Raw genomic sequence first — 55663 nt, forward strand, 5'->3', positions numbered from 1 at the left:
CGCCGCGGCCCCAAATCAGGCCGTCCTTGAGTTCGGCGCCGAAGGGGTCCACGGACCATTGCTCGCGCAGGGCGGGAACGACGTCGAGGTGGCCGTGGACCACGAGGGCGCTGGCCGACGGATCTTCGCCGGCCAGCCGGGTCACCACACTGGCGCGGCCCGGGGCGGATTCGAAGATCTCGGCGTCCAGCCCGACCTCCGTGATCAGCCCCGCGGTGTACTCCGCGGCAGCGCGCTCCCCCGGCCCGGAACCGTCACCGTAGTTGGACGTGTCGATCCGAATCAGTTCCTGGCAGATCCGGACAACCTCGTCTTCGGGCCGAATGTCAGTCATATCGCTCCTCGTGGCAGTGGCTCAGTGCTGGCTTCAGCCTACCCACACCGCCCTGGCGGGCCCCGATTATTTGTTTCCGGAATCTTCGTGCTAGAGTCTTTCTCGCTGCTTCCGAGAAAAGCAAAACGCTGAACGGCGAAATTCTTCCCGGAAATACCACCTGCGCGGGTGGCGGAATGGCAGACGCGCTAGCTTGAGGTGCTAGTCCTCGAAAGGGGGTGGGGGTTCAAGTCCCCCTCCGCGCACAACAGGAAATGCCCCGGAATTCTTCATGGATTCCGGGGCATTTTTGTGTTTCTGCCCCCAGCGGATGCGGCTGTCGGTCTGCCGCTACTCTATGGGCCCGCCGGCGGGGCCGTCACCCCTGGGTGGGATCCTCAAAGGTGCCTGTGAAAAGCCGGGCCTGGAAATTCCGCAGTGCGAAGTCCCTCAGTTTCGAGTCGTTCACCAGTTCGGCGGCGGCGGCAACTTGCAGCGGCAGAGATGCCCGGTGGGCCCGTGCCCTGGCGATCGTCTCCTTGTCCGCCAAGTCGGCGACCCTGCTCGAGCCGAAGGCTCCGATGAGGGGTGCCAGGTCGATTGCCGGGTCACCGATGCAGGCATTGTCGAGGTCCACGACGCCGGAAGGTTGGGTGCCTGTCCACAGGATGTTGTGCAGGCCGAAGTCCCCGTGCACCAGCGTTGTGCCGGCAGCGGACTCTGCCTCCAACACGTTCGCGACAACTCGTCCGGCGGCGCTCCTCGCAGCCCTGTCCAGAGGGTGGAGAATCCGGTCCACGACGCCGGGCCAGTCCTCGCCTCCGCACGACTGCCTGACCGGACGAAGCGCACCCGCAGGTTGCCCGGCTCGCCGGAAGCCGGCGAGGACCACGTCCAGGGGCTCCCGGACTTCCGCCCAGGAGAGACCGGTCCGATGGTCGCCCGGGACGACGCTGGTGAGCTGGGCCGACCACGCCGGCCCAGAACGCGGTGCGGACAAAGCAACAGGAATTCGAAACGGAAGATCCATGGCCGCCAGGATCCTAAGGTTTCGATGTTCCCTCTGCGTCCGCAGGAAGTGTTCCGAGCCGCTTGCGACGCGCACAACGGCAGACGTGCCGAGGACCGCTACGTGATGGAACGCCCCGTGCCTGAACGCAGCCTCCTCCCACGGGAGGTCCGGCCACGCCATTTCAACGTCCGTCCACAGCGTTAAGGTGACGGCATCGAGAGTGTTCACGAGGGTCAGTCTCTCAGAACGCGGTTCCCGTTAGCCCGCATCCCCCGGATACCGATGGCGAGGAGGAGACCCGACCTACACCGCCAGCAGCCCGGCGGGCGTCTGACCGGCCAGGGAGGCAAGGGCGCGGGGGCGCAGGTCCGGCCACTCCTCGGTCAGCAGCGACAGGATGACGAAGTCGCGCCAGAGGCCGTCGACGTTCCGGGAGGAACGGCGCCGGGTCCCCTCGGCCGTGAACCCGAACCGCGCAAGCGAGGACAACGACCGCTGGTTGCGGGCGTCCACATCGCATTCGATCCGGCCGGCCCCGCACGAGAACAGCCAGTCGAGCAGGGTGATCTTCACCTCGTGGTTGACCTTGGCGCCCCAGAAATCCGGGTCCAGCACGGTCCGGCCGATCTTGACGCGCTCCGTGGGCTCGTCATGCTCCGTGATGCCGGTAGTTCCGACGAACCGCGACTGTCCCAGCGGCAGCTTCTGGTACACGGAGAAGACCTGGAGCCCGGCAAAGCGGCGGTCCACAAACGCCATCAACTCGGCCTCGCCGGCGGGCCTGGACTCGCTGTCGCTGAAGCCCTGGGACCAGATTTCATCGCGGGCCAAAAGGCGCGCCAGCGGCTCGACGTCGAGAGCTGTGAACGGTGCCAAGACGAACCTGCCCGTGACCGTCTGAAGGGTCGGCAGAGTGTCGGGAAGGAGCAGCGCCATTGCGGCCTTTCTGGTTCGCGGGGAAGCGTCGGGGAGGGGGAAAACGGAAGGCAATTTTGTCCGCGAATTTGAGGCGGCAAGTGAAATTATCACCCCGGTGCCCCACCCCGCAACGACACGCTGGCGTAGGGCATCCCGGCGGGCCTTCGCCGCGCCCGGAGCGGCGGTTCGGGAGCCCGCGGCAGTGCAGCAAAAAGCGCTGCGGAACCGGACGAACGCACCCCGGATCCAGGGTGCGGCCGTCCGGAATCAGCGCGGAAATCACGGCGCTCAGCACGCCTCTGCCGTTAGGTGAAAGCGACGCGCTGGATCTGCAGAACTTCCGAGCCGGACACGACGTTGACGCGGACCCATTCGTTGACGGAGGAGGCACCCTCGATCGTCACCCGGCTCAGGTTGGAAACACTGCCCGAGAGGCCGTAGAACGACTTCCATTTGGAGGTGGTCAGCGGCTTGTCCTTGATGTAGCCGTGGCTGTCGCCGTTGAACAGGAACACCGGACGCTGGAAGAGCGAGGCCTCGCTGGCAAGAGCCCGGACAATGGACTGGAAGGCCTTGCGGTAGCCGGGGCCCTGTGTGCCCGGCGCGAACATGTCCGCCTGGGTCAGCAGCACCACCGCCCTGCTGCCGGCGGCCTTGGCCGAGGCAAAGGTGTTCCTGAGCTGGGTGATGGTGGCGTCGACCCGGGCAGCCTCCTCGGCGAGTTGCGGTTCCGTGGGGGCCGTGTAGCCCAGGCCCGTCCAGGGCTTGAGGTCGTTTTCGGAGCCGACGATGTGGAGGGTGGCCAGGGTCAGTCCGCCGGCGGCGAAGGACACGTTCTCCTTGTAACCGGTCTGGACGGACACCGTCATCGCATTTTGACCCAGGGTGCGGCCGGACGACGGGAAGAAGATTGAACGGACCGTGGCCAGCCGCTCCAGCGGGTTGCCCTTGCCGACGCTGGCCCGGTGGCAATCCGCCCATTCGTTGTCCCCCGGTGTGTACACCAGCGGATCCACGAACTTGTCGAAGTTGGACTTGATCTTCTGGTAGTAGCTGGTGGAGCAGTTGCCGGAGCCGATGTCGCCCAGGTGGCTGACCATTTGGACGTTCGGGTCCTCATTGATTTGGGCTATGCGCTTGGGAAACAGCCCCAGCTGGGTGGAGCCATAGGGAATGTCGCCGATCACCGCGAAGCTGTAGCTCGTCGCCGCGCCCGCAGTCCCCGTCGCAGCACCGGAAATGCCCAATGCCAGCGCCAGCGCGGCCCCTGCCATCCTCGCGGCTCGCCTCATCAGCTTCCTCCCCGGGCTTCCGGACGCGCGGGCATTAGGGCTGTCCCCGTTGCCGATGGTGCCGAGAATAGCGCAGCGGAGCAGCCCTGCAACCAGTAGCGGCCACTGGGACGGGCCTGCCCCAGCCACTGGAAGGGCTACTGGCCTGTTACTGGGATGGCTACTGGGAGCCGGGCCCTCCGCCCGGGAGGAGCGCCTGCTGGACCCTGCTGAGGAGGGAACGGAATCTGGCGTTGTCCGGCAGTTCCTCGATGAGGACGACGCCGTCGGGTCCCGCGAGCGGCACGCACCAGTTGGGGTACTCCGTGCTGGTGCCCGGCTGGTTTTGCGTGCGGGTCTCCCCCACGGCATCAACCAGCGCGACGCCCAGCAACGACGACGGCGTGAGCGCAGTGAACGCGTACAGCGCCTCGACCGTGGCCTGCACCGCCGCCGGATCTGCCTGTTGCCCGGCCGCGTCGGTCGCCGTCCCCGGAACGGCGCCCCTGGCCGGCAGCAGCCCGCGCTCCCGCACCAGGGCGAGCACCGCTTCCTGCTCCGCCTGGTCGGCCGCCCTTGCTTCTTCGACCGGACGCCGCAGCAGCCCGAGCGACTCCCGGAGCGTGACATGGCTGCCGGCCAGGTAACCGGCCGTGGGCGGCAGGTCGTGGGTGTTGACGCTCGTGAGGCACTCCTGCCGGTAGCGTTCGGGTGCCAGCGGCCCGGCGTCGTCGTGTTCGAACCACAGGATGGAGGTGCCGAAGATTCCCCGTTCGGCCAGGTAGTCCCGCACCCAGGGTTCGAAGACACCGAGGTCCTCGCCGATCACCACGGCCCCGGCGCGCTGGGCTTCCAAGGCGAGGATCCCGATCAGCGCCTCGTGGTCGTAGTACACGTAGGTGCCTTCGCCCGGTCCGGCGCCCTCGGGGATCCACCAGAGACGGAACAGGCCCAGGACGTGGTCCACGCGGATGCCGCCGGCATGGCGCAGCACGGTCCGCAGCATGTCGCGGTAGGCGGCATACCCCGATTCGGCCAGCCGCGCCGGGTGCCACGGCGGCTGCGTCCAGTTCTGGCCCTGCTGGTTGAACATGTCCGGCGGGGCGCCGACCGTCACGCCGTGGGCAAGGACGCCGGACAGCGCCCAGGCGTCGGCGCCGCCGAGCTTCACGCCGACCGCTAGGTCGTGCACGATCCCGATGTCCAGGTCGGCCCGCCGCGCCGCGTCCTGCGCCGCTTCCAGTTGCTCATCGCAGATCCACTGCAGCCAGCGGTGGAACTCGATGCGGTCCGCGAGCGCCGTCCGTTGGGCTGCGGCGTACCCGGTTGCCGGGGAGGAAGCGGCGTCACCCCAGCCGTCCGCCGAAGGGCCGAGGGTCTCCGCGAGGGCCGACCACAAAGCGAAGTCATCGAGTCCCTGCCCCTGGTCTCGGCAGAAGTCGGTGAACTGCCGCGAACGCGCCGGACCCCGGCGGACAAGGAACACGCGCTCGAGGGCGGTGAGCTTCGCCTCGTAGCTGGCGTTGCGGTCCAGCAGCCCCGTCTCCCGGTTGGCGGTGTGCAGGCCGGACGCCAGCCGCTGCGTCTCAGCCAGTGCCGCGGGATCCAGGTAGGCGTACTCCTTGATCTCCTCCACCCGGATGTACAGCGGGTTGAAGAAACGCCGGGTGGTGGGCAGGTAGGGCGAGTCCTCCACCGGTGGACGGGGCTCGGCCGCGTGCAGGGGGTTGACCAGGATGAATCCGGCTCCCTGGGCTCCGGCCACCGCGGCGAGGTCGGACAGGTCGGCGAAGTCGCCAATCCCCCAGGAACGCGAGGACCGCACGGAGTAGAGCTGCGCCATGAGTCCCCAGCGGCGGCCCGCCAGCGCCTCCGTGGTACGCAGCCGTTGCGGCGTCACCACCAGGGCACACTGCGCACGGATGCCCGCCGCGTCGGCCTCGATGGTGTGCCAGCCCAGGGGCAGGGCGTCCGGGGTGCTGAAGCTCGCCCGCCCGGTGAGGACGCCGTCGACGTCGCGGGGCGCTTCCCAGTTCTCCAGCTGCCGGACCTCGTGCCGGGTTCCGTCCTCCGCGACAACCTGGACGTTGACGTCGCTGCCGTGTGGCACGTGGACGTGGAAAGTCGTTGCTGTTCCCTCCCGCGCCACCACCGTGGGCGGCAGCAGGCGGCGCCAGGGTGCAAGCCCGGCTTCTGCCAGGGCGCCCCGGACCTGTGCCTGGCTGTCGCAGGCTATGCCCAGGGCAGTGAGGACCCGGCGCAGGGTGCGAGCGGCGACGGAGCGTTCCACACCGTCCCAGCCCCAATACGAGGTGCCAACCCCGTGGGCCGCCGCCAACTCGCGCAACAGGGACCCGGCGTCGTCGTCTGCCGCTTCGTCGGGCGCGTCGAGTGGATCCGTACTGTCCGCCATCGGCGCGTCAGGTGCTGACCGGGGGCGCCGGCGGCACGGGGCCGTGGGGGGCGGCGTGGACGTGGGCCTCCCCCACCAGCTCGTGCAGCCCGGCGACAGAACCGGCCAGGCTGAGGCCGGGCGACTCCACGATGAAGGGCATCAACAGCCCGTTCTCCTTGTCCAGGTGCAAGGCGAAGACCTCGCCGATGCCGGCCGCGGCGACGGCGGCGTCGACCCCCTGCGCCGTCCGGAGCCGTTCGACCAGTGAGACGATGACCTTGTGTTCGGCCAGCATGCCCGCCACCAGCAGCCGGCCCTCCGGCGCGGCCCCGGCTCCGCTGTACAGCGGGCCTTCTTCGGCGAGCGCGTGCGGGACGAGCTCAGTCTCGCACCATTCCACCAGCACTTCGTGGGCGTCGTGCTCCGCCACCGTATTGTGCGCCTTCACCGCCTGGGTGAGGGCGGCGATCAGGGCGCGGAGACGTTTAAGCATCCCCGCATGGTGGGCCTCCACGGCCGCGAGCGCCCGCGCTTCCTCCTCGGCGTTCTTGGGAACCGGCGTGTCCATGGCATCTCCCTTGCTGGGCGGAACGTTGTTCCGGCTGGATGTGATCCAACTGTACGGCCGGCCCGGTTCCCTGGAACAGGCCTTTCGGCCCCGGGGACTCACGGGCCGACGGCACGGGCCGCCCCGGCGGTCCGTGCCCGTTTCGACGCTGTGCAGCCCGCCGCGCTAGCCTTGCATCCTATGGTTGACGTCGAACGGTTCCGGGTTTTCCTCACCGAGGAGCGCAAGCGGAAGCTAGCCCTGCTGCTTGCCCTGCGCAAGGACATCACCTCGGTGAACGCCGCCCGGCAGGATTCCAACGTCGACGACGAACACGATCCGGAGGGTGCGACGATCGCGTTCGAACTCTCCCAGGCCGCCGCGTTGCTGGAACAAAGCCGAGCCGGCCTCGCCCAGATCGAGGCAGCCCTGGCCCGGATTGATGCCGGACGCTACGGGATCTGCGAAGTCTGCGGCGGCCCCATAGCCGAGGGCCGGCTGGAAGCCAGGCCATGGACGCCCTACTGCATCCTGCACAGCGCCGGGCAGCCCCAAGCTGGAAGGCGCCACCATCCCCATGATCACTAACCCACTGGCCCTCGTTACCGAGGACCTCGCCGGGACGTGGTGGCAGCGGATCGTGGGCGGTTTCAGCCACGCCCCTGCCCCAGTGGTCACCGCTACCGAACTGCTGCTGGTGGTTGCCGTCGCCGTCGCGTTGTCCCTGCCGCGCATCAGCTGGCGGTACTTCGGCCTGCTCGCCACCGTGACCCACGAGCTGGGCCATGCCTTTGCCGCCCTGATGACCGGGCAGCGGCTGGGCGGCATCCGGCTGAGCCTGGACCATTCGGGTACCACCACGAGCTACAGCCGGCGCCCGCTCGCCGCGGTCTGGTCGACGTTCTGGGGTTACCCGGTGCCTGCCCTTGTTGGCGCCGCGATGGTGTGGTCCGGCTTCAACGGCTGGGGGCCCGCTGCCATGTCAGTGGGCACCCTGTTGCTGCTGGTCTCCTTCCTTTTCCTGCGCAACGGCATCGGGCTGCTGATCACGGCCGCGGCTGTCCTCGGCGCCGCGCTCCTGGTCCTGTTCGTCCCCGCCGAATTCATCGGGCACGTGATGATCGGGCTGGGCATCGCTCTGCTCGTGGCCGCCGTCCGGGACCTGGGCAAACTGGCGGCGGTGCATTCGCGGCACCGGAACCGGCTCTCGACGTCGGACGCGTACCTGCTGTCCCGGGCAACGCGCATCCCCGCGGCCGTCTGGATTGTCCTCTTCGCCGCCGTGGTGGCGGCCTGCTGGTGGTTCGCCTGGCAGCCGATGGCGCAGGTGTTCGCCACAGTGGCGCCGGGGCAGGGCCGCTTCCCGGCATAGGCTGGGACCATGAACACAACACACACCGACGACCCGGGCTTCAGCACCCGGGGCGCCTACGTCACCGGCGGTGCGGAATTCAACCGGGACACCAACTACATCGAGGACCGGATCACCCGCGACGGCGCCCCCGGGGCCAACGGCGAACCCGGCTGGCCCGTCGAGGCCGGCCGCTACCGGCTCGTCGCGGCGCGCGCCTGCCCGTGGGCCAACCGCACCGTGATTGTCCGGCGGCTGCTCGGTCTTGAAGACGTGATCTCGCTCGGCCAGCCCGGCCCCACCCACGACTCCCGCTCCTGGACCTTCGACCTCGATCCCGGCGGCCTGGACCCCGTCCTGGGGATCGAACGCATCCAGGAGGCCTACTTCCGCCGCTTCCCGGACTACCCCCGGGGCATCACGGTGCCGGTAATCGTCGACGTGCCCAGCGGCGCCGTCGTGACCAACAACTTCCCGCAGATCACCCTCGACTTCTCCACCGAGTGGACCGAGTTCCACCGCGACGGCGCCCCGGACCTGTACCCGGAGGCGCTCCGGGAGGAGATCGACGCCGTCAACAAGCGCGTCTTCACGGAGGTCAACAACGGTGTCTACCGTTGCGGGTTCGCCGGATCCCAGGACGCCTACGACGCCGCCTACGACAGGCTGTGGACGGCGCTGGATTGGCTCGAGGAGCGCCTCACCGGGCAGCGGTACCTGGTGGGCGAGACCATCACCGAGGCCGACGTCCGGCTCTTCACCACGCTGGCCCGCTTCGACGCCGTCTACCACGGCCACTTCAAGTGCAACCGGCAGAAGCTGAGCGAAATGCCGGCGCTGTGGGCCTACGCCCGGGATCTCTTCCAGACCCCCGGCTTCGGCGACACCACCGACTTCGTGCAGATCAAGCAGCACTATTACATCGTCCACGAGGACATCAACCCCACCGGAGTGGTACCGAAGGGCCCGGAGCTGGGCAACTGGCTCTCGGCACACGGCCGCGAGGCACTGGGCGGACGGCCGTTCGGCAACGGCACGCCGCCCGGGCCGGTCCGGGCCGGCGAGGAAGTCGCCGCCGGACACGGCGCCGGCTGACACCAGTGCCCATGACACCTGCCCCGGCCCTGTCCGCCGGAACGGCCGCCCAGGAGTTCCGTGCGGTGCGGGCACTCTTCGACACGTTTCTGGCGCAGGACCCGGGCTACAGTGCGCAGCTGGCGGTATACCGCCACGGCACGAAAGTCCTGGACCTCTGCGGCGGCCCCGGACTGGCCCAGGGCGACATCACCGGTACCTATTCCTGCTCCAAGGGCGCCGCGGCATTTGTGATCGCCCTGCTGGTCCAGGACGGGCTGCTCGACCTGGACGCCACCGTGGCGTCCTACTGGCCGGAGTTCGCCGCGCACGGCAAGGACCGGCTCACCGTCCGGCAGGCCCTCTCCCACCAGGCGGGACTGCCCGGCATCCCGGGCGGCTTCGCCCTTGAGGACTTCACGACGCCGGAGGCCGCCAGCGCCCTCGCCGCCGCCGCGCCGTTGTGGCGCCCGGGACGCACGTTCGGCTACCACGCGCTGACCATCGGCATCCTGATGGAGGAACTCTGCCGCAGGGTGGCCGGGGCTCCGCTCCAGGAACTCTACGAGGAACGCCTCCGCCGCCCCTTCGGGATCGATTTCTTCCTGGGTCTGCCGCCGGAGGAGGAACCGCGCTACCGGGAGGTGCTCTACACCGAGGACCCGGCCGCCGCGTGGCTGGATCCCCTGAGCTACGCCGGCCTGAACAGCAACGCGCCGGCCAGCGGCATCATGGAGTTGCCCAACCACCGCCTGATCCGCGCCGGCGGCATGAGCGCGGCCGGCGGGGTGGGTTCCGCCGAGGGGCTCGCCCGGCTCTACGCAGCGGCCACCACCGGGGTCCAGGGCGGTCCCGGGTTCCTGACGCCCCGGACCATAGGCGCGATGGCCGAGGAACAGGTGTGGGGCCTTGACCGCTCCTCCGGCCAGGACAACGCCTTCGCCGTGGTCTTTATGAAGCCCCAGCCGGGCCGTGATTTCGGCAGCCACCTCGCCTTCGGCCACGAGGGAGCCAACGCCGCCCTGGGGTTCGCCGACCCCTGCTACGGGATCGGTTTCGGCTACGTGCCCCGGCGCAGTGAGGAAGGCCGCACCAACGGGCGGGCGCAACGCCTCTCCGCCGCGGTACGGCAGGCCTGCGCAGCGTCCTGAGACGGCTCCCGAAGGTTCGTCCAGTTGTCGCAGCAGCCCGGCGGCCCTAGGGTGAGCCGGGATGGCAAATACAAAAGAGCACGACGCCGGCGCCCGCCCCTCGCGACTCCGCATGTTGGGACGCACCGTGGCAGGGAGTGTCTCGGCCGCCCTGCTGTGGCCACGCCTGCAGCTGGCCGCCAAGGCCGCCATCGCGGCCGGCCTGGCCTTCGCCATCGCCCCCTTTATGCCCGGGTCGGCGGCGGACTACCCTTACTACGCGCCGCTCGGTGCCCTCGTCGCCATGTACGAAAACGTCTCCGGCTCCATGCGCCAGGGGGTCCAGACGCTCGTGGGCCTGGCTATCGGCGTCGGGCTCGCCTTTATGCTCTTCAGTCTAGGCAGCCCGTCGCCGGTGACGGTCGCGATTGTGATGGGGCTCGGCGTGATCCTCGCCGGGCTGCCAAAAATCGGCTCCGGCAGCGACTGGATCCCGACGGCGGCCCTGCTGGTGCTGCTGGTCGGCGGGCACAACCCGGACCAGTTCTCCTTCGGGTACCTGCTCCAGATGGGCGTTGGCGTCAGCGTCGGCATTGTGGTGAACCTGCTGGTCTTCCCGCCGCTGCATTTCAAGGCGGCGGCGCTCAGCCTGGCCGAGCTGCGGCAGGCGCTGGCCCAACAGCTCTGGGACATGTGCAAGGCCCTCAAGGAAAACTGGCCGCCGGAGCACGAGGACTGGTCCCGCCGTTCGGAGGCGCTCGTGGCCCACACCCGCTCGGTGCGCGCCGCGGTGCAAAAGGCGGACGCGAGCCGGCGGGCAAATCCGCGGCGCCGGCTCCATCCACGCGACGTCGAGGAGGACTACCGCAACCTGCGCGACCTGGAACGGCTGACTTTCCACATCCAGGATGTGACGCAGGTGCTCGCGGACGTTATCTGGGCCACGGACCACCCCTTTGTCATCCCCGACGGGCAGGCCGCCCCCCTCGCCGACGCCATGGCCCTGGTGGGAGATGTGCTGCACGCCGCCGACGAAGAGGATGCCCAGGGGCAGGCACAGCTCATCGAGGAAGCTGACGCCGCCGTCAAGGCACTCACCGCCCGGATCGCCGCCGAGGACGAGCACCCGGGGGCCCCGAACGCCGTCGAATCGATTCTGCTGAGCCTGCACCGGATGCTGCGCGTCGTAAAGTCTGGCGGCGGCAAGCGGGAGTCGGACCCCTCCCCCGCCGGCGCCAGCTAGCCCGCCGGTCCCTCCCGCCGCGGACCCGCCCGTTCCGGCAGAAGACGGCGGCGTCCGCCCCCGGATATCCCGGTGGCGGCCGCCGTCGTATTTCATCGTCTACTTCAGTGAGGCTACCGATCCGCTGAAGTGCTTCCGCCCCGAGTGCGGGTTCCAGGCCACGTAGTCGGAGCGCTGCCACGCGCCGTCTTCGGGCTGCACCGTGCTGATGTCCAGCGCCACCCGGGCCGGCAGGAACACGGGCGCCTCGAACGCCACGTCCCAGCTGAAGGCATCGCCCTTCACGGCGCCGACGTCGGCCAGGGCCCTGGACGCGAGGTACATGCCGTGGGCGATGGAGCGGCGCATACCCAGGGCCTTCGCGCTGAGGACGCTCAGGTGGATCGGGTTGAAGTCACCGGAAACCGCTGCGTAGGCGCGCCCGGTATCGACCCCCAGCTGCCACAGTGCCGTCGGGTTCGGCACCCGGAAGGACTCCGGCACGGCGGCGGCGGTGGGCTTGTCGATGCCCGGAAGGAAGACGCCCTTGGCCAGGTAGGTGGACACGCCGCGCCAGCGGACGGTGTCCTCCCCGGCCCCGCGCACCTCGGCCACGAGATCCAGCTGGGTGCCGGAGCGGTGCCCGCGCAGGTTCTCCGCCCAGGCCCGGATGTCCAGAGCCTCGGTGAACAGCACGGGAGCGCTCTGGACCACCTTGTTCGTGAGGTGGATCATCCCCAGCAGCGGGAGCGGGAAATCGTCCCGGTTCATCACGGACATGGAGAGCGGGAACGCCAGGGCGTGGATGAATCCGGCCGGCAGCACATCGCTGGCGGACTCCCCGATCAGGTGCTGGTAGGCGGTGAGGTTCGCCACCCCGGCCTTGACGCCGCGGACCTCATGGCTGCTCCCGGGCAACACGGTGCCCGAGTGCGCACCGAGCACCCTCCGGCGCGCCGCGGTGGCGGCGGCGTTGACGTAGAGCTTGGAGAGGGACGGCATCTCCGCCAGGATGACGGGCTGCGAAGCGGTCATGCGCCCACCAGGTTCTGCCCGCAGACGCGCAGCACCTCGCCGGAGATTCCGCCTGCGGCATCGCTGGCGAGGAAGGCAATGGCCTCCGCGACGTCACCGGGCTGGCCGCCCTGCTGCAGCGAGTTGAGCCGGCGTGCCACCTCGCGGGTGGCGAACGGGATCTTGGCGGTCATCTCGGTTTCGATGAAGCCGGGGGCGACGGCGTTGATCGAGCCGTCGTGCGGTGCGAGCAGCGGCGCCGTGGCGCGGACCATGCCCATCACGCCGCCCTTGGAGGCAGCGTAGTTGGTCTGCCCCCGGTTGCCGGCGATCCCGCTGGTGGAGGCCACCGAGACGATCCGCGGCGAGTTCCGGAAGTGCTCCGAGGCCAGCAGCGCCTCGTTGATGCGAAGCTGCGCCGCGATGTTTACCGCGATCACCGAGTTCCAGCGGCCCTGGTCCATGTTGGCCAGCAGCTTGTCCCGGGTGATGCCGGCGTTGTGGATCACGATGTCCAGCCGGCCGTGGCGCTCCACGGCGTGGTCGATGATCCGCTGCCCGGCGTCCTCGCGGCTGATGTCCAGCTGCAGGGCCGTGCCCCGCACCTCGTTGGCGACCTTGGCGAGGTGGTCCCCGGCGGCAGGGATGTCGACGGCGATGATCGTGGCGCCGTCACGGTGCAGGGTGCGGGCGATGGCGGCGCCGATCCCCCGGGCCGCTCCGGTCACGACCGCGACCTTTCCTGCCAGCGGCTGCTCGACGTCGGCCGGCAGCTGCCCGGCCTCCGAGGAGACGGTGAGGAACTGGCCGTCCACAAAGGCCGAGCGGCCGGAGAGGAAGAACCGCACGGCCCCGAGCGTGCTGGGGCTGGTGGTGCGGGCGCCGTCGGCGAGCACGATGCCGTTGCCGGTGGCGCCGGCGCGCAGTTCCTTCGCCAGGGAGCGCAACAGGCCGTCGACGCCCTGCCGGGCCGCCGCGGCGGCCGGATCAGGGGCTTCTGCCGCGGCGCGGGAGATGGTGACAACGCGGGCGTTGGCAGCGAGATCCCGGATCGAGGCGGCCGTGGCGAGCACCGGCTTCTCCAGGTCCTCGGGGCGGGCGGCCTCATCAAGCACCAGGATGATGGCGCCGAGCTTTTCGCGCGGCACGGCGTGGCGGCGCACGTCGAGGCCCCAGGACAACAGGGTGGCGGCGAGCTCGTCGGCGCCGTTGCCGGCCCCCTGGACCAGGACGGGACCCGTGACCAGCGGCTGGCCGGGCTGGTGGCGCCGGAGCACCACCGGCTGCGGCAGCCCGAGCTTTTTGGCGAGGTCCTTGCCGAAGCCCCTGCTCACGAATTGGGTGTACTTGTCGGTCATGTTCTCCCCCTAGTGTGCTTCGAGAATGGCGACGACGCCCTGGCCGCCGGCGGCGCAGACGGAGATGAGCCCGCGCGCGGGGCGGCCGTCGACCTGGCCCTTGGCGTGCAGCATCTTCGCCAGCGAGGCGACGATCCGGCCGCCGGTTGCGGCGAACGGGTGGCCGGCGGCGAGGGAGGAGCCGTTGACGTTGAGTTTGGCACGGTCGACGCTGCCGAGCGCGCCGTCCAGGCCAAGGCGGGTACGGCAGAACTCCTCGTCCTCCCATGCGGCCAGGGTGCTCAGCACCGTGCCGGCGAAGGCCTCGTGGATTTCGAAGAAGTCGATGTCCTCGAAGGTCAGGCCGTGCCGTGCCAGCAGGCGCGGGACGGCGAACGCCGGGGCCATCAGCAGCCCGTCCTTGCCGTGCACAAAGTCGACGGCGGCAGCCTCGCCGTCGAGCACCGTGGCGAGCTTGGGCAGGTCGTGGGCGTCGGCCCAGTCCTCGGAGGCGAGCAGCACGGTGGAGGCACCGTCGGTGAGCGGGGTGGAGTTCCCTGCCGTCATGGTCGCTTTGGCCCCGAGGTTCTTGCCGAAGACGGGCTTGAGGGTGGCGAGCTTTTCCAGCGTTGTGTCCGGGCGGAGGTTGGAGTCCTTGCTGAGGCCGCGGTAGGGGGTGAGCAGCTCGTCGAAGAAGCCGGCGTCGTAGGCGGCGGCGAGGTTGCGGTGGCTGTTGTAGGCCAGTTCGTCCTGGGCCTCGCGGGTGATCTTCCACTGCGCGGTGGTGAGGGCCTGGTGTTCGCCCATGGAGAGCCCGGTCCGGGGCTCGCCGGTGTTGGGGGCGTCCGGGGCGAGGTCCTTGGGCCGGAGGCGGCTCAGCACCTGGAGCCGCTGCGGCAGGGTCTTGGCACGGCTAAGGTCCAGCAGGACCTCGCGCAGGCCTTCGCTGACCGCGATGGGGGCATCGGAGGCGGAGTCGACGCCGCCGGCGATGGCGGAGTCGATCTGGCCCAGCTTGATCTTGTTCGCGAGGCCCAGCACGGTCTCCAGGCCGGTGGCGCAGGCCTGCTGCAGGTCGTAGGCCGGGGTTTCGGCGGAGAGCGCCGAACCGAGCACCGCCTCGCGGGTGAGGTTGAAGTCACGGGAGTGTTTGAGCACCGCTCCGGCGGCAACTTCGCCGATCCGTTCGTCCTGGAGGCCGAACCGGGCGATCAGCCCGTCCAGGGCCGCGGTGAGCATGTCCTGGTTGGAGGACTTAGTGTAGGCGCCGCCGGTCCGGGCGAAGGGGATGCGGTTACCGCCGACCACAACGGCCTTGCGGAGCTGCGGAGCTGCGGTGGATCCCGCGGCCGGGGCGGCGGTGTCCTTCGGTCCGGTTGCGGACGTTCCGTGGTCAGGCATGTGCTGTCTCCTTTGATCAAAGCGGGTTACTGATACCCAGCGTACCTGATACGCTGGGTATCGTGAACAACCCTCAGCCAGATCCTGCCCCCGGCGGTGCAGCCGTCGACGGACGCGCCTCCCGCTGGCAGTCCCACCGTGAGGAGCGGCGCCGCGAGCTGATCAAGTCCGCGCGGAGGGCCGTGCATGCACTCGGCAGCGAGGCATCGATGGAGGACATCGCGGCCGCGGCCGGAACCTCCAAATCGGTGTTCTACCGCTACTTCGGCGACAAGGCCGGCCTGCAGCAGGCGGTCGGCGAAGTGGTCCTGAATCAGATGCAGCGGCGGATCCAGGAGGCGGCGCAGAGCGCGCAGACCCCGCGCGAGGGCCTGTTCGCGATGGTCTCCGCCTACCTGCAGATGGCCGAGACCAGCCCGAACGTCTACACCTTTGTGACCCGCTACGCGCCCGGCGAGGCTGAAAGCCACAATGGCTCGATCAGCACGGCCGGCGCGCTGGGCCACTTCTTCGCCGCGATCAGCGAGATGATCGCGCTGCCCATGCGGCACCAGCTGCGCGCGGTCCCCGGCAAGGAGGCCGTGATCGGCTACTGGCCCAACGCCGCGATCGGGCTGGTCCGCAACGCCGGCGAGCAGTGGCTCGCCAGCCCGGACTCCCCCGCCAAACCCGGCCAGGAAGCCATGGCCCGCCAGATCACCGACTGGCTTTGTTTCGGCATCGCCCCGGAAATCCAGAACCCGCCGGCCCCGTAGCCGGACGCCCCCCCGCCCAGTACCAGACCACCAACTGCCAGAACCACAATGTCAGCGCCAACGAAGGAATCGACATGACTGAACTAGCCGACCGCTCCGCAGGCCACACCACCTCCGCCGCCCCTGCGTCCCGCACCCCGGCGGCCGCGCCCGCGGCTGGAGCACCCGCCGTCGACGTCGCCGCCCTCGGCGAACAGCTGCTGGGCAAGTGGGCCGCCGTCCGCCGGCAGGCACGCGAACTGGCCGGCCGGCCGGAGCTCTACAAGACCGAGGGACTCACCCACACCGAGCACCGCCAACGGGCGTTCGGGCAGCTCAAGATCCTCGTGGACAACGGCGCCGTGCACCGCGCGTTCCCCGTCGCCGTCGGCGGCGCGGATGAACACGGCGCCAACGTCGCCGGCTTCCAGGAGCTCGTCATCGCAGACCCGTCGCTCCAGATCAAGGCGGGCGTGCAGTGGGGCCTGTTCGGCTCCGCCGTGAACCACCTCGGCACCGAGGAGCACCACGCGAAGTGGCTGCCCGGCATCATGAGCCTGGACATTCCCGGCTGCTTCGCCATGACCGAGACCGGCCACGGCTCGGACGTCGCCAGCATCGCCACCACCGCCACCTACGACCCGGCCACCGAGGAGTTCGTGGTGCACACGCCCTTCCGCGCCGCCTGGAAGGACTACATCGGCAACGCCGCGAACGACGGCCTCGCCGCCGTCGTCTTCGCCCAGCTGATCACCAACGGCGTCAACCACGGTGTGCACGCCTTCTACATGGAGCTCCGCGACCCGGAGACCAAGGAGTTCCGGCCCGGCATCGGTGGCGAGGACGACGGCGTCAAGGGCGGCCTGAACGGCATCGACAACGGCCGGCTGCACTTCACCCAGGTCCGGATCCCGCGGACGAACCTGCTCAACCGCTACGGCAACGTTGACGCCGACGGGACCTACACCTCCCCGATCGCCAGCCCCGGCCGGCGCTTCTTCACCATGCTGGGCACCCTGGTCCAGGGCCGGGTCTCGCTCGACGGCGCCGCCGTGACCGCGTCCAAGCTGGCCCTCAAGACCGCCATCCAGTACGCCTCCGAGCGCCGGCAGTTCAACGCGTCCTCCGCCACGGACGAGGAAGTCCTGCTGGACTACCAGCGGCACCAGCGCCGGCTGTTCACCCGGCTCGCCACCACCTACGCCGCGAGCTTCGCCAGCGAACAGCTGCTGCAGAAGTTCGATGACGTCTTCTCCGGCCGGAACGACACCGACGAGGACCGCCAGGACCTCGAAACGCTGGCCGCTGCCCTCAAGCCGCTGAGCACCTGGCACGCCCTCGACACGCTGCAGGAATGCCGCGAGGCCTGCGGCGGCGCCGGCTTCCTGATCGAGAACCGCTTCGCGTCGCTGCGGGCCGACCTCGACGTCTACGCCACCTTCGAGGGCGACAACACGGTGCTGCTGCAGCTCGTCGCGAAGCGCCTGCTGGCCGACTACGCCAAGGAGTTCCGCAACGTGGACTTCGGGGTGCTGGCCCGCTACGTCGTCGGCCAGGCCACCGGCGCAGCCATTCACCGCACCGGCCTGCGCGGCGTCGCCCAGTTCGTGGCGGACTCCGGCTCGGCGCAGAAGGCGGCCACCGCCATCAAGGATGAGGCCGGCCAGCGCGCCCTGCTCACCGAGCGGGTCCAGGCCATGGTGGCCGAGGTCGGCGCCGCGCTCAAGGGAGCGAACAAGCTGCCGCAGCACCAGGCCGCCGCGCTGTTCAACAGCCACCAGAACGAGCTCATCGAGGCGGCCCAGGCGCACGCGGAACTGCTCCAGTGGGAGGCCTTCACCGAGGCCCTGGGCCAGGTGGCCGACCCCGGCACCAAGGCGGTCCTGACGTGGCTGCGCGACCTGTTCGGCCTGTCCCTGATCGAGAAGAACCTGTCCTGGTACCTGATGAACGGCCGCCTCTCGATGCAGCGGGCCCGCACCGTGGGCGAGTACATCAACCGGCTGCTCGTGAAGATCCGCCCGCACGCGCTGGATCTGGTGGACGCCTTCGGCTTCGGCCCGGAGCACCTCCGCGCCGCGATCGCCACCGGGGCGGAGAAGGCCCGCCAGGACGAGGCCCGCGAGTTCTTCAGGGTCCAGCGCGCCAGCGGCGAGGCCCCGCTGGACGAGAAGATCCTGCTCGCCCGCACCGTCCTCGAGGCCAAGCCGCAGAAAGCCGGGTCCCGCCGGGGCTGAGCAAAACCACCGCACGACGACGGCGCCGCCCCTGAATTGGGGCGGCGCCGTCGTCGTTGTGGCGTGCTGGTCAGTTACTGCGGGAGGACCGAGCGGTAGACCTCAAGGGTGGTTTCCGTGATGGATTCCCAGGAGAAGTGCGCCTCGGCCCGGCGGCGGCCGGCCTCGCCCATCGCGCGGGCGCGGGCCGGGTCGGAGACCACCTCGGTCAGGGCCGCGGCGAATTCCGTGACGAACTTCTCTGGATCCAGCGGCGTGCCGGTGCCGTCCGTGACCTGCTCGAGCTGCACCAGCAGGCCGGTTTCGCCGTGCTGGACCACCTCGGGGATGCCGCCCGTGGCGCTGGCCACAACGGCCGCGCCGCAGGCCATGGCCTCCAGGTTCACGATCCCGAGCGGCTCGTAGATGGACGGGCAGGCAAACGCCGTGGCGTGGCTGAGGACCTGGATCAGCTCGTGGCGCGGCAGCATCCGCTCCACCAGGACCACGCCGCTGCGCTGGCCCTGCAGTTCCTCGATCAGCCGGGCCGTCTCCGCGGCGAGCTCCGGGGTGTCCGCCGCGCCCAGGCACAGCACCAGCTGCACGTCGGCGGGCAGCTTGGCGGCGGCCCGCAGCAGGTACGGCACGCCCTTCTGCCGGGTGTTGCGGCCCACAAAGACGACGCTCGGCCGCGCCGGGTCGATCCCCAGGGCCCGGACCACGTCCTCGCCCTCGTCGCGGTTCCAGAGGCTCACGTCGATGCCGTTGTGCACCACGCGGACCTTGGCCGGATCCACGTCCGGGTAGCTGCGCAGGATGTCCTGCCGCATCCCCTCGGAGACGGCAATGATCGCGGCGGCGGATTCGTAGGCGGTCTTCTCCACCCAGGAGGAGAGCGCGTACCCGCCGCCGAGCTGTTCGGCCTTCCAAGGCCGCAGCGGCTCCAGGCTGTGCGCGCTGAGCACGTGCGGGATGCCGTGCAGCAGCGAGGCAAGGTGCCCGGCCATGTTGGCGTACCAGGTGTGCGAGTGCACAAGGTCCGCGCCGGCGATGTCCGGAACGATCCGCAGGTCCACGCCGAGGGTTTGCACCGCGGCGTTGGCGCCCGCCAGGTCCTCCGGCACCGGATAGGAGGTGACGGTGGCCCCGTGGTAGTCCGGAGCGCGCTCCGCGCCGAAGGCGCGCACCTGCAGCTCCACCCGCTGGGCCAGCACCCGGCTGAGTTCGGCCACGTGGACGCCGGCGCCCCCATAGATTTCGGGCGGAAATTCCTTGGTCACAATGTCTATTCGCACAAACCCCAAGGTAGTCGTTCCGGCTGATCTGTTCTAGTGTGAAGAGGTCCGGGCACACCGGACAGTTTTGGGGAGCAACGAAGGCGTTCAGGAGCGATCACATGCCGCAGCAGAAGAAAGTCTTGGCCATTGTCCTCGCAGGTGGCGAGGGGAATAGGTTGATGCCGTTGACGGCCGACCGGGCCAAGCCGGCCGTTCCGTTCGCCGGGAGTTACCGGCTTATTGATTTCGCCCTTTCCAACCTGGTCAATTCCCGGTATTTGCAGATTGTGGTCCTGACGCAATACAAATCCCACAGCCTTGACCGGCACATTTCCGAAACATGGCGCATGTCCACCCAGCTGGGCAACTACATCGCCTCCGTGCCCGCGCAGCAGCGGGTGGGCAAGAGCTGGTTCCTCGGCAGCGCCAACGCCATCTACCAGTCCCTGAACCTGATCCACGACGCCAACCCGGACATCGTCGTCGTGGTCGGCGCGGACCACGTCTACCGCATGGACTTCGCGCAGATGGTCGCACAGCACGTCGCCAGCGGCGCCAAGGCAACCGTGGCCGCCGTGCGCCAGCCGCTGCACATGGCCGACCAGTTCGGCGTGATCGAGGTGGACCAGGAGAACCCCGAAAAGATCGCGGCGTTTGTGGAGAAGCCCTCCTCAACGCCGGGGCTCGCCGCGGATCCCAGCCAGTTCCTGGCCTCCATGGGCAACTACGTGTTCAACGCGGACGCTCTCGTGGAGGCGCTGCACGTCGACGCCGAACGGCTCGACACCAAACACGACATGGGCGGAGACATCATCCCGTACTTCGTCGACCAGGGTGAGGCCGGGGTCTACGACTTTACCCTCAACGACATCCCTGGCTCGACCGAGCGCGACCGCACCTACTGGCGCGACGTCGGCACCATCGACTCGTTCTACGACGCCCACATGGACCTGATCTCCCCCGTGCCGGTCTTCAACCTGTACAACTCCGAGTGGCCCATCTACACCCGCCAAAGCATCTCCCCGCCGGCCAAGTTCGTCCGCGGCGAGGGCAGCACCGTGGGCACGGCGCTGGATTCGATCGTGGCCAGCGGCGTGGTGATCTCCGGCGGCATCGTGGAGGGCTCGGTGCTCTCCAACGACGTCTACGTCGGCACGGCCAGCCGGGTGCTCGACTCCGTATTGATGGACAAGGTGCAGGTCGGGGCCGGCGCCGTTATCAAGCGCGCCATCGTCGACAAGAACGTCCGGATTCCCGCCGGCGCCGCTATCGGCCTGGACCCGGACCTGGACCGCGCCCGCGGCTTCAAGGTCACCGACTCCGGCATCACCGTCCTGGCCAAGGGCCAGAACGTTCCCGAGCCCGGCGACGCCGAGCGCGAACTGTCCGCGGCCAACCTCTACCTGGTGCCCAACGCCGTCAAGACGGCCACCGAGAACTGGCCGGCCGGACGCGAGACCGTGGAGAAGGTCGGCGAGGTGCACGCCGCCGCCGTCGGCGTCGAACCGCCCGGGGCATCCACCAGCCAGGCCCGCTGAGAGCGCCTGGTCGGGCCGCGGCCCGGCCAGGCTGTAAAATTGGCCCAATGAGCTCCCCCGATCTGCCCCCCGCCCCGGCCAGTGACGAGCCGGCCGCGGCTGACTTGACCCCGGCGGAAATCGCCGCCTGCCTCAAGGTCCTGAACAGCATCCACGTCTATGACGAGGAACACCCGGACTACGTGTCGATCCGGCGCGCAACCGGGAAGATGTTCAAGGCAGTCAAGCGCCACCGCCGGGTCGCCAAGCGGGACCTCATCGCGGAGGCTGACCGCGCCGTGATCGCCCAGACCGCGACCGCGGCTCCGGACCGGATCGACGACGAGACGCGCGGCAACAAGCTGGCGCCCTCGGCCACCGGCGAGGTAGCCGGGCACCTGATCCGGTCCCGGCCCTGCTACATCTGCAAGCAGCACTACACGCAGGTGGATGCCTTCTACCACCAACTCTGCCCCGAGTGTGCGCTCTTCAGCCACAGCAAACGCGACGCCCGGACAGACCTGACCGGCCGGCGGGCGCTGCTCACCGGCGGGCGGGCCAAGATCGGCATGTACATCGCGCTGCGGCTGCTGCGCGACGGCGCCCACACCACCATCACCACACGCTTCCCGAAGGACGCCGCCCGCCGTTTCGCCGCCATGGAGGACAGCGCGGACTGGCTGCACCGGCTGCGGATCGTGGGCATCGACCTGCGCGACCCGTCGCAGGTCATGGCGCTGACGGACTCCCTCGATGCCGCCGGGCCGCTGGACATCATCATCAACAACGCAGCGCAGACGGTCCGCCGCTCGGGCAACGCCTACAAGCCGCTGGTCGACGCCGAGGACGAGCCGCTGCCGGCGGAGCTGCAGGCGGCCAACGGCGGTCCCGAGCTGGTCACCTTCGGCCACGCCCACGACAAACACCCGCTGGCCCTGGCCAGCTCGGTCCTGGAGCACCCGGTGCTGGCCGGGGACGCCGTCACCTCGCTGGCGCTGTCCACCGGTTCCGCGTCGCTGGAACGGATCGCCGCCGGCACCGCCATCGATGCGGGCGGGCTCGTGCCGGACCTGGCCACCATCAACAGCTGGACCCAGGTGGTGGACGAGGTGGACCCGCTGGAAATGCTTGAGGTGCAGCTCTGCAACGTCACCGCGCCGTTCTTGCTGGTCAGCCGGCTCCGCGGCGCCATGAAGCGCTCCACTGTACGCCGGAAGTACATCGTCAACGTCAGCGCCATGGAGGGCCAGTTCTCCCGCGCCTACAAGGGCCCGGGGCACCCGCACACCAACATGGCCAAGGCCGCCTTGAACATGATGACGCGCACCTCCGCGAAGGAGATGCTTGAGGCCGACGGCATCCTGATGACCGCCGTCGACACCGGCTGGATCACGGACGAGCGGCCGCATTACACGAAGGTCCGGCTGATGGAGGAGGGCTTCCACGCCCCGCTGGACCTCGTCGACGGCGCCGCCCGGGTCTACGATCCGATCGTGATGGGCGAGTCGGGCGAGGACCAGTACGGCGTCTTCCTGAAGGACTACAAGCCCAGCCCCTGGTGAAGCCGGCCCGGCCCGCCAGGCGCAGGCCTAGCAGAGCGCCCGCGCAGCCGCCACGGGCCTAATGGCCCTAATGGGGGCCGGGAGCCGTCCGTAACGTGGAGCTGTGAACACGACGACGCCCCAGCCGAATTTCCAGCTGTCCATCGACCAATGCTGGGTGCTGCTCGACAGCGAGGTGGTGGGGCGGATCGCGCTGATCGTGGACGGACACCCGGAGGTCTTCCCAGTCAACTTTGTCCTGCAGCGCCGCTCGATCGTGTTCCGCACGGCCGGCGGCACGAAGCTCTGGGGCGCCATCACGGCCAAACCGGTGGCTTTTGAGATCGACGGTTACGACGCGCATGAGCAGACGGCCTGGAGTGTCGTCGCCCGCGGCGAGGCCGAGCTGATCGACGACCAGGCCGAGAAGGACGGGGTGGATGCGTTGCTCCTGGAGCCGTGGCAGCCGGGCGAAAAGAACTACTACGTCCGCCTCGCCCCGAAAGCCCTGACCGGACGCCGCTTCAAGGTCAACAACCCGGACGTGTGGAACACCCGCCTTGCCGACCCGCGGCGGGCGTCCTTCGAATAAGGCTCCGGGGCCGGCCCTAGCGTTTCTCGGGGGTGTGGACCACCAGGACCGGGCAGTGCGCGTGGGCCACCAGGGCGGAGCTCACCGATCCCAGCAGCAGGCCGCCGAAGCCGCCGTGCCCGCGCCGGCCCAACACCAGCAGGTCGGCGTCGCGGCTCTCCTCGATCAGCGTGTGGCGCGGGTGGCCCTGCACCAGCCGGGTTTCCACGTTGGCCGGCGTGTCCGCGCCCAAGGCCTTGGCGACGGTCTCGGCCAGGATCTCCCCCGCGCGGACGTCGAAATCGTCGATGCCCATCGCAATGTAGCCGTCGTAGACCGGGGGAACGTCCCAGCAGGCCAACGCGACGACCTTGGCCGAGAGCGGCAGCGCCAGCCGCTGGGCCTGCCGGAGTGCCTCCACCGACGCATCCGATCCGTCGACGCCGACCACAATGGTCCGGATGTCCGTAGCCTCGCCCATGACTGATCCCTTCGTCGTGCCCCAGCAGCGCGTAGCTCAACACTTTATCCCCCGTCCGCGGCAAGCTAGGGCCGAAAGTCACGGCGACGCCGCCGCGTCCTAAGCTCCGTAGGCCGAACGACCCTTGTTGGCCAGCGCCGGATGGTCCGAGAATTGCGGTGCGCGGCAAAGAAATATTCGAGCTGCGCGGTCGATGCGGACGATTTGTTGCCACAATGGAATTCACGACGCCACTGCTTATTCAGGGACCGGCAAGCGGGTCCCGCACAAGAGGTACGGACGCGGTCTGCCACAGACCTGCAACGCGGGCTGGGGAGCTCCGTGGGAAAAGTGGCAACGTCGGCGCCCGGACGGGAGAATCATGATTGCCTGGGCAGATGCCGGTCTCACTGCAGCCGAAGGCCATCCGGCCGTAATCCGCGTGTTCATCCTCGATGACCACGAACTTGTCCGCCGCGGCCTCCAGGAACTGCTGGAGGGCGAAGGCTTCCTCGTGGTCGGCAGCTCCGGATCGGCCGTGGAGGCCACCCGGCGCATTCCGGCGCTACACCCGGACGTCTGTGTCCTGGATGCCCGCCTGCCCGACGGCACCGGAATCGAAGTCTGCCGGGACGTGCGCTCCGTGGACCCCTCCCTGAACTGCATCATCCTCACCAGCTTCGACGACGAACAGGCCCTCCGCGGTGCGGTCCTCGCCGGCGCCTCGGGCTACGTGCTGAAAGAGATCGGCGGCACCGACCTGATCGGGGCCTTGCGGCGTGCCGCGGCCGGGGAATCGTTGTTCGACGACGGCGTGGCCGCCGGAATCGTGGACAGCATGGTGGAGACCGAGGAGGTCGACCCGCGGACCGCGGCCCTGACCCCGCAGGAACGCCGGGTGCTGGAGCTGGTCGGCGGCGGCCTCACCAACCGCCAGATCGCGGCTGAGATGTTCCTGGCCGAAAAGACGGTGAAAAACTACGTCTCCTCGCTCCTGGCCAAGCTGGGCTTCGAACGCCGCACGCAGGCGGCCGTCTTCATCGCCAGTCCGGCCGCAGCGGGGGCTCCGGCCGCCGGGGCGGCGCCCGAGGGCAGCCGGCAACACAGCGTACGCTGACCGGCAGCTCCCCTGCGGGTCAGAGCGGCACGGACCATTCCACGCTGGTGCCGGCATCCGGGGCCGTGGTGATGGTGCACTGGCCGTCCAGCATCCGCGCGCGGTCCTCCAGGTTGGCCAGGCCGTTGCGTTCCAGGGAGGCGTCAAAGCCGGAGCCGTTGTCCGTGATGACCACCGTGACCTGGCCCTTGATAACGGCGACGGACACGGCGATCGTGTCCGCACCGGAGTGCCGGATGGCGTTGCTCAGACCCTCGGAGACCACGGCCACCACGTTGTCCGCTTTGTCCGGCGTCACGGCGTCCACCGGTCCGGTCAGCGTCAGTCGGGGTGTAAAGGGCATTGACTTGGCCGAGCTGCGGGTGACGCGGCGGATCCTGCCGCTAAGCAGTTCAGTTTCGCCGTTGCTGCTCTTGAGCGAGTAGATGGTGTCCCGCAGGCTGCGGATCGCCTCATCCAGCTCGCCGGTGATATTGCGGATCCGCTCGGTCGCGAGCTCGTCCTTGGTATATCTGGTCAGGCTTTGCACGCTCAGGCCGGCAGCGAAAAGCCGCTGGATGACCAGGTCGTGCAGGTCCCGGGCGATCCGGTCGCGGTCGGTGAAGACCAGCAGCTCCTCGCGGAGCCGGTGGACGCGGGCAAGTTCCAGGGACAGGGCCACGTGCGACCCAAAGACGGCACCCATCTCGATATCGGTCCGGGTGTAGCGGAGGTCCTCGGGGTCCCGCGCGAGCAGCAGCAGGCCGTGGTGGGCGCCCTGGGTGCTCAGGGCGACCGCGAGCAGCGGTCCCAGGCTGCCGCCGTCGTCAATGCCGTCGAACACCCCGGCGGGGTTGTCCAGCATCAACGGTTCACCGCCGGCGAGCACGTCCTGCAGCTCGGGCGCGTCAAGGGGCAGCACCCCGCCGGAGAAGGCCGCGGCGCGCTCGCCCGCGGCGCCGGCGACGATGTAGCCGGGCCCGGACACCGCCGGGGCCACAATGAGGGCCAGTTTGGATTCGGATTCCTGCAGCGCCCGGGCGGCGATCGGATCGAGGCCGCCAGCGGTGTAGTCCCGGTCGCTGCCGAGCATCAGCCCGGAGACATCCATGCAGGCTTCGAGCCAGCGGGCGCGGCGGCGGGCGTCGTCGTAGAGTTTGGCATTTTCGATCGCGACGCCGGCGGCGGCGGCCAATGCCATCGCCAGGCCCTCATCCTCGTCGCTGAAGTCCCCGCCGCCCTCCTTCTCGGTCAGGTAAAGGTTGCCGAACACCGTGTCGCGGACCCGGATGGGCACACCCAGAAAGGACCGCATCGGCGGGTGATGGGCAGGGAACCCGACCGATTCCGGATGCTGGCCAAGGTCCTGGAGACGCAATGGCCGGGGGGTCGTGACGACGACGCCGAGCACCCCGCGACCTGAGGGCAGCAGGCCGATCTTGTCGGCGAGTTCGCTGTCAATCCCGACCGTGATGAAATGGCTCAGGGTGAGATTTTCTCCCATGACGCCAAGGGCGCCGTACCGGGCGTGCAAGAGATGGCAGGCGGACTGCACCACGCGTTCCAGCACAGCGTCGAGGCTGAGGTCCTCCGCGAGGGCAACAACGGCTTCGAGCAGGCCGGCCATGCGCTCCCGTGACTGCAGCAGCTCGCCGCCGTGGGACACCAGATCCTTGAGTAGGTCTTCAACTTTTGTGTTGCCGGATCTCACCGTCTCCCGGCCTGCATCGACAGAATCCATCTGACCCCAATTCTCACGACGTACATCCGCGCCGATGACGTGTTGCCAGAATACCCCGATCCCTTCTAAACGGACCCAAAAGGGCCGGGGATTGTTACGGCTGCGGGCCGTTGGCCCCTAGCCCGCCCGGCTCTGCCTGACGTAGGCTCCTCGCCATGAGCACTGATCCGAAACCAGCCGCCAATCAGCCCCATGCAGTCGAAAACCTGGACAACCACGAATGCTGGAGGCTGCTGCGCAGCGTCACGGTGGGCCGGATGGCCGTGTGGGTGGACGACCACCCGGACATCTTCCCGATCAACTACAAGGTGGACCACGGCACCCTCGTGTTCCGCACTGCCGAAGGTACCAAGCTGCACGCCGCGACAGGCGACACCCCTGTGGCCGTCGAGGCCGACGGCGTGGACTCGGACAGCGGCATCGCCTGGAGTGTGGTGGTCAAGGGCCAGGCCGCCGCGGTGAAGAACCAGGAGGAAGTCATGGACACCGTGGGGCTCCTGCTGTTCCCGTGGCAGGCGGGGAAGAAGGAGCACTTCGTCCGGATTACACCGGACAACATCACCGGCCGGCGGTTCAAGATCGTCCCGCCGCTGACGTGGTGGACGCCGCTGGATGACGCCACCCGCTCCGGCCTCGAATAGGCGAGCCCACGCCGGCGGGCCGGCTCAGGCCAGGCGGGTGATCTCCACGGTGACCGCGAGTGCCGACCCGCCGCCGCCGGACAGGATGCCCTTCAACGGCGGCACGTCGCGGTAGTCGCGGCCGCGGGCCACCGTGACGTGGAAGTCCCCGGCGGGCTTATGGTTCGTCGGATCCCAGCTGCGCCATTCGCCGTCCCACCATTCCAGCCACGCGTGCGACTGCCCGGCGACGGTCTCACCGAGCTCCGCCGTCGAACGCGGGTGCAGGTAACCGGAGACGTAGCGGGCCGGGATCCCGCAGCTGCGCAGCGCCCCGATCGCGAGGTGCGCGAGGTCCTGGCAGACGCCCTGGCGCTGATTCCAGGCCTCTTCGGCGTTAGTGGTGACGCCGGTGGAACCCTTCATGTAGCTCATCTCGCCGCGCATCCACTCGAAGACCGCCATGGCGGCCTCGTGCGGGTTACGCCCGGCGACCACGCCGGGGACGATCCCGAGCACCTCGGCGCCGGGGCCGGTGAGCTGGGACTGCGGGATCCAGTCGCTGTACTGGTTGAGCGTTTCCGGGGCGGACAGAACGTCCCAGCCCACGATGTCGGCCTCCGCGGGGATCCGCTCCACCCGGTGCACCTCCACCGTGGTGGTGGCGAGGACGTCCAAGTGGTCGTGCGGCATCTGCATGTCGAAGGCCGTCACGCGGGTGCCCCAGTAGTCGCGGTAGCTGCTGATCGCCGCCTGCGACGGCGAGACCTTCATGGAGGACTCCAGCACCACCTGCTGCGGGTCCGTCAGCGGCGTCATCCGGGCCTCGTTGTAGGAGAGGGTGACGCGTTTGTTGTATTTGTACGCGGTCCTGTGGGTGATGCTGAGCCGGGTCATGAAACTTCTCCCACCCAGGCCAGTTCGTCTGCCTGATTGAAGTACTTACGGGAAATGGCGTCCGAGGCCTGCGAGACGGCCTTCTGCACGCGTTCCATGTGCTCGGGCAGTTCGGACATCAGGTCGTCGGTGCGGTGGAACTCCAGGAACGTCCGGGCCTGGCCCACGATCCGGCGGGCGTCGTTGATAAAGCCGACGCGCTGGGCCGAGGGGTCCAGTTTGGCGAGGCACTCATCGGCGTCGCGCAGGGCGTACACGATGGAGCGGGGGAACAGCCGGTCCAGCAGCAGGAACTCGGCTGCGTGCTGGTCGCCGAAGGCGGCCCGGCGCGTGCGCAGGAACGACTCGTAGGCGCCGGCGCAGCGGAGCATGTTAACCCAGGACATGCCGGCCGAAAGCACGTCGCGGGTGGAGAGCATCCGCGCCGTCATGTCCGCCCGTTCCAGCGAGCGGCCCAGGACCAGGAACAGCCAGCTTTCGTCGTGGCTGACCGTCGTGTCCGCGAGGCCGCTGACCATGGCGGTACGCTCCAGGACCCAGTTGCAGAACCGGTAGGTACCCACCACGTCCTTGCGGTGCTGGTTCAGCCCGTAGTAGGTGGTGTTCAGGCTCTCCCAGAGCCCCGAGGACACGGTCTCCCGGGCGCGCCGGGCGTTCTCCCGCGCGGCACCGAGCGACCCGGCGATCGACGTGGCGCTCTGCTTGTCGTAGGCCAGGGCGTGCAGCAGCTCGTCCAGGCCGAAGTCCTCGGACTGCGGCCGGGCGCCCATCACGGCGAGGAGTTCCTGCGCGACGCTGCGCTGTTCCTCCATCGGCAGGTGGTTCAGGCGTTCGAGGTGGACGTCGAGGATCCGAGCGGTGCCGTCGGCCCGCTCCACATAGCGGCCGATCCAAAACAGGGACTCGGCAATACGGCTAAGCATTCGCGGCTACCTCCTGCGCGTCAGAACTCTGCTGCTGTTGCTGCTGCTCTTTCTGGCTGTCGCGCCAGTTGCTTTCCACCGGCCAGACGGACACCCGTTCGCGAACCGTGATGGCAGGCCGCGGGATGACCTCGACGGGAACCTGCGGGGAATCGGCGAGCACCCAGGTGTCCTTGGAGCCGCCGCCCTGGCTGGAGTTCACGATCAGCGAGCCTTCCTTCAGCGCCACCCGGGTGAGCCCGCCGGGCAGGACCCAGACGTCGTCGCCGTCGTTCACGGCAAAGGGGCGCAGGTCCACGTGCCGCGGTCCGAACTTGTCGCCGCTGAGGGTGGGCACAGTGGAGAGCTGGAGCACCGGCTGGGCGATCCAGCCGCGCGGGTCGGCAATAATGCGCTTGCGCAGGGCCTCGAGTTCGTCCTTGGACGCGTCCGGGCCGATCACCAGGCCCTTGCCGCCGGAGCCGTCGACGGGTTTGACCACCAGCTCATCGAGCCGGTCCAGCACGTGTTGGCGGGCTTCCTTCTCCTCGAGCCGGAAGGTGTCCACGTTGGCGATCACGGGCTCTTCGCCCAGGTAGTAGCGGATCAGGTCCGGCACGTAGCTGTAGACCAGCTTGTCGTCTGCGACGCCGTTGCCCACGGCGTTCGCGATCGTGACGCCGCCGGCGCGGGCGGCGTTGACGAGTCCGGGGCAGCCGAGCATGGAGTCGGAGCGGAACTGCAGCGGGTCCAGGAACTCGTCGTCGATGCGTTTGTAGATCACGTCCACCCGCTGCTCACCGGCGGTGGTGCGCATGTAGACGCGGTTGCCGCGGCAGATCAGGTCGCGACCCTCCACCAGTTCCACGCCCATCAGGCCCGCCAGCAGGGTGTGCTCGAAGTAGGCGCTGTTGAACACGCCGGGGGTCAGGACCACCACGGTGGGATCGTCGACGCCGGACGGCGCAGTCTTGCGCAGCGCGGACAGCAGCCGGCGGGGGTATTCCTCCACCGGGCGGATCAGCTGCTGGCCGAAGGCCTCGGGCAGGCCCTTGGCCATGGCACGGCGGTTCTCCAACACGTAACTGACGCCGGAGGGCACTCGCACGTTGTCCTCGAGGACCCGAAACGTTCCGGCGGCGTCGCGGACGACGTCGATGCCGGAAATGTGGACGCGGACGCCGCCGGCCGGCTCGAAGCCGTGGACCTGGCGGTGGAAATGCGCGCTGGTGGTGACGAGCTGGCGCGGGATCACGCCGTCGGAGACTACCGTCATTTTGTCGTAGACGTCGTTGAGGAAGGCCTCCAGGGCCCGCACCCGCTGCGCCACACCGCGTTCGAGCACGGTCCACTCGTCGGCCGGGATCACCCGGGGGACGATGTCCAGCGGGAAAGGCCGTTCCTCCCCCGCGAAGTCGAAGGTGACGCCGCGGTCCAGGAACGTCCGTGCCATCGAGTCCGCACGCGCCGTGACGTCGGCCAGCGAGAGCTCCCGCAGCGCCCCGGCAACCTGGCCGTAGGAGCGCCGGGCTTCCTGGCCCGGGGCAAACATCTCGTCGTAGGCGCCGCTTCGGCCGGCAGCCTCTGAGTAATCCTCAAAAAGGTCAGACATGCCCATAAGCCAACCATCTTTTCGTTACGAAATCATTTCGGCACCTCCCGCGGGGCGTGTTGTGGCTCACGCTGCGGTGTTTGGGCGGCGCGTAGGGCAAGGTTGACGGCGTGCCTCCTCTCCGCCGCTTTTCCTTGCCGCAGACGTCCGGCCGGCTGCAGGCTCTTCCCGCACTGCTGCCCGGTCTGCTCGCCTGCGCCGCCGCCGTCGGGACCGCCCTCGCCGTCCACACCCTGCTGCCCGCACTGCCGGCCATGACCGTGGCGGTCCTGCTGGGGCTGCTGGCCGCGAACCTGCCCGGAGTGTCCGGCTGGAGCGCCGGTCCCGGCCGGGCCGGCCTGGACTTCGCCGGCAAGCACCTGATGCGCGCCGGGATCGTGGTGCTGGGGCTCAAGGTCAGTGTGCTGGAGGTGCTGGGCCTGGGCTGGCCCGCCCTGTTGCTGATCACCGGGGTGGTGCTGGCGGCGTTCGCGGGCACCTACGGCATCGGACGGCTGTTCCGGCTGCCGCCGCACATCTCGCTGCTGATCGCCACCGGCTTCGCCATTTGCGGGGCCTCCGCGATCGGGGCGATGGCAGCCGTCCGGCGGATCCGGCAGCAGGACACCGTGCTTCCGATCGCGCTGGTCACGCTCTGCGGCACCCTCGCCATCGGCGTCCTGCCACTGCTCATCGGCCCGCTGGGGCTCGGCCCGGAAACCTTCGGGGCGTGGGCCGGGGCCTCGGTGCACGACGTCGGGCAGGTGGTCGCCACCGCCCAGACCGCGGGGGCCTCGGCGCTCGCGGTCGCCGTGATCGTCAAGCTCACCCGGGTGCTGCTGCTCGCCCCCATGGTCGCCGCGGCGGGCATCCACCACAGGATCGGGTCCGACGCCGGTGGCCGGCTCCCGCCGGTGGTGCCTTTGTTTGTGGTCGGCTTCATTGCCATGGCGGCCCTGCGGAGCGCCGGCTGGCTCTCCCCCGGAGCGCTCGGGGCCGCCGCCGTGCTGCAGGACCTGCTGCTGGGCATGGCGCTGTTCGGACTTGGGTCGGCCGTCCGGGTGGGGCAGTTGCTGCGGACCGGAACCCGGGCCGTGCTCGCGGCCCTGGCCTCCTGGCTGCTGATCGCGGCCCTCGGGCTGGCCGCCGCCGTCGTCCTCGTCCCCGGCCGCTGAGCGGCGGGCCGGATTCCGGGCCGCTGTCGGTTCCGTCCGTGATTAGATAGCGGGGTGTCGAACCAGAACCTGAGCCGTGACGAAGCGGCAACCCGCTCAGCCCTGATCACCACCCACAGCTACGACGTGTCCCTTGACGTCCGGCAGGCGGCCGATCCCGGCGTCGCGGGCTATACCAGCCGCAGCGTGATCAACTTTTCCGCCAGCGAACCCGGCTCCTCAACGTTCCTGGACTTCATCAGTGAATCCGTGCACAGCGTCTTCCTCAACGGCAAGGGCCTGCCCGTGGCCGACGTGGTGGACGGCTCCCGGATCCGGCTGGAGAACCTGCAGGCCGAGAACCAGGTCACGGTCACGGGAACGGCCTTATTCAGCACGTCCGGTGAGGGCATGCACCGCTTCTTCGACCCCGCCGACGGCCAGTGCTACCTCTACACGCAGTACGAGCCTGCGGACGCGCGGCGCGTCTTCGCGAACTTCGAACAGCCCGACCTCAAGGCCGAGTTCACCTTCCACGTGATGGCCCCGTCCGAGTGGCAGGTCTCCTCGAACGGCGTCGAGTCCCTCCGCACCCAGCTGACCAGCGACCCGGCCACGAGCCGGTGGGATTTCGCCGCCACCAAGCCGATGTCCACCTACATCACCACCGTCCTCGCGGGCCCGTACTTCAGGGCCGAGGACACCTGGCGCGGGAGCCTCGCGGACGGCACCGTGCTGGAGGTGCCGCTGGCTCTCTTCTGCCGGGCCTCGATGGCGCCCTCCTTCGACGCGGAGGAACTGTTCCGGCTGACCAGGAACGGCCTGGACTTCTTCAACGACCTCTTCGACTACCCGTACCCGTGGGGGAAGTACGAGCAGGCCTTCGTGCCCGAATACAACCTCGGCGCCATGGAGAACCCGGGGCTGGTGACGTTCACCGAAAGCTACGTCTTCACCTCCCGCGCCGCCGACTCGCAGTACCAGGGCCGCGCCAACACCCTGCTGCACGAGATGGCGCACATGTGGTTCGGCGACCTCGTCACGATGCAGTGGTGGGATGACCTGTGGCTCAAGGAGTCGTTTGCGGACTACATGGGCACCCTGGGCGTGGACCGGACCACGGACTGGGACACGGCCTGGGTGAACTTCGCCAACAACCGCAAGGCCTGGGCCTACGTCCAGGACCAGCTGCCCACCACGCACCCGATTGTCGCCGACATCCCGGACCTCGAAGCCGCCAAGCAGAACTTCGACGGGATCACCTACGCCAAGGGCGCGTCCGTGCTCAAGCAACTGGTGGCCTATGTGGGCTTCGACGCGTTCATTGCCGGCTCCCGCCGGTATTTCCGTGACCACGCGTACGGCAACACCACCCTGGCGGACCTGCTGGCGGCATTGAGCGCCGCCTCCGGCCGCGACCTTGCCGCCTGGGCCCGGCAGTGGCTGCAGACGTCCGGCATCTCGACCCTCACCACGGAGATCGAGGAGCGCAACGGCGCCCTGGCCACGGTGTCCGTGGTCCAGCACGCCGAGGATCCGATCACCGGCCGGCAGGAGCCGCGGCCGCACCGGCTGCGCATCGGTCTGTACAACTTCGACGACGCCGGCGCCCTGGTCCGCACCGACAGTGTGGAGACCGACGTCGACGGCGGACGCACCGACGTCGGCCAGCTCGCAGGCAAGGACCGGCCGGCACTGCTGCTGGTCAACGACGAGGACCTCAGTTACGCCAAGGTCCGGCTCGACCCGCAGTCCGAGGCGACGGTACGCCGCTCCCTGGGCGTGATCAGCGACCCGATGGCGCGGGCCCTGTGCTGGACCGCGCTCTGGGATTCGGCCCGGGACGCTGCCACCCCAGCGGCCCAATACGTCGAGGCGGTGCAGCGCTTTGCCCCCATCGAACAGGGCATCGGGGTGCTCCTGAACGTCCTCGGCAACGCGGGAACGGCGATCGAACGCTATGTGCCGGCGGCCCGGCGGGACGACGTCCGCAGCCGTTTCCTCGACGCGGCCGCCGCGGAACTCCGGAACGCGGCGCCCGGCTCCGACCAGCAGCTGGCCTGGGCGCGGACCGTTGCCGCCACCAGCCGCTTCGACGCCGGCCAGCTTGGCCTGCTCAGGGGCCTGCTGGATGGCAGCACCGTGATCGAGGGGCTCTCCGTTGACGCGGAACTCCGGTGGAACCTCTGGCACGCGATCGCAGCCCACGGCCAGGACAAGCCCGAGGAACTGGACACCGAACTGGCCCGCGACAATACCGCTTCGGGCAAGTCCGGGCACGCCACGGCCCTCGCCGCGCGGCCGGACCCGAAGGTCAAAGCCGAAGCCTGGGACGCCGCCGTGCACGGCACGGCACTGTCCAACCAGCTGCTCAGCGCGACCATTTCGGGTTTCAACACGGCCCCGGCGGAACTGCTGGCGGGCTACGTGGAGCCCTACTTTGAGTGCCTCGAGCAGGTCTGGGCGGACCGCAGCATCGAGATCGCCAGCCGGATCGTCCGCGGCCTCTACCCCGCAGGGCAGGACCTGGCGGGCCCGGGTGCGATGCCGGTAGAGCACCCGGTGATCGCCCGGACGGACGCGTGGCTCGCTGAGCACGCGGCCGCGCCGCGGGCGCTGCGCCGGATCATCATCGAACAGCGCAGCCAGTTGCTGCGCGCGCTCACGGCCCAGGCCGCGGGGTAGCCCCTATCGACTTCGCCGCATAAGCCAGTCTTGGGTCATGCGGCCACTTGTGGCGAACGGACGAGGTGCGGCGCCCCGGGGCGCCGCACCTGACGCGAATGGCCGATAAATGGGTGGGTATAGCGGCCACTTGCGGCGAATCGACGAAGGATGCCCGCCCGCGCTTGGCGCGGCCCCCCGGACTGCAGTCCGGGGCGCCCATCTGACGCACATGGCCGCCAAGCTGCAGTCCGGGGCGCCCATTTGACGCGAATGGCCGCTAAACGGGTGGGTGAAGCGGCCACTTATGGCGAATCGACGCAGGATGCCAGCCCGCCCCTGGCGCGGCCCCCAACTGCAGTCCGGGGTGCCCATCTGACGCACATGGCCGCTAAACGGGTGGGCATAGCGGCCACTTGTGGCGAATCGACGAAGAGCGCCGCCTGCCCAGGGCGCCCTTCTGACGCGAATGGCCGCCAAGCTGCAGTCCGGGGCGCCTATCTGACGCGAATGGCCGCCGGGCAGCAGCCGGGGCGCGCTTTTCTGACGCACATGGCCGCTAAACGGGTGCGTGAAGCGGCCACTTGTGGCGTATCGACGCAGGATGCCGCCCGCCCTGGGCGCCCTACGGGACCCGGTGCAGCCATTCTGCGGTGCCGAACTTGGTCTCCACCCGCCTGCGCGCGGCGTCGAGTTCGGCCTCGGTGAGTTCCGCCGTCGTCGCCCCGTAGCGCTCGGTGAAGACCTCCATCATCGCCGCGACGATCTCGGCCCGGGCCAGGCCGGTCTGCCGGCGCAGCGGGTCGACGCGTTTCTTGGCGCTGGTGGTGCCCTTGTCCGAGAGTTTTTCTTTGCCGATCCGCAGCACCTCCACCATCTTGTCCGCGTCGATGTCGTAGCTCATGGTGACGTGGTGCAGCATGCCGCCGTTGGCGAGCCGCTTCTGGGCGGCGCCGCCGATCTTGCCGTGCTCGGTGGCGATGTCGTTCAGCGGCACGTAGAACGCGCTGATGCCCACCTTTTCCAGCGCCGCCATCACCCACGCGTCCAGGAAACCGTAGGAGTCGGCGAAGCTGATGCCATCCACGAGGGTCTGCGGCAGGTACAGCGAGTAGGTGATGCAGTTGCCGGCCTCCATGAACATGGCGCCGCCGCCGCTGATCCGGCGGACCACGCTGATCCCGTGCCGGCTGACGCCGTCGGGGTGGACCTCGTTGCGGACGGACTGGAAACTGCCGATCACCACGGACGGTTCCTCCCAATCCCAGAACCGCAGTGTCGGGTTGCGCCGGCCGGCACCGACCTCTTCGGTGAGGACTTCGTCGAGTGCGACGTTCACGTGCGTGGGCAACACCGAGGGTCCGATGATGTTCCAGTGGTGGTCGCCCCAGCCGGTGGCTTTGGCCAGGGCGCGCCGGACCGCGATCGCGACCGCGCCGGCGGAGAAGCCGAACAGCACCGCGTCCTCCGGCAGCGCCGCGGTGACGGCCGCCGCAAGGTCGGCCGCGCCGGCGTCGACGGGCAGCCCGGTGAGGCTGCGGTTGATGTCCAGGAGCGCCTCGTCTGGCTCCAGGAAGAAGTCCCCGCTGATCGAGACGTGCGCCAGGACGCCGTCGACGACGTCGAGGTCGGCGACCACGAGTTTCCCACCGGGGACCTTGTACTCGCCGTGGCGGCGGAGGCCGTCCTCGTCTGCGCTGCCGGAACCGGGGACGGAGGGAAGGGTTGTCATGCCCTTAATCCTGCCACGGGGCGCCGGCGCGGGTTCGCACAAGGCCCGGGACGCGAAAAGCCCGCACCGTTGCCGGTGCGGGCTTTTCCAAAAGACCTTGGGAGCAGAAGGTTACTTCTTGCCGCCGAAGCCCTTGAAGCGAGCGTTGAAGCGCTCGACGCGGCCTGCAGAGTCCATGATGCGCTGCTTGCCCGTGTAGAACGGGTGGGACTCGGAGGAGATTTCGACGTCGATGACCGGGTAGGTGTTTCCGTCTTCCCACTCGATGGTCTTCGAGGAAGACACGGTGGACTTGGTCAGGAACTTGACGCCGGAAGCCAGGTCGTTGAAAACAACAGCTTCGTACTTCGGGTGGATATCAGACTGCATAATTGGACCTTTGTTCGCGCAACTGGATTTTGCCAGCTGCCAGGTATGAGTGGGATGGCTGTCCGGCGCCGAAAGGCGCAGCACGGCCAGCTACCCATCATAGCCGAGATCCGCCGGCCCGACGAACCGGCCCGCATGCGGTCCACCGCCGGCTTTGGGGCATCAGCCGCGGTGCCGCAGTTCCCAGAACGCGACGGCGGAGGCGGCCGCCACGTTGAGCGAATCGACGCCGGGTCGCATGGGGATCTTCACGGCGAGGTCGACGGCGGCGAGGGTCGCCTCGCTCATTCCGGCACCCTCGGTGCCGAGCACCAGTGCCAGCTTCTCGGGGTTTCGGGCCGCGAGGACGTCGACGTCGACAGCGTCCTCGGTCAGCTCCATCGCGGCCACCAGGAAGCCGTGCTCCTGCAGCACTGCCAGTGAGCCCGGCCAGTCCTCGAGCCGGGCCCACGGGACCTGGAACACGGTGCCCATGCTGACGCGGACGCTGCGCCGGTACAGCGGGTCGCCGCAGCGCGGGGTCACCAGCACGGCGTCGAGGCTCAGCGCGGCGGCCGAGCGGAAGATCGCGCCGACGTTCGTGTGGTCCACGATGTCCTCGAGGACGGCGATCCGGCGGGCACCGGCGAGCAGTTCCGGCAGCGGAACGGACGCGGGGCGGTGCATGGCGGCCATCGCGCCGCGGTGCAGGTGGAAGCCGGTGATCTCCTCCAGCAAAGCGGCGGACCCGATGTAGGCCGGCACGTCCGGATACTGCTCGAATACATCCGCGAGGTCCGGGAGCCATCTCTCCGCCAGGAAGAAGGACCGCGGACGGTGCCCGGCCGCGAGGGCACGGCGCAGCACCCGGGAAGACTCCGCGATGTACATACCTTCGGCGGGTTCGCGGAGCTTGCGCAGGTGCACGTCGGTCAGCTGGGTGTAGTCGGCGACGCGCGGGTCGTCCGCGGATTCGAGGTGATGGAAGCTCACGGTCGGCTCAGTTCAGCAGTTTGGCGATCATAAAGCCCAGCGCCACCAGGCCCAGGGTGAAGATGACGCCGCGCAGCACCGTCGGGGAGAGCCGCCGGCCCACCCTGGCGCCGATCAGGCCGCCGATCAGCGAGCTGACGGCGATCAGACCGACGGCGGTCCAGCTGATCCGGTCAAAGGCGAACAGCAGGTAGGACACGGCAGCCACAATATTCACACCCAGGACCAGGATGTTTTTCATGGCGTTGGCGTTTTGCATGGTCCCGGCCATAAAGACTCCCAGGATGCCCACCAGAAGGATGCCCTGCGCCGCCACGAAGTAGCCGCCGTAGACGCCGGCGAGGTAGACCAGCACCACGAGCAGGACGCCGTGCTGCTTGTCCCGGATGGCGTGCTCCGGGTTCTGCTCCCGGGTCTGCACCCAGCGCTGGAGCCGGGGCTGGAACACGACCATCAGCAGGGCCACCACAATCAGGGCAGGTGCCGCGTATTGGAAGACCATCTCCGGCAGGTGCAGCAGCAGGTAGGCGCCGGTGACGCCGCCGAGCAGCGATGCCGGCAGCAGCTTCAGCAGCTGGTTGCGGCGCCCGGCGAGCTCCTTGCGGTAGCCCCAGGCGCCGGCCGCACTGCCGGCCACGAGGCCCATGGCGTTGCTGATCGAGGCGGTGACCGGCGCGAAGCCGAGTGCGATCAGCACCGGGAAGGTCACCAGCGTGCCGGAACCCACCACGCTGTTGATGGTGCCGGCCCAGAGCCCGGCGAAGAAAATGAAGACGCTGCTGAGGAACTCCACGCGCTGTCAGTGGTCCCTTCAGCGGCGGGCGGTGGCGGTGTAGCGGCCGCCGGAGACGTTGACATCCAGGTCCACACCGAACGTCGCGCTGAGGTTCTCCGCGGTCAGCACCGCCTCCAGCGGGCCGGAGGCGACCACGCCGCCGTCGCGCATCAAGAGGGCGTGGGTGAAGCCCGGCGGGACTTCTTCCAGGTGGTGCGTGACCAGCACGATCGCGGGGGCGGCCTCGTCGCGGGCCAGTCCGCTGAGCCGGTGGACGAGGTCTTCGCGGCCGCCCAGGTCGAGGCCGGCGGCGGGCTCGTCGAGCAGCAGCAGTTCCGGGTCCGTCATGAGCGCGCGGGCGATCTGCACACGCTTGCGTTCCCCCTCGGAGAGCGAGGCGAACGGGCGGTTCAGCAGCGGGCCCATCCCCCACTCGTTGAGCAGGGCGAAGGCGCGGCGTTCGTCGTCCTTCTCGTAGCCCTCGCGCCAGCGGCCGGTGACCCCGTAGGCGGCGGTCACAACGACGTTGAGGACCTTCTCGTGCTCGGGAATCTGGTTGGCCAGGGCGGCCGAGGACAGGCCGATCCGCGGCCGGAGTTCGAAGACGTCAACGGCGCCGAGGATCTCTTCGAGGATCCCGGCCATTCCGGACGTGGGGTGCAGGCGGGCGGCGGCCACCTGCAGCAGAGTGGTCTTGCCGGCGCCGTTGGGGCCCAGGATCACCCAGCGCTCGCCCTCCTTGACCTGCCAGTCGACCTTGTCGAGGAGCGTTTTCGCCCCACGCACAACGCTGACGGCGGCCATTTCAAGAACATCACTCATAGGAGTAGACACTAGGACAAAAAAGCGGACGACTGATAACCGGGCCGGGCGCCCGGCGGCGGTCCCCGTGGCCCGCGTCACCGGAGCGAAACCAATTCCGGTCCGCCCCGGCCCGCTCGCTAGGATTGAGGCCATGAGTTCGAACGTGACCGCGGTCAGCTACGGCATCAATTTGTCCCCTTCCCAAGTTGAGCAGGTGCGCCGGTCACTGGCCGGGGCGGGGTTGGCCCTGGGCTCCGAAAATACTGCCGGCGACGGCCGCTACTCCGTCTATTCCGTGGACTGCACGCTCCCGGGCGCCCTTACCTCCGCCGGGCTGGCCGAGCTCCGCCGGAGCATCGCCGGAATCGACGGGGTGGACATAGCCGTTGTTCCCGCCGTGCTGCGGCGGGCCCCGCGGAAGTTCCTGATCATGGACGTTGACTCAACCCTGATCAAACAGGAGGTCATTGAACTGCTGGCCGCCTATGCGGGCAAACGCGAGGAAGTCACGGCCGTGACCGAGGCGGCCATGCGGGGCGAGCTGGACTTCGCGCAGAGCCTGCACGCCCGGGTGGCGGTGCTCGCCGAGCTGCCGGCCGACGTCGTCGATTCCGTCCGCGCCGAGGTGACACTGAGCGACGGCGCCGCCGAACTGGTGGCCGCCTTCAAGGCGGCCGGGCACGCGGTGGCAGTCGTCTCGGGCGGCTTCAACCAGGTCCTGCGCCCGATTGCGGAGCGGCTGGGGCTGGACCACTGGATCGCCAACGAGCTGGAAATTTCCGACGGCGCCCTGACGGGCAAGGTGGTGGGCGACGTCGTGGACCGTGCCGCCAAGGAGAAGTACCTGCGCGAGTGGGCGGCCGCCGAGGGCATCCCTATGGAGCACACCATTGCGGTGGGCGACGGCGCCAATGACCTGGACATGCTCGGCGCCGCCGGGATCGGCGTCGCGTTCAACGCCAAGCCGGCCGTCCGGGCCGCGGCAGACGCCGCTATCAACATGTCCTACCTGGACGCCGTCCGGCACATCGCCGGGGTCTGAGCTTAACGGCCGCGCACCCGGGCGGCGCCTTAACGCCGGATGGCGCCCGGCGGCAGCGTTTGTGAGGAACGCTGGCGCCAGGTGCCATCGCGGCGCGGCCTAGTTGGTGCCGCCGGCCTTGTCGAAGTAGTCGGCGCCGCCGACGTATTCGGTGTGGCCGGTCTCGACGTCGGCGGTGGCCATCTTGGCGACCTCCGCGGCGAATTCCCTGACCGAGTAGAGCTTGCCGGCCTCGGCACGACGGGCCTCGATGGCGCCCGGGTTGGAGCGGTCCAGCAAGGTGGCCGTGACGGTGCCCTCGATCATGTCGCCGGAGACGACGACCAGGGAGATCCCCTTCTCGGCGAGGCTCGGCACGTGCTCGCGGAGCGCGTCTTCGCCGGCACGCTTGCTGCGGGCGACGGGCTCATATTCGGGCATGGTGGGGACAGTCTCGATGAAGTGCGCCTGGTGGCTGGTCACAAACACCACACGCGAGCCCTCGGGCATCAGCGGCACTGCGGCGTTGAGCATGTTGACCTGGGCGTCGCGGTTGAGCTTGAGGGCGTAGCCCTCTTCCATGCCGGATTCCATGCCGCCCGAGGCGTTGAGGACCAGCAGATCCAGCGAGCCGAAGTTTTCCATCGCGGCGCTGGCGAGGGCCTGGACGCCTTCCTGCGTGGTCAGGTCCGCGCCGACAGCCGCGGCGCGGCCACCGGCGGCCTCAATCTCGGCGACCACTTTGTTCGCGCGCGGGGCCTTCTGGCGGTAATTGACGACGACGGCGGCACCCTCCGCGGCGAGGAATTTTGCCACCTCGGCGCCGATGCCGCGCGATGAACCGGTAACGATGGCGGTCTTGTTGTCCAGCAATCCCATTCGAGCTCCTTTGTTCCAAACGTCCAAATACTGTTGGGTCTGCTGTCCATCATGCCAGCGCCCCGCGGCATTTCAGTTGTTCGGGATCCACAAAGAAGGCGGACGGGCCTAGTTTAGGGACGGTTGCGGAGAGGGCCGACGTCGAACCTTGGGTGCGGGACGGGGCGGCTAGAGCCGGGAACGCCGGAGTGTCACGCGGGAGCAGGTCGCCGGTCGACGCTCCGCCTCTGGGCATGCCCATCCGGCGACGCTGCCAAAGGACATATTCAGTAAATGTCCATTGCACGCTTTGAGGAATGAGCATGCCCATCGGGGTGGGCGGCCAGGGCTGAGCATGTCCGCTGTCGGACCGTGAAGAATGGGCATGCCCATCCGGCGGCCCGGTGAAAGGCCGCCCAACTGCGCGAACGCAGCTCAAACGGTCCGGACTAGCCCCGGTCGACCCGGATCTTCTTGCTCGGCTCCCCCGGCGCTGCCAACGGGGCCGGCGCCCGGACCTCGAGGACCCCGTCCTTGTAGCTGGCGGTAATGTCTTCCTCTTTGGCTCCGGCCGGCAGGGCGATACTGCGCACGAAGGAGCCGTAGCGGAACTCCGAGCGGTAGCCGTTTTTGCTCTTGTGCTCGGACTTTTCCTCGCGTTCGGCCCTGATGTGCAGCATGCCTTCACTGACCGATACGTCGACGTCTTTGTCGGGATCGATGCCGGGAACCTCGGCCCGCACCACCAAGGTATTGCCGTCCTGGAACTGCTCGACCTTGATGGTCGACGCCATTGTGAGGTCGCCGTCGAGGAAGCGGCGGACAGGCTCCAGCATGTCCGACGGCGCCCACTTGCTGAGATCAGCCATGATCAAAATCCTCCTGGGTCCATGCCCCTGCCGTTGCGAGGTGAGGGGCTGTGCCTCCATTACACGCCCCCGCCCGCGGCCCCGCCTAGGGCCAAAGGCCCGGTCCGGCCCCTAGTGGCCCATGCCCAGGCCGCCGTCGACCGGGATCACCGCGCCGGAGATGTAGGCGGCCTCGTCGCTCGCGATCCAGCGGACGACGTCGGCGACCTCTGACGCCTCGGCGAAGCGGCCCGCGGGAACCTTGGACAGGTAGTCCTTCTGCGTGGCCTCCGGAAGTTCGGCGGTCATGTCCGTGTTGATGAAGCCCGGCGCCACCACATTGGCGGTGATGCCGCGGCCGCCGAGTTCGCGGGTGAGCGAGCGGGCAATGCCAACCAGGCCGGCCTTGGAGGCGGAGTAGTTGATCTGGCCCGGGGCGCCGTATAGGCCGGAAACGGAGGAAATCAGCACCACCCGTCCCTTGCGTGCCCGGATCATGCCCTTGGACGCGCGCTTGATCACACGGAAGGCGCCGGTGAGGTTGGTGTCGATCACCGAGGTGAAGTCATCCTCGCTCATGCGCATCAGGAGGGTGTCCTTGGTGATGCCGGCGTTGGCCACCAGCACCTCCACGGGGCCGTGCGCCGCTTCGACTTCGGCGAAGGCCGCGTCCACGGAAGCTTCGTCCGTGACGTCGGCTTTGACGCCCAGAATGCCCTCCGGCAGGGTGGCCGCGCTGCGGTAGGTGACGGCAACCTTGTCGCCGTTGGCGAGGAAGGATTCGGCGATGGCGAGGCCGATGCCCCGGTTGCCGCCGGTGATGAGGACGCTGCGGCCGGTGGACGTTGCTTCAGTCATGGTGGACTCCGGTTTCTGCGGCGGGCTCGCACCGCGGGTGGGGGCTGGATTTTCCTGCCTCCGATCTTAGCCTCCGGCGCCAGCCTGCCCCGCGTCGGTGACCGCGCTGTTTGGGCGCCTCCGCTGATGGTGAGAGAATCGAAGCAAGCCTATGGAGCGTGATCTGACAGCCGTGACTAACAAGAACCGACCCGGTGAGCGGACGTCCGGGGAGGACTCCGGCGACACCGAGGTCCACAGCATTACCGACGCCGCCGCCGCGCACTCGGAAGAGATGCGCCAGCGGATGGTCAAGTACGCCGTGGCCATGGGCATCCGCATGGTCTGCCTGGTCCTGGTTTTTGTGGTGGACGGCTGGTTCAAAATCATTCCCGTGATCGGGGCCGTCTTCCTGCCCTGGTTTGCGGTGGTGATCGCCAACGGCAGCGACCACGCCGAAGTCCACAGCGACTCGCTGATCGACTTCGTGCCGATGGGCGAGCTGGACGCGCCCCGGGACGAGGGAACGGCCGGCCAGGGCCCGCCATCGGCGGACGCGCCCATCACCCTGCTGCAGGGCGAGCTGATTGACGACGACGACGAGGACCACAGGCAGGCTGCTTCATGAACCTTTTTGACCTCGCCGGCGCCGCCGCCCCGGCGGCTGCGATGTGCTCCCGCAAGGCCTGCCGCGCCGACGCCGAATGGCAACTGCTGTGGAACAACCCCAAAATCCACACCCCGGAGCGCCGCAAAAGCTGGCTCGCCTGCCCTGACCACCGCGCCTGGCTGGAGGACTACCTGCAGACCCGGGGCCTGTGGAAAGAGACACTGCCGTTGTCCGCCGCCGACGGCGACGCAGGCAGGGCCGGCTGAATGTACCGGTTCCTGTTCTCCAGCAAGTGGCTGGGCTACCTGCTTTTGGCCGCCATTTTCGCGACCGCCTGCGTGTTCCTGGGCCGCTGGCAGATGGACCGCCGGGCGGAAACCCTGGCGGAAATCAACCGCGTGGTCTCCAACTATTCCGCCACTCCGATTCCCTTCGCCGCCGCCCGGGACCAGTTCCTCCAGCTCGACGCCGAGCGTGAGTGGACGCAGGTGGAGCTGCACGGCAGCTACGACACCGCCGGCCAGCGCATTGTCCGCAACCGCCCGCTCAACGGCCAGCCAGGCTACGAGGTGGTGGTCCCGTTCAAGCTCGAGTCGGGCGAGACGGTGGTGATTGACCGCGGCTGGCTGCCGATCGGCAACAAGACCCCCGGCAGCCCCGACTCGGTGCCGGCCCCGCCGGCCGGACCCGTCACCGTGGTGGCCAGGCTCAAACATTCGGAGCCGGAACTGCAGCGCGGCGCCCCGGACGGGCAGCTCGCCTCGATCGATCTGGCCGCCTACTCCGCCCAGCTCGGGTACCCCGTCCTCACCGGCGCGTACGGCCAGCTGGCCTCCGAAACCCCTGCGGCGGCGGAGATGCCGGTCGGATTCCCCAAGCCCTCCACCGAGGAGGGCACACACCTGTCCTACTCGCTGCAGTGGTTCGCGTTCGGTGTGCTGATGTTCGTCGGCTTCGGCTACGCGGCACGGCAGCAGGCACGTAACGCCGAGATCGATGCGGAGGACGCCGGGGACTACGAGAGCCAGCCCGACGGCGACGGGTACCTGCACGCCAGCAACCCGGCGGCCCGCCGTCGTCCCGTCCCCCGCAAGCGGAAGAACGCCACCGCGGAGGAAGAGGAAGACGCCATCCTCGACGCCCAGGGATTCTGAAGGAGCACACCATGGACCCCGACGCCGTAGCGAACGTCCGGCGCGCGCTGCTCGCGGCCGGCTCGGCCGACACCGTCGCCGTTTTTGAGACGCAGGTGCCGACCGCAGCTGCCGCCGCGGCTGCTTTGGGTTGCGACGTCGCGGCGATCACCAACAGCCTGGTCTTCGACGTCGACGGCGTCCCCCTGCTGATTCTGGCCAGCGGCGCGGCCCGGGTCGACACCGGCAAGGTGGCCGCGCAGCTGGGGTCGGGCAAGATCCGCCGCGCAACGCCCGATTTCGTCCTGGCCCACACCGGCCAGCGAGTCGGCGGCGTAGCCCCGATAGGACACCCGGAGAAAATCAGGACAATCCTGGACCAGTCCCTCAAGACCCATGAGCTCCTCTGGGCCGGCGCCGGCGACCACAACTCCATGTTCTCCATCACCTACCAGGACCTCCACCGCATCACGGACGCCCAAGAAATGCCCGTCCGCTAGCCTCGCGGCGCGCGGCGACCCACATCGGTTAGCCACGAATGGCCGCTAAACCGAACCGGTTAGCGGCCGTTCGCGTCAGATGGATAAGCCCGGTGCCAGACGTGGGTGGTTAAGGCGACGAAGACGTGACCGCGAACCCAATAGCGACATCGCCGCAAGCGCCGAACGCGGTTCATTTGCGTAGCGTGCGTCTAAGCGAGGAACGAGCGAGCACGCGGCAAATGTAGCGCGTGAGACGCGAAGGCGAGTGCGGCGCGAGCCTGAGCCGCGGCCTACGCCAGCGTGATGAGGTCCAGGTAGTCCTCGTTCCATAGGTCCTCGACGCCATCAGGCAACAACACCACGCGCTCCGGATTAAGCGCCTCGACGGCACCTTCGTCGTGGCTGACCAACACCACGGCGCCTGTGTAGTTGCGCAGCGCGCCAAGGATTTCGGAGCGGCTGGCGGGGTCGAGGTTGTTGGTGGGCTCGTCGAGGAGCAGGACGTTGGCGCTGGACGCGACGATCGTGGCCAGGGCGAGCCGGGTCTTTTCGCCGCCGGAGAGCACGCCCGCGGGCTTGTCGACGTCGTCGCCGGAGAATAGGAACGAGCCGAGGATGCCGCGGACCTCGGAATCGTTCATGTCCGGGGCGGCCGAGCGCATGTTCTGCAGCACGGTGCGGTCGACGTCGAGCGTCTCATGCTCCTGCGCGTAGTAGCCCACCTTCAGCCCGTGGCCGGGGATGACCTCGCCGGTGTCCGGTTTGTCGACGCCGGCGAGCATGCGCAGCAGCGTGGTCTTGCCGGCACCGTTGAGGCCCAGGATGACCACCTTGGAACCGCGGTCGATCGCGAGGTCGACGTCGGTGAAGATTTCGAGGGAGCCGTAGGACTTGCTGAGGCCGTCGGCGGTGAGCGGGGTCTTGCCGCAGGGCGACGGGTCCGGGAAGCGCAGGGCGGCGACGCGGTCGTTCTCGCGGACCGCTTCGAGGCCGCCGAGCAGCCGTTCGGCGCGCTTGGCCATGTTCTGCGCCGCGACGGCCTTGGTGGCCTTGGCGCGCATCTTGTTGGCCTGGTCCATCAGGACCTGGGCCTTCTTTTCGGCGTTGGCGCGTTCGCGCTTGCGGGCGCGCTCGTCGGTCTCGCGCTGGGTCAGGTAACGCTTCCAGTCCATGTTGTAGAAGTCGATCTGCGCGCGGTTGGCGTCCAGCAGGAAGACCTTGTTCACCGTGGCCTCGAGCAGCTCGGTGTCGTGGCTGATCACGATCAGGCCGCCCTGGTGGTTCTTCAGGAACTCCCGGAGCCAGGCGATGGAGTCGGCGTCGAGGTGGTTTGTGGGCTCATCGAGCAGCATCGTCTCGGCGTCGGAGTACAGGATGCGGGCGAGCTCCACACGGCGGCGCTGGCCGCCGGAGAGGGTCTTGAGCGGCTGGTTCAGCAGCCGGTCCGGCAGGGCGAGGTTGGAGCAGATCGCCGCGGCCTCGGCCTCAGCTGCGTAGCCGCCGGCGGCCAGGAACTCGGATTCCAGCCGGTCGTAGCGGTTCATGGCCTTGCGCTGGATGGTGGGGTCCTCGCTGGCCATCTCCTCGTGCGCGGTCCGGAGCTTGCCGACGGCGATGTCGAGGCCGCGGGCGGAGAGGATCCGGTCCCGGGCGAGCTGCTCCATGTCCGGCGTGCGCGGGTCCTGGGGCAGGTAGCCGATCTCCCCGCTGCGGGTGACCTTGCCGGCGGCAGGCAGGCCCTCGCCGGCCAGCACGCGGGTCAGTGTGGTCTTGCCTGCACCGTTACGGCCGACGAGGCCGATCTTGTCTCCCTTGTCGATCCGGAAGCTCACCTGGTCCATAAGCAGACGGGCGCCGGCGCGCAGTTCGAGATCCTGGACGGTAATCAATGCAGCTAAGGCCTTTCACAACGGGGAACGCCGCGGCACAACGGATGGAAATTGGACGGGGCCGGGGCGGTGTGGCCGAGAGGACGGCCCCTACCAGTCTACCGGCAGCTCCCCCGGCGGCTGACATCGCGGAAGGCCGCGGAAGGCCGCGGACGACGGCGGAGCTGCCCGGCGCTTCGGTCTCCCGTCCGGGTGTCTATTGGCGGGGTGGTCCAGCTGCGGGGCCGCGGTTTAGTGGAAGCCCTACAAAATGCCTGCGTTGCCGTCGCCGTATCGTCGGAAGTGAGACCCGCACGCCCTGCCGCGTGCCCACCTTTTTCGTGACAGGACAACCATGAGCAAGACTGAGAGCAGCGCCGCCGCCGGAACCACCGCCGCAACCGGCCCCGGGACCGGCTCCTCCCCCGCCACCGGCCGCCCGGGCCGCCGCCGGCGCTGGAACGCGACCGACCTCGGTCTGATCGCCGTGTTCGCCGCCCTCGTTGCGGTGTCCGCCGTCGTTCCCGCCATCCCGGTCGGGGCGCTCGGCGTGCCGATCACCGTCCAGACCCTTGCCGTTATGCTCACCGGCCTCGCCCTCGGACCCGGCCGGGCCTTCGCCGCCGTCGGGCTCTACGTGCTGCTGGGACTTGCCGGGCTGCCCATCTTCAGCAACGGCCGCGGCGGCCTCGGTGTGCTGGCCGGCCCCTCCGCCGGCTACATCCTGGCGTTCCCGCTCGCGGCCGCCGCCGTGGGCTGGCTCGCCGCCGTCGTCCTCCGCCGCACCACGGGGAAAGTCCGGGCCCTGGCCCTGTTCGCCGCGGCGATGGCCGGGAGCATCATCTTCGTCCACAGCCTTGGCATCCTGGGCCTGATGGTGAACGCCCGGCTGGAGCTGTCCAAGGCCTTCCTCGCCGATCTGGCCTTCTACCCGGGCGATGTGATCAAGAACATCCTGGCCGTGAGCGTCGCGCTGGCCCTGCACAAGGCCTTCCCCGATCTGCTGGTGCGCCGTGCCCGCCCGGCCGACGAGCCCACACCCCCCGCATGAGCATTGTCTTCGACCGCGCCGCGGTCCGGGTGGCGGTTGACGGCCGGCCGGACCCCAAAACGCTGCTGGAACCGGTGTCCCTGTCGCTGACCGAGCACCGGATCGGCGTCATCGGGGCTAACGGCTCGGGGAAATCCACACTGCTGCGGATGGTCAACGGCCTCGTCCCGCCCTGTTCCGGCACGGTGACGGTGCACGGAGCCGACACGGTCCGCGGCGTCCGCGCGGTCCGGCGGCGGGTCGGGTTTGTCTTCACCGACCCCCTCGCGCAGCTCGTGATGCCCACCGGGCGCGAGGACGTGGAACTGTCCCTGCGCCGCTCGGTGCGGAACCCGCGTGAGCGGCGCGCACAGGCGGAGGCGGTGCTGGACCGTTTTGGCCTGCTGCCGCTGGCGGACCAGAGCGTTTACGAGCTTTCCGGCGGTGAACGCCAGCTCGTGGCCCTCGCCGCGGTGCTGGCCGTGGACCCGGACATCCTGGTCCTCGACGAACCGTCCACACTGCTGGACCTGCGGAACCGGGAACTGCTACGCCGCACCCTCGCGGGCCTGGATCAGCAGATCATCCTGTCCACACACGACCTCGAGCTCGCCCTCGATCTCGACCGCGTGCTGGTAGTGGACGCCGGGAGGATCGTGTTCGACGGCGTCCCGGCCGCCGCCGTCGGGCACTACCGGGCGCTGTGCGCGGCGGAACCTGCCCCAGCCCCGCCGGCCGCCGGGGAGTCGGTCGCCGGGGATTCGGTCTTCGGGGATTCGGCGCGGCCATGAGGGGGCATGGCTTCCTGCTGTCCAACTACGTGCCGGGAAGGTCGCCGGTGCACCGCGCCCCGTTGTGGCTGAAGTTCCTGCTGGTGCTGGCGTGCGGGATGGCGTCGTTCCTGGTGGCCGACTGGGCCGCGGCTGCCGCGGGGCTCGGGCTGCTGTGCGGGGTGTACCTGTTCAGTGGGGCCGGGCTGCGCCGGCTGGTGCGGGCCGTCCGTCCGGTGCTGCCGGTACTCGCCGTGATCGGGCTGTACCAGTGGTGGCAGCTCGGCGGCGCCCCGGCCGCGAGGATTGTGCTGAACATCCTGATTTGCGTGGTGGCTGCGTCAATCCTCACCGCCACCACGCCGGTCCAGGCGCTCTTGGATGGTGTCGCCTCCCTGGCCCGGCCGTTCCGCCGTTTCGGCGCCGACCCTGAACGGTTTGCGCTCACGATTGCGATCATGCTTCGGAGTATCCCCTTCATCGCGGGCGCCTATGCCGATGTCCGTGATTCCGCCCGGGCTCGGGGGCTGGACCGGAACCCCCGGGCCCTGGTGCTGCCGGTGTTCATCACCACAGTCGCGTTCGCCCGCCAGACCGGCGACGCCCTGGCGGCCCGGGGCCTGGGCGAGGCTGAGGAGCTTGACGACCCTGAGGCCCGGCGAGGCTGAGGAGCTTGACGGCCCCGAGGCCCGGCGAGGCTGAGGACCCGGAGGGCTAAGGGGCTGCTGCCGGCCAACGTACAAGTTCACCGGACAAGCCCGTCCCTGCGCCCCGCCGACGAGCATGCCCATCCCTGCCCACATGGAGCGGACATATACGCACTATGTCCACGCCTGCGGCTGAAGGATGGGCATGTCGGTCCTGGCGGTGCGGCATGTCCAATTTTGCAGCCGGGGACGGGGCATGTTCCAACGCGCAAGTTCACCGGACATGCCCGTCCCTGCGCCCCGCCGACGAGCATGCCCATCCCTGGCCACATGGAGCGGACATATACGCACTATGTCCACGCCTGCGGCCGAAGGATGGGCATGTCCCTCCGCGCTCGCCGAGCAAGTCCAACCCCCGAGCCAGGGAATGGACATGTCCGTGGGGGCTAGTGGAAGGAGCGGTACTCGAACAGTGCGGCGGTCCCCATTCCGCCGGCGATGCTGATCATGGCCAGCGCCAGCTTGTCGTCCAGGGGGTCGCGGCGGGCCTGGGCCAGCAGCCGGGTGACCAGCACGGCGCCGGATGCTCCGTAGGCGTGGCCCAGGGCGAGGGCGCCGCCGTCGAGGTTGACGCGGTGCGGGTCGATCTTCAGCTGGTCGAGGCAGGCCAGCACCTGCGCCGCGAACGCCTCGTTGAACTCGATGAGGCCAAGGTCCCGCGCCGAAACGCCGGTGGCCGTCAGCAGACGGTCAGCCGCCACGGCCGCTCCCATCCCCAGCAGTGCCGGTTCCACGCCCGCCGTGCCGGTTCCGAGCAGCACGAGGCCGTCGCGGGCGCCGAGCGCTTTCGCCCGCGCCAGGGAGGTGACCACGACGGCGGCGGCCCCGTCCGCGTCGAAGCAGGAGTTTCCTGCGGTCACCGTCCCGCCCGGAACGAAGGCAGCCGGGAATCGGGCCAGCACCGCGGGCGTGAGGGACTGCCGCGGGCCGTCGTCGGCGCGCACCGGCCCCGATGCGACGGGCAGCGGCACCGTTTCGGCCGCGAAGGTGCCGTCCGCGGCGGCGCCGAGCGCCCGGCGGTGGCTCCGCAGCGCGTAATCGTCCTGCCGTTGCCGGGCAATGCCGAAGCGGGCCGCGACGTTTTCGGCCGCCACCCCCATATCCGGATCGCCATGGCTGTCGGGCGCGAACCGGGCACGGCGGAAGAACCGCGGCGCACCGTCGGGACCTGGCCGGGCCCGCAGCGGGGCCGTGCTGATGCTCTCCACCCCGCCGGCGAGGAACACATCTCCGCTGCCCGGACCCCCTCCCACACTGCCGCCGGCGGCAATCAGCCGGCAGGCCAGGGCGATCGCATCCAGGCCGGAACCGCACTGCCGGTCCACAGTCAGGCCCGGAATGCTCACGGGCAGGCCCGCTTCCAGGGCCGCCAGCCGGGCGACGTTGCCGCCGCCGCCCACGGCGTTGCCGATCACCACGTCCGCCACCTGGCCGGCCGCGACTCCGGTGTCGCCGAGCAGGCGGCGCAGCACCGGGGCCAGCAGTTCGTGGGCGTCCAGGGACTTCAGGGCGCCGTGGGCGCGGCAGAGCGGGGTGCGGAGCGCGGCGATGATTACGGGCTGCCGGTCCGCCGGCAGCCCGGCGCGGCGCACCCCGCCCGGCGTAGCACTCACGTCCGGAACCTCAGCCAAGGCGCCGCAGCCGTGGATCACCGCGGGCAATCCAGTCGAGCAGGAGCGGGCGGCTGATTTTGCCGCGGTCCGTGAGGGGCAGCTCGGCCAGCAGGTAGTACTCCAGCGGCCGCTTGTTCCGGGCCAGGACATCCTCGACGCCGGTCCTCAGCTGGGTGCCGGTCACGCCGCCGTGGGCGGGCAGCACCGCCGCAACCACGCGCTGGCCCCGGAGCTCGTCGGCCATACCGGCGGCGACCACGGCCGCGACCCCGGGCACGGAGGCGAGGGCCAGTTCCACCTCGTGCGGGTAGACGTTGGTGCCGGCGGTGAGGATCATGTCCGAGCGGCGGCCCAGCAGGTGCAGGACGCCGTCGCAGAGGTAGCCCTGGTCGCCGACGGTGTACCAGCCGGCGACGCACTGCAGTGCCTCGCCGTCGTCGCCCCAGAGGTATCCGTCGCTGATCATGCCGCTGCGGACATAGACGGTGCCGTCAGCCCCGTCCGGAACCGGGGCGCCGTCGACGTCGAGGATGCTGAGCTCGACGCCGGGGAACGGGCGGCCGATTCCCGTGCCGCCCGCCGCGGGGGCAGCGCCGGGCTGGAGCCCGGCGCCTGCGACGAAGCTGAGCTCCGCGGCGCCGTAGTACTCGAAGATGGTGGCGTTGGGCGCCCACCGGCGTGCCGCCTCGACGGTCCGGGCGTCGAGCTTGGAGCCGGCGCAGATGATGCTCCGCACCCCGGAGGCGTCAACGCCGCCGGCCAGGCCGCGTTCGCTGAGCAGCCGGAGCATCGTCGGGACCAGCACCAGGCGGGTGATGCCGTCGTGGCTGACCGCGGCATGCGCGGCCCCGACGTCGAACTGTGCCAGCGTGTGGAACTCGGAGCCGGCGTACAGGCACTCGGCCAGGGCGTAGAGGTTGAGGCTGGCGGCGAGCGGACCTGGCGCGAGCGTCCGGTCCCCCGGGCGCAGGCCGAAGAACTCCACGGAGGAGTCGAAGGACAGCTGCCAGGACCGCCGCGACCGGGTGAAGGCTTTGGGGACCGCGGTGGTCCCGGAGGTGAGCCCGATCAGGAACGGGGTGTCCGGGTCACCGTCGGAGAGTTCGTTTCCCGGCCCGCCGTCGTCCGGGTCGCCGCCGGGGCCGCCGGGGCCGCCGGCGGGGTCAGCCTCCGCGATCCGGGCGGTGAGGGTGTCCCGGAGCTGCTGCGGCCAGGCGGGGTCGAGCACGGCGCAGCGCCGGCCGCCCGCCACGGCCGCGGCGAAGGCGGCCGCGAACCGGGTGGAATTGTGTTCGGCCAGCACCGTGACGGCCGGGGTGGCCGGTACGAGTTCGGCCGCGGCGTCCCGGAGCGCAGCCCAGCTCAGGCGCTGGCCGGCCACAACGACGGCGGTGTCGTCGGGGCGCTCGTCGGCCCAGCGCTGGAGTCTGTCGAGGAAAGGCATCGGATCAACTTTACCGGGCAGGCGCCTATCGGCGGGCGGCAGGGGATATTGTGACAGCATGAGTTTCAATGACAATGTCCAGCTGGATCCCTCGCAGGTCCAGAGCCGCGGCGGCATGGGCCGGGGCACCAAGATCGGCGGCGGCATCGGCGGCGGCATCGTGCTGCTCCTGGCCGCGCTGTTCGGCATCAATCCCGCCCTCCTCGAGGGCCTGACCGGCACCACCCAGGACCAGACGCAGAGCCAGGCCACGGCTCCGGCCTGCAAGACCGGAGCCGACGCCGACGCCAACCTTGACTGCCGGATCGTGGGCACCGTCAACAGCCTGAACGCGTTCTGGCCGGCCTACCTGGCCCAGTATGGCAAGCAGTATCCGCAGCCGAAGACGGTGCTGTTCCGCGGCGCCACCAACACCGGGTGCGGCAGTGCCACCTCGGAGGTAGGTCCGTTCTACTGCCCCGCGGACCAGACCGCGTATTTTGATCCGGGCTTCTTCCAGGAGCTGGTGGACCGCTTTGGTTCCTCCGGCGGCCCGCTGGCCCAAGAGTACGTTGTGGCGCACGAGTTCGGGCACCACATCCAGAACCTGCTCGGCACCATCGACCGCGCCCAGCAGGACCCCCAGGGGCCTGAGTCCGGCGCCGTGCGCACCGAGCTCCAGGCAGACTGCTACGCCGGCCTGTGGGTCCGCTACGCCACCACCACCAAGGACCCCAAGTCCGGCCAGGCGTACCTGGAGCCGCTGACGGACAAGGACCTGCAGGATGCCCTGTCCGCGGCGTCCTCGGTGGGCGATGACCGGATCCAGAAGGCCGCCACCGGCCGGGTCTCCCCGGAGTCGTGGACGCACGGTTCCAGCGCGCAGCGGCAGAAGTGGTTCTACCAGGGCTACAAGACCGGCGACATCAACCAGTGCGACACCTTTAAGGTAGCCACACCGTAATCACATACGACGACGGCGGGCCCACCTCCCAGAGGTGGGCCCGCCGTCTCATGTCAGGGGCCGCCGCCGCCGAGGGTTCCCTGGCCGAAGCGGAGCGAGGCTAGGGAGGCGGTGGGGACGTATCAGATGTTGAAGCCGAGGGCGCGCATCTGGTCGCGGCCGTCCTCGGTGATCCGTTCCGGACCCCACGGCGGCATCCACACCCAGTTCAGGCGCCAGTCGTCGACGATGCCGTCCAGGGCCTTGCCGACCTGCTCCTCGATCACGTCGGTGAGCGGGCAGGCAGCCGTGGTGAGCGTCATATCGATCAGCAGGGCGCCGTCGTCGTCTGAGTACTTGAGGCCGTAGAGCAGGCCCAGGTCAACGATGTTCACGCCCAGTTCAGGATCGATCACATCCTTGAGTGCCTCTTCGACATCCTCGAGGCCCGTGCGGGCCGTATTGATTTCGGTCATGGCGTAGTCCTAACTAGGCCTGTGCTGCGGCGTCGGCGGCAGCGATGGTGGCGGCTCCGGCACCGGGGAGGTAGCGGTCGTAGCCTTCTTCTTCGAGGCGGTCGGCCAGTTCCGGGCCGCCTTCTTCGACGACCTTGCCGTCAACGAACACGTGCACGAATTCCGGCTTGATGTAGCGCAGGATCCGGGTGTAGTGCGTAATCAGCAGGGTGCCCATGTTGCCTTCGGCGTGGGCGCGGTTGACGCCCTCGGAGACAACCTTCAGCGCGTCGACGTCGAGGCCGGAGTCGGTCTCGTCGAGGATGGCGAACTTCGGCTTGAAGAGCTCCAGCTGGAGGATCTCCACGCGCTTCTTCTCGCCGCCGGAGAAGCCTTCGTTGACGTTGCGCTGGGTGAAGTCGGCGTCGATGCGCAGCTGCTCCATGGCGGCCTTGACGTCTTTGGTCCAGGTGCGGAGCTTCGGGGCTTCGCCGTCGATCGCGGTCTTGGCGGTGCGCAGGAAGTTGGTCATGCTGACGCCCGGGACCTCGACCGGGTACTGCATGGCCAGGAACAGGCCGGCGCGGGCGCGCTCGTCGACGCTCATCGCCAGGACGTCCTCGCCGTCGAGCGTGATGGTGCCGCTCGTGACGTTGTAGCGCGGGTGGCCGGCGATCGTGGACGCCAGCGTGGACTTGCCGGAGCCGTTGGGTCCCATAATGGCGTGGGTCTGGCCGGTCTTGATGGTCAGGCTGACGCCCTTCAGGATTTCCTTGGTGCCCTGCTCGGTGTCAATGCTGACGTGCAGGTCCTTGATCTCAAGAGTAGACATGTGTCTTGTTCTCCTCTGCACCGCCGCCTCGGCGGTGCGGTTCTCGTCGATAAGTTTTTTAGGTGGTGCTGGCTGCCGGCCGGGCCGGGGCAGGTGGTGCGTGCCCCGGCGCGGTCAGCTGAAGTTCGGAGCCTCGGCGCCGTTGAGGACGGTGCTGACGTCCACGTAGACGTCGTCACCGAAGATGGTGACGGCAAAGACGGGCACCGGGTCGTAGGCGGGCAGCTGGAGCGGCTGGCCGCTGCGCAGGTCGAACTGTGAGCCGTGGCCCCAGCATTCGATCTTGCAGCCTTCCACTTCGCCCTCGGAGAGCGAGATGTCCGCGTGCGAGCAGGTGTCGCCGATCGCGTGGATCTCCCCCATCGAGTCTTTTACGACCGCTACCGGGTAGTCGTCGATCAGGATGCGCAGGGCCTGCTTGAGCTGGATCTCGCTGGCGCTGCAGACCAACTCGCCCTTGGGCTGTTCCGTCATGTGTCGTCCCGTACTGTCTAGTTGTCCGTGGCCGCGAGCTCGCGCTCGACGGCTTCCGTGAGGCGTTCCTCGATGGCGGGAACCTTGATCTGCTGGATGATCTCGTTCAGGAAGCCCCGGACCACGAGCCGGCGGGCCACCTTTTCCGGGATACCGCGGGCCATCAGGTAGAACAGGTGCTCGTCGTCGAAGCGTCCGGTGGCGCTGGCGTGGCCGGCGCCGGCGATCAGGCCGGTCTCGATTTCAAGGTTGGGCACGGAATCCGCGCGGGCACCGTCGGTGAGAACCAGGTTTCGGTTGGCCTCGTAGGTGTCGGTGCCTTCGGCTTCCTTGCGGATCAGAACATCGCCCACCCAGACGGTGTGCGCGTTGCGGCCCTGCAGGGCGCCCTTGTAGAGCACGTTGGACTTGCAGTTGGCGACCGCGTGGTCCACGAAGAGGCGCTGCTCGAGGTGCTGGCCGGCGTCGGCGAAGTACAGGCCGAACATCTCCGCTTCGGCGCCGGGGGCGGTGAAGCGGGCCGACGGCGTGACGCGGACCAGGTCGCCGCCGAGACTGACGACGATGTGCTTGAACTTGGCGTCGCGGCCGAGCTTCGCCTGCTGGGAGGAGGCGTGCACGGCGTCGTCGTTCCATTCCTGGAGCGAGATGACGGTCAGCTGCGCGCCGTCCTCCACGAGGATCTCGATGTTTTCCGAGACGACGGCGGTGCCCTGGTGGTCCAGCACCACAACAGCCCTGGAGAACTTCTCCGCGATGATCACGACGTGCTGCGACGCGGCCGCGGTGCCCTGGCCGGTCAGCACGACGCTGACCTCGCCCTCGGCCTGGACCTCGGCGGGGACCGTGATGACGGTGGCCTCGGTGAAGTTTTCCCAGGCGTTGGCGGAGACGCGGTCCTCGGGGATCGCGGCGGAGCCGATGCGGGCGTCGTCGCGGCCGACGGTCTCTACCCGGACGCTGTCCGGGCCGCTGACGGCCACGGCCGGGGCCGCGCCGTTGAGGACCTCGGTGTGCAGGCCGCGGAGGCGCTTGAGCGGGGTGAACCGCCAGTCTTCCTCCATGCCGGTCAGCGGCTTGAAGTCCGCCAGCTTGTAGGAGGTCAGCCGGCCGGCGCGGGAGCTGTCCGGGACGCCGACGC

At 69.1% G+C, this 55663-nt stretch carries 53 protein-coding genes and 1 tRNA gene (2 of these 54 cut by a window edge); 24 read left to right on the forward strand and 30 right to left on the reverse strand.

Annotated features, from left to right (window positions below; translation table 11 throughout):
* Positions 1–334: the beginning of a M20/M25/M40 family metallo-hydrolase gene (locus tag AC6I9V_RS00275; RefSeq protein ID WP_497897913.1), read on the reverse strand. The gene continues 971 nt to the left of window position 1, outside the view; the window shows 334 of its 1305 coding nt (coding positions 1–334); the start codon lies at positions 332–334; the stop codon falls past the left edge of the window.
* A 162-nt stretch (positions 335–496) separates the two neighbouring features.
* Here AC6I9V_RS00275 and AC6I9V_RS00280 point away from each other — a divergent pair.
* Positions 497–579 (forward strand) — tRNA-Leu (locus AC6I9V_RS00280).
* Between the two features lie 113 nt (positions 580–692).
* Here the strand turns inward: AC6I9V_RS00280 and AC6I9V_RS00285 are convergent.
* The 5 genes from AC6I9V_RS00285 to AC6I9V_RS00305 all read right to left on the reverse strand — a co-directional run bounded on the left by AC6I9V_RS00285 (position 693) and on the right by AC6I9V_RS00305 (position 6477).
* Positions 693–1553 carry an aminoglycoside phosphotransferase family protein gene (locus tag AC6I9V_RS00285; protein WP_497897914.1) on the reverse strand — a complete coding sequence of 287 codons (861 nt, stop codon included), beginning with the start codon at positions 1551–1553 and terminating at the stop codon, positions 693–695.
* A gap of 75 nt (positions 1554–1628) precedes the next feature.
* Entirely contained in the window at positions 1629–2261 is a 633-nt protein-coding gene (locus AC6I9V_RS00290; protein WP_497897915.1) for a GNAT family N-acetyltransferase, read from the reverse strand.
* Between the two features lie 287 nt (positions 2262–2548).
* A complete protein-coding gene (locus tag AC6I9V_RS00295; RefSeq protein ID WP_497897916.1) occupies positions 2549–3517 on the reverse strand; it encodes a hypothetical protein in 969 nt (322 codons plus the stop codon).
* Positions 3518–3695: 178 nt separating this feature from the next.
* Complete coding sequence (malQ, locus tag AC6I9V_RS00300) at positions 3696–5927, reverse strand: 4-alpha-glucanotransferase (RefSeq protein ID WP_497897917.1); 2232 nt, start codon at positions 5925–5927, stop codon at positions 3696–3698.
* A 7-nt stretch (positions 5928–5934) separates the two neighbouring features.
* Positions 5935–6477 carry a hemerythrin domain-containing protein gene (locus AC6I9V_RS00305; protein WP_497897918.1) on the reverse strand — a complete coding sequence of 181 codons (543 nt, stop codon included), beginning with the start codon at positions 6475–6477 and terminating at the stop codon, positions 5935–5937.
* Positions 6478–6657: 180 nt separating this feature from the next.
* Between AC6I9V_RS00305 and AC6I9V_RS00310 the strand changes: the two genes are divergently transcribed.
* The 5 genes from AC6I9V_RS00310 to AC6I9V_RS00330 all read left to right on the forward strand — a co-directional run bounded on the left by AC6I9V_RS00310 (position 6658) and on the right by AC6I9V_RS00330 (position 11254).
* Positions 6658–7044: a TraR/DksA family transcriptional regulator gene (locus AC6I9V_RS00310; RefSeq protein WP_349414132.1), complete on the forward strand. Its 387-nt coding sequence runs from the start codon at positions 6658–6660 to the stop codon at positions 7042–7044.
* Complete coding sequence (locus AC6I9V_RS00315) at positions 7034–7828, forward strand: M50 family metallopeptidase (protein ID WP_349414134.1); 795 nt, start codon at positions 7034–7036, stop codon at positions 7826–7828. The genes AC6I9V_RS00310 and AC6I9V_RS00315 overlap by 11 nt, the downstream gene beginning before the upstream one ends.
* 9 nt (positions 7829–7837) lie before the next feature.
* Complete coding sequence (locus AC6I9V_RS00320) at positions 7838–8902, forward strand: glutathione S-transferase family protein (RefSeq protein WP_349414135.1); 1065 nt, start codon at positions 7838–7840, stop codon at positions 8900–8902.
* Between the two features lie 11 nt (positions 8903–8913).
* Positions 8914–10032 (forward strand): serine hydrolase domain-containing protein, encoded by a 1119-nt coding sequence (locus tag AC6I9V_RS00325; protein WP_497897919.1) that lies wholly within the window; start codon positions 8914–8916, stop codon positions 10030–10032.
* Positions 10033–10093: 61 nt separating this feature from the next.
* A complete protein-coding gene (locus AC6I9V_RS00330; RefSeq protein WP_497897920.1) occupies positions 10094–11254 on the forward strand; it encodes an FUSC family protein in 1161 nt (386 codons plus the stop codon).
* Positions 11255–11353: 99 nt separating this feature from the next.
* Here the strand turns inward: AC6I9V_RS00330 and AC6I9V_RS00335 are convergent, their stop codons facing one another.
* The 3 genes from AC6I9V_RS00335 to AC6I9V_RS00345 are packed head-to-tail and all read right to left on the reverse strand — an operon-like array spanning position 11354 to position 14985.
* A complete protein-coding gene (locus AC6I9V_RS00335) occupies positions 11354–12268 on the reverse strand; it encodes a MaoC family dehydratase (RefSeq protein ID WP_497897921.1) in 915 nt (304 codons plus the stop codon).
* On the reverse strand, positions 12265–13605 hold the full coding sequence (locus AC6I9V_RS00340) for a 3-oxoacyl-ACP reductase (protein WP_497897922.1): 1341 nt from the start codon (positions 13603–13605) through the stop codon (positions 12265–12267). Before AC6I9V_RS00340 ends, AC6I9V_RS00335 begins: the two co-directional genes overlap by 4 nt.
* A gap of 9 nt (positions 13606–13614) precedes the next feature.
* Positions 13615–14985 (reverse strand): acetyl-CoA C-acetyltransferase, encoded by a 1371-nt coding sequence (locus tag AC6I9V_RS00345; RefSeq protein WP_497897923.1) that lies wholly within the window; start codon positions 14983–14985, stop codon positions 13615–13617.
* Positions 14986–15047: 62 nt separating this feature from the next.
* Between AC6I9V_RS00345 and AC6I9V_RS00350 the strand changes: the two genes are divergently transcribed.
* Together AC6I9V_RS00350 and AC6I9V_RS00355 are read left to right on the forward strand one after the other, a co-directional pair.
* Positions 15048–15740 (forward strand): TetR family transcriptional regulator, encoded by a 693-nt coding sequence (locus AC6I9V_RS00350; RefSeq protein WP_497897924.1) that lies wholly within the window; start codon positions 15048–15050, stop codon positions 15738–15740.
* A 74-nt stretch (positions 15741–15814) separates the two neighbouring features.
* Complete coding sequence (locus AC6I9V_RS00355; protein WP_497897925.1) at positions 15815–17956, forward strand: acyl-CoA dehydrogenase family protein; 2142 nt, start codon at positions 15815–15817, stop codon at positions 17954–17956.
* A 74-nt stretch (positions 17957–18030) separates the two neighbouring features.
* On the opposite strand, the gene glgA is transcribed toward AC6I9V_RS00355, so the two are convergent.
* Positions 18031–19230 carry a glycogen synthase gene (gene glgA / locus AC6I9V_RS00360; protein ID WP_349414143.1) on the reverse strand — a complete coding sequence of 400 codons (1200 nt, stop codon included), beginning with the start codon at positions 19228–19230 and terminating at the stop codon, positions 18031–18033.
* A gap of 101 nt (positions 19231–19331) precedes the next feature.
* On the opposite strand from glgA, the gene glgC reads away from it, so the two are divergent.
* The 3 genes from glgC to AC6I9V_RS00375 all read left to right on the forward strand — a co-directional run bounded on the left by glgC (position 19332) and on the right by AC6I9V_RS00375 (position 22862).
* The gene (glgC, locus tag AC6I9V_RS00365; RefSeq protein WP_497897926.1) at positions 19332–20750 is read left to right on the forward strand and encodes a glucose-1-phosphate adenylyltransferase; all 1419 of its coding nucleotides are present in this window, start codon (positions 19332–19334) and stop codon (positions 20748–20750) included.
* Between the two features lie 47 nt (positions 20751–20797).
* Positions 20798–22291, forward strand: a complete 1494-nt coding sequence (locus AC6I9V_RS00370) for an SDR family NAD(P)-dependent oxidoreductase (protein WP_497897927.1) — start codon at positions 20798–20800, stop codon at positions 22289–22291.
* Between the two features lie 103 nt (positions 22292–22394).
* On the forward strand, positions 22395–22862 hold the full coding sequence (locus AC6I9V_RS00375; RefSeq protein ID WP_497897928.1) for a pyridoxamine 5'-phosphate oxidase family protein: 468 nt from the start codon (positions 22395–22397) through the stop codon (positions 22860–22862).
* Positions 22863–22878: 16 nt separating this feature from the next.
* Here the strand turns inward: AC6I9V_RS00375 and AC6I9V_RS00380 are convergent, their stop codons facing one another.
* Positions 22879–23322: a universal stress protein gene (locus AC6I9V_RS00380; protein ID WP_497897929.1), complete on the reverse strand. Its 444-nt coding sequence runs from the start codon at positions 23320–23322 to the stop codon at positions 22879–22881.
* Positions 23323–23683: 361 nt separating this feature from the next.
* On the opposite strand from AC6I9V_RS00380, the gene AC6I9V_RS00385 reads away from it, so the two are divergent.
* Complete coding sequence (locus AC6I9V_RS00385; protein ID WP_349414151.1) at positions 23684–24418, forward strand: response regulator; 735 nt, start codon at positions 23684–23686, stop codon at positions 24416–24418.
* Positions 24419–24437: 19 nt separating this feature from the next.
* Here the strand turns inward: AC6I9V_RS00385 and AC6I9V_RS00390 are convergent, their stop codons facing one another.
* Positions 24438–26138, reverse strand: a complete 1701-nt coding sequence (locus tag AC6I9V_RS00390) for a GAF domain-containing sensor histidine kinase (protein ID WP_497897930.1) — start codon at positions 26136–26138, stop codon at positions 24438–24440.
* 155 nt (positions 26139–26293) lie between these two features.
* Between AC6I9V_RS00390 and AC6I9V_RS00395 the strand changes: the two genes are divergently transcribed.
* Complete coding sequence (locus tag AC6I9V_RS00395; protein WP_349414154.1) at positions 26294–26779, forward strand: pyridoxamine 5'-phosphate oxidase family protein; 486 nt, start codon at positions 26294–26296, stop codon at positions 26777–26779.
* Positions 26780–26803: 24 nt separating this feature from the next.
* Here the strand turns inward: AC6I9V_RS00395 and AC6I9V_RS00400 are convergent, their stop codons facing one another.
* Genes AC6I9V_RS00400 through AC6I9V_RS00410 form a run of 3 tightly spaced genes read right to left on the reverse strand, consistent with a single transcriptional unit; the run spans position 26804 to position 30169 of the window.
* Positions 26804–27655 (reverse strand): transglutaminase family protein, encoded by an 852-nt coding sequence (locus AC6I9V_RS00400; RefSeq protein ID WP_497897931.1) that lies wholly within the window; start codon positions 27653–27655, stop codon positions 26804–26806.
* A complete protein-coding gene (locus AC6I9V_RS00405; protein ID WP_349414158.1) occupies positions 27652–28578 on the reverse strand; it encodes an alpha-E domain-containing protein in 927 nt (308 codons plus the stop codon). The genes AC6I9V_RS00400 and AC6I9V_RS00405 overlap by 4 nt, the downstream gene beginning before the upstream one ends.
* Entirely contained in the window at positions 28571–30169 is a 1599-nt protein-coding gene (locus AC6I9V_RS00410; RefSeq protein WP_497897932.1) for a circularly permuted type 2 ATP-grasp protein, read from the reverse strand. Before AC6I9V_RS00410 ends, AC6I9V_RS00405 begins: the two co-directional genes overlap by 8 nt.
* Positions 30170–30303: 134 nt before the next feature.
* Here AC6I9V_RS00410 and AC6I9V_RS00415 point away from each other — a divergent pair, with 134 nt between their 5' ends.
* A complete protein-coding gene (locus AC6I9V_RS00415) occupies positions 30304–31323 on the forward strand; it encodes a YeiH family protein (RefSeq protein ID WP_497900215.1) in 1020 nt (339 codons plus the stop codon).
* Between the two features lie 54 nt (positions 31324–31377).
* Positions 31378–33987 carry an aminopeptidase N gene (gene pepN, locus AC6I9V_RS00420; protein WP_497897933.1) on the forward strand — a complete coding sequence of 870 codons (2610 nt, stop codon included), beginning with the start codon at positions 31378–31380 and terminating at the stop codon, positions 33985–33987.
* A gap of 604 nt (positions 33988–34591) precedes the next feature.
* Here pepN and lplAB read toward each other — a convergent pair.
* The 5 genes from lplAB to AC6I9V_RS00445 all read right to left on the reverse strand — a co-directional run bounded on the left by lplAB (position 34592) and on the right by AC6I9V_RS00445 (position 38636).
* Positions 34592–35698: a lipoate-protein ligase LplAB gene (gene lplAB / locus AC6I9V_RS00425; protein WP_497897934.1), complete on the reverse strand. Its 1107-nt coding sequence runs from the start codon at positions 35696–35698 to the stop codon at positions 34592–34594.
* Between the two features lie 111 nt (positions 35699–35809).
* The gene (locus AC6I9V_RS00430) at positions 35810–36067 is read right to left on the reverse strand and encodes a type B 50S ribosomal protein L31 (protein WP_056739465.1); all 258 of its coding nucleotides are present in this window, start codon (positions 36065–36067) and stop codon (positions 35810–35812) included.
* A gap of 162 nt (positions 36068–36229) precedes the next feature.
* Positions 36230–37039, reverse strand: a complete 810-nt coding sequence (locus AC6I9V_RS00435; RefSeq protein ID WP_497897935.1) for a TrmH family RNA methyltransferase — start codon at positions 37037–37039, stop codon at positions 36230–36232.
* Between the two features lie 7 nt (positions 37040–37046).
* The gene (locus AC6I9V_RS00440; protein ID WP_497897936.1) at positions 37047–37832 is read right to left on the reverse strand and encodes a sulfite exporter TauE/SafE family protein; all 786 of its coding nucleotides are present in this window, start codon (positions 37830–37832) and stop codon (positions 37047–37049) included.
* A gap of 18 nt (positions 37833–37850) precedes the next feature.
* Positions 37851–38636, reverse strand: a complete 786-nt coding sequence (locus AC6I9V_RS00445; RefSeq protein WP_497897937.1) for an ABC transporter ATP-binding protein — start codon at positions 38634–38636, stop codon at positions 37851–37853.
* A gap of 133 nt (positions 38637–38769) precedes the next feature.
* Between AC6I9V_RS00445 and serB the strand changes: the two genes are divergently transcribed.
* Positions 38770–39660, forward strand: coding sequence for a phosphoserine phosphatase SerB (serB, locus tag AC6I9V_RS00450; RefSeq protein WP_497897938.1), 891 nt, complete (start codon positions 38770–38772; stop codon positions 39658–39660).
* 99 nt (positions 39661–39759) lie between these two features.
* Here the strand turns inward: serB and AC6I9V_RS00455 are convergent, their stop codons facing one another.
* The 3 genes from AC6I9V_RS00455 to fabG all read right to left on the reverse strand — a co-directional run bounded on the left by AC6I9V_RS00455 (position 39760) and on the right by fabG (position 42203).
* The gene (locus AC6I9V_RS00455) at positions 39760–40518 is read right to left on the reverse strand and encodes an SDR family oxidoreductase (RefSeq protein ID WP_349414166.1); all 759 of its coding nucleotides are present in this window, start codon (positions 40516–40518) and stop codon (positions 39760–39762) included.
* 428 nt (positions 40519–40946) lie between these two features.
* Entirely contained in the window at positions 40947–41366 is a 420-nt protein-coding gene (locus AC6I9V_RS00460; RefSeq protein ID WP_497897939.1) for an Hsp20/alpha crystallin family protein, read from the reverse strand.
* A 111-nt stretch (positions 41367–41477) separates the two neighbouring features.
* Positions 41478–42203 (reverse strand): 3-oxoacyl-ACP reductase FabG, encoded by a 726-nt coding sequence (fabG, locus tag AC6I9V_RS00465; protein WP_349414169.1) that lies wholly within the window; start codon positions 42201–42203, stop codon positions 41478–41480.
* A gap of 151 nt (positions 42204–42354) precedes the next feature.
* Between fabG and AC6I9V_RS00470 the strand changes: the two genes are divergently transcribed.
* Genes AC6I9V_RS00470 through AC6I9V_RS00485 form a run of 4 tightly spaced genes read left to right on the forward strand, consistent with a single transcriptional unit; the run spans position 42355 to position 44425 of the window.
* The gene (locus AC6I9V_RS00470) at positions 42355–42810 is read left to right on the forward strand and encodes a DUF3099 domain-containing protein (protein WP_497897940.1); all 456 of its coding nucleotides are present in this window, start codon (positions 42355–42357) and stop codon (positions 42808–42810) included.
* Positions 42807–43058, forward strand: coding sequence for a hypothetical protein (locus AC6I9V_RS00475; protein WP_497897941.1), 252 nt, complete (start codon positions 42807–42809; stop codon positions 43056–43058). Before AC6I9V_RS00470 ends, AC6I9V_RS00475 begins: the two co-directional genes overlap by 4 nt.
* Positions 43059–43946: an SURF1 family cytochrome oxidase biogenesis protein gene (locus AC6I9V_RS00480; RefSeq protein WP_497897942.1), complete on the forward strand. Its 888-nt coding sequence runs from the start codon at positions 43059–43061 to the stop codon at positions 43944–43946.
* 11 nt (positions 43947–43957) lie between these two features.
* A complete protein-coding gene (locus tag AC6I9V_RS00485; RefSeq protein WP_497897943.1) occupies positions 43958–44425 on the forward strand; it encodes a YbaK/EbsC family protein in 468 nt (155 codons plus the stop codon).
* Between the two features lie 272 nt (positions 44426–44697).
* Here AC6I9V_RS00485 and AC6I9V_RS00490 read toward each other — a convergent pair whose 3' ends face one another.
* Positions 44698–46296 carry an ABC-F family ATP-binding cassette domain-containing protein gene (locus tag AC6I9V_RS00490; protein ID WP_349414175.1) on the reverse strand — a complete coding sequence of 533 codons (1599 nt, stop codon included), beginning with the start codon at positions 46294–46296 and terminating at the stop codon, positions 44698–44700.
* Between the two features lie 334 nt (positions 46297–46630).
* Between AC6I9V_RS00490 and AC6I9V_RS00495 the strand changes: the two genes are divergently transcribed.
* The 3 genes from AC6I9V_RS00495 to AC6I9V_RS00505 are packed head-to-tail and all read left to right on the forward strand — an operon-like array spanning position 46631 to position 48743.
* Complete coding sequence (locus AC6I9V_RS00495) at positions 46631–47326, forward strand: biotin transporter BioY (protein ID WP_497897944.1); 696 nt, start codon at positions 46631–46633, stop codon at positions 47324–47326.
* Positions 47323–48096, forward strand: coding sequence for an energy-coupling factor ABC transporter ATP-binding protein (locus AC6I9V_RS00500; protein WP_497897945.1), 774 nt, complete (start codon positions 47323–47325; stop codon positions 48094–48096). The genes AC6I9V_RS00495 and AC6I9V_RS00500 overlap by 4 nt, the downstream gene beginning before the upstream one ends.
* The gene (locus AC6I9V_RS00505; protein WP_497897946.1) at positions 48093–48743 is read left to right on the forward strand and encodes an energy-coupling factor transporter transmembrane component T family protein; all 651 of its coding nucleotides are present in this window, start codon (positions 48093–48095) and stop codon (positions 48741–48743) included. The genes AC6I9V_RS00500 and AC6I9V_RS00505 overlap by 4 nt, the downstream gene beginning before the upstream one ends.
* Positions 48744–49168: 425 nt before the next feature.
* Here the strand turns inward: AC6I9V_RS00505 and AC6I9V_RS00510 are convergent, their stop codons facing one another.
* Both AC6I9V_RS00510 and AC6I9V_RS00515 read right to left on the reverse strand, forming a co-directional pair.
* Positions 49169–50395: a thiolase family protein gene (locus tag AC6I9V_RS00510; protein WP_497897947.1), complete on the reverse strand. Its 1227-nt coding sequence runs from the start codon at positions 50393–50395 to the stop codon at positions 49169–49171.
* A gap of 10 nt (positions 50396–50405) precedes the next feature.
* Positions 50406–51839 (reverse strand): class I adenylate-forming enzyme family protein, encoded by a 1434-nt coding sequence (locus AC6I9V_RS00515; protein ID WP_497897948.1) that lies wholly within the window; start codon positions 51837–51839, stop codon positions 50406–50408.
* A gap of 58 nt (positions 51840–51897) precedes the next feature.
* On the opposite strand from AC6I9V_RS00515, the gene ypfJ reads away from it, so the two are divergent.
* Positions 51898–52782 carry a KPN_02809 family neutral zinc metallopeptidase gene (gene ypfJ, locus AC6I9V_RS00520; protein WP_349414185.1) on the forward strand — a complete coding sequence of 295 codons (885 nt, stop codon included), beginning with the start codon at positions 51898–51900 and terminating at the stop codon, positions 52780–52782.
* A 122-nt stretch (positions 52783–52904) separates the two neighbouring features.
* Here the strand turns inward: ypfJ and AC6I9V_RS00525 are convergent, their stop codons facing one another.
* From AC6I9V_RS00525 to sufD, 4 genes are all read right to left on the reverse strand, one after another.
* On the reverse strand, positions 52905–53237 hold the full coding sequence (locus AC6I9V_RS00525; protein WP_146337626.1) for a metal-sulfur cluster assembly factor: 333 nt from the start codon (positions 53235–53237) through the stop codon (positions 52905–52907).
* Between the two features lie 13 nt (positions 53238–53250).
* Positions 53251–54048 (reverse strand): Fe-S cluster assembly ATPase SufC, encoded by a 798-nt coding sequence (gene sufC, locus AC6I9V_RS00530; RefSeq protein ID WP_146337627.1) that lies wholly within the window; start codon positions 54046–54048, stop codon positions 53251–53253.
* A 114-nt stretch (positions 54049–54162) separates the two neighbouring features.
* Positions 54163–54522: a non-heme iron oxygenase ferredoxin subunit gene (locus AC6I9V_RS00535; protein ID WP_349414187.1), complete on the reverse strand. Its 360-nt coding sequence runs from the start codon at positions 54520–54522 to the stop codon at positions 54163–54165.
* Between the two features lie 17 nt (positions 54523–54539).
* Positions 54540–55663: the 3' portion of a Fe-S cluster assembly protein SufD gene (gene sufD, locus AC6I9V_RS00540; RefSeq protein ID WP_497897949.1), read on the reverse strand. The gene runs 163 nt beyond the window's last position; only the last 1124 of its 1287 coding nucleotides appear in the window; the start codon falls outside the window, past its right edge — the gene reads right to left on this strand; the stop codon is at positions 54540–54542.

Source organism: Arthrobacter sp. SlRoot2-15 (assembly GCF_059739345.1).

Coding starts and splice junctions, on each gene's coding strand:
- AC6I9V_RS00290 (WP_497897915.1), bottom strand. CDS start 2,261: ATGGCGCTGCTCCTTCCCGACACTCTGCCGACCCTTCAGACGGTCACG.
- AC6I9V_RS00295 (WP_497897916.1), bottom strand. CDS start 3,517: ATGGCAGGGGCCGCGCTGGCGCTGGCATTGGGCATTTCCGGTGCTGCG.
- malQ (WP_497897917.1), bottom strand. CDS start 5,927: ATGGCGGACAGTACGGATCCACTCGACGCGCCCGACGAAGCGGCAGAC.
- AC6I9V_RS00305 (WP_497897918.1), bottom strand. CDS start 6,477: ATGGACACGCCGGTTCCCAAGAACGCCGAGGAGGAAGCGCGGGCGCTC.
- AC6I9V_RS00310 (WP_349414132.1), top strand. CDS start 6,658: ATGGTTGACGTCGAACGGTTCCGGGTTTTCCTCACCGAGGAGCGCAAG.
- AC6I9V_RS00315 (WP_349414134.1), top strand. CDS start 7,034: ATGATCACTAACCCACTGGCCCTCGTTACCGAGGACCTCGCCGGGACG.
- AC6I9V_RS00320 (WP_349414135.1), top strand. CDS start 7,838: ATGAACACAACACACACCGACGACCCGGGCTTCAGCACCCGGGGCGCC.
- AC6I9V_RS00325 (WP_497897919.1), top strand. CDS start 8,914: ATGACACCTGCCCCGGCCCTGTCCGCCGGAACGGCCGCCCAGGAGTTC.
- AC6I9V_RS00330 (WP_497897920.1), top strand. CDS start 10,094: ATGGCAAATACAAAAGAGCACGACGCCGGCGCCCGCCCCTCGCGACTC.
- AC6I9V_RS00335 (WP_497897921.1), bottom strand. CDS start 12,268: ATGACCGCTTCGCAGCCCGTCATCCTGGCGGAGATGCCGTCCCTCTCC.
- AC6I9V_RS00340 (WP_497897922.1), bottom strand. CDS start 13,605: ATGACCGACAAGTACACCCAATTCGTGAGCAGGGGCTTCGGCAAGGAC.
- AC6I9V_RS00345 (WP_497897923.1), bottom strand. CDS start 14,985: ATGCCTGACCACGGAACGTCCGCAACCGGACCGAAGGACACCGCCGCC.
- AC6I9V_RS00355 (WP_497897925.1), top strand. CDS start 15,815: ATGACTGAACTAGCCGACCGCTCCGCAGGCCACACCACCTCCGCCGCC.
- glgC (WP_497897926.1), top strand. CDS start 19,332: ATGCCGCAGCAGAAGAAAGTCTTGGCCATTGTCCTCGCAGGTGGCGAG.
- AC6I9V_RS00370 (WP_497897927.1), top strand. CDS start 20,798: ATGAGCTCCCCCGATCTGCCCCCCGCCCCGGCCAGTGACGAGCCGGCC.
- AC6I9V_RS00380 (WP_497897929.1), bottom strand. CDS start 23,322: ATGGGCGAGGCTACGGACATCCGGACCATTGTGGTCGGCGTCGACGGA.
- AC6I9V_RS00385 (WP_349414151.1), top strand. CDS start 23,684: ATGATTGCCTGGGCAGATGCCGGTCTCACTGCAGCCGAAGGCCATCCG.
- AC6I9V_RS00390 (WP_497897930.1), bottom strand. CDS start 26,138: ATGGATTCTGTCGATGCAGGCCGGGAGACGGTGAGATCCGGCAACACA.
- AC6I9V_RS00395 (WP_349414154.1), top strand. CDS start 26,294: ATGAGCACTGATCCGAAACCAGCCGCCAATCAGCCCCATGCAGTCGAA.
- AC6I9V_RS00400 (WP_497897931.1), bottom strand. CDS start 27,655: ATGACCCGGCTCAGCATCACCCACAGGACCGCGTACAAATACAACAAA.
- AC6I9V_RS00405 (WP_349414158.1), bottom strand. CDS start 28,578: ATGCTTAGCCGTATTGCCGAGTCCCTGTTTTGGATCGGCCGCTATGTG.
- AC6I9V_RS00410 (WP_497897932.1), bottom strand. CDS start 30,169: ATGTCTGACCTTTTTGAGGATTACTCAGAGGCTGCCGGCCGAAGCGGC.
- lplAB (WP_497897934.1), bottom strand. CDS start 35,698: ATGACAACCCTTCCCTCCGTCCCCGGTTCCGGCAGCGCAGACGAGGAC.
- AC6I9V_RS00430 (WP_056739465.1), bottom strand. CDS start 36,067: ATGCAGTCTGATATCCACCCGAAGTACGAAGCTGTTGTTTTCAACGAC.
- AC6I9V_RS00445 (WP_497897937.1), bottom strand. CDS start 38,636: ATGAGTGATGTTCTTGAAATGGCCGCCGTCAGCGTTGTGCGTGGGGCG.
- serB (WP_497897938.1), top strand. CDS start 38,770: ATGAGTTCGAACGTGACCGCGGTCAGCTACGGCATCAATTTGTCCCCT.
- AC6I9V_RS00455 (WP_349414166.1), bottom strand. CDS start 40,518: ATGGGATTGCTGGACAACAAGACCGCCATCGTTACCGGTTCATCGCGC.
- AC6I9V_RS00460 (WP_497897939.1), bottom strand. CDS start 41,366: ATGGCTGATCTCAGCAAGTGGGCGCCGTCGGACATGCTGGAGCCTGTC.
- fabG (WP_349414169.1), bottom strand. CDS start 42,203: ATGACTGAAGCAACGTCCACCGGCCGCAGCGTCCTCATCACCGGCGGC.
- AC6I9V_RS00470 (WP_497897940.1), top strand. CDS start 42,355: ATGGAGCGTGATCTGACAGCCGTGACTAACAAGAACCGACCCGGTGAG.
- AC6I9V_RS00475 (WP_497897941.1), top strand. CDS start 42,807: ATGAACCTTTTTGACCTCGCCGGCGCCGCCGCCCCGGCGGCTGCGATG.
- AC6I9V_RS00480 (WP_497897942.1), top strand. CDS start 43,059: ATGTACCGGTTCCTGTTCTCCAGCAAGTGGCTGGGCTACCTGCTTTTG.
- AC6I9V_RS00485 (WP_497897943.1), top strand. CDS start 43,958: ATGGACCCCGACGCCGTAGCGAACGTCCGGCGCGCGCTGCTCGCGGCC.
- AC6I9V_RS00495 (WP_497897944.1), top strand. CDS start 46,631: ATGAGCAAGACTGAGAGCAGCGCCGCCGCCGGAACCACCGCCGCAACC.
- AC6I9V_RS00500 (WP_497897945.1), top strand. CDS start 47,323: ATGAGCATTGTCTTCGACCGCGCCGCGGTCCGGGTGGCGGTTGACGGC.
- AC6I9V_RS00505 (WP_497897946.1), top strand. CDS start 48,093: ATGAGGGGGCATGGCTTCCTGCTGTCCAACTACGTGCCGGGAAGGTCG.
- AC6I9V_RS00515 (WP_497897948.1), bottom strand. CDS start 51,839: ATGCCTTTCCTCGACAGACTCCAGCGCTGGGCCGACGAGCGCCCCGAC.
- ypfJ (WP_349414185.1), top strand. CDS start 51,898: ATGAGTTTCAATGACAATGTCCAGCTGGATCCCTCGCAGGTCCAGAGC.
- AC6I9V_RS00525 (WP_146337626.1), bottom strand. CDS start 53,237: ATGACCGAAATCAATACGGCCCGCACGGGCCTCGAGGATGTCGAAGAG.
- sufC (WP_146337627.1), bottom strand. CDS start 54,048: ATGTCTACTCTTGAGATCAAGGACCTGCACGTCAGCATTGACACCGAG.
- AC6I9V_RS00535 (WP_349414187.1), bottom strand. CDS start 54,522: ATGACGGAACAGCCCAAGGGCGAGTTGGTCTGCAGCGCCAGCGAGATC.